General features: G+C 61.5%; 54 protein-coding genes (2 of these 54 running past the window's edge). 33 read left to right on the top strand and 21 right to left on the bottom strand.

The window, feature by feature from the left end; all coding sequences use genetic code 11:
- A protein-coding gene (locus tag ASG68_RS25950) for a UbiX family flavin prenyltransferase (protein ID WP_062584337.1) crosses the window boundary here: on the bottom strand, window positions 1-184 show its beginning. It extends 401 nt beyond the left edge of the window; only the first 184 of its 585 coding nucleotides appear in the window; it begins with the start codon at window positions 182-184; the stop codon falls past the left edge of the window.
- Complete coding sequence (locus tag ASG68_RS25945; protein ID WP_062584335.1) at window positions 181-1,692, bottom strand: UbiD family decarboxylase; 1,512 nt, start codon at window positions 1,690-1,692, stop codon at window positions 181-183. The genes ASG68_RS25950 and ASG68_RS25945 overlap by 4 nt, the downstream gene beginning before the upstream one ends.
- 106 nt (window positions 1,693-1,798) lie before the next feature.
- On the opposite strand from ASG68_RS25945, the gene ubiT reads away from it, so the two are divergent.
- Genes ubiT through ubiV form a run of 3 tightly spaced genes read left to right on the top strand, consistent with a single transcriptional unit; the run spans window position 1,799 to window position 4,217 of the window.
- Complete coding sequence (gene ubiT / locus ASG68_RS25940; protein WP_062584333.1) at window positions 1,799-2,305, top strand: ubiquinone anaerobic biosynthesis accessory factor UbiT; 507 nt, start codon at window positions 1,799-1,801, stop codon at window positions 2,303-2,305.
- Complete coding sequence (gene ubiU / locus ASG68_RS25935; protein ID WP_062584331.1) at window positions 2,296-3,273, top strand: ubiquinone anaerobic biosynthesis protein UbiU; 978 nt, start codon at window positions 2,296-2,298, stop codon at window positions 3,271-3,273. Before ubiT ends, ubiU begins: the two co-directional genes overlap by 10 nt.
- A gap of 11 nt (window positions 3,274-3,284) precedes the next feature.
- Complete coding sequence (ubiV, locus tag ASG68_RS25930; RefSeq protein WP_062584329.1) at window positions 3,285-4,217, top strand: ubiquinone anaerobic biosynthesis protein UbiV; 933 nt, start codon at window positions 3,285-3,287, stop codon at window positions 4,215-4,217.
- Window positions 4,218-4,587: 370 nt separating this feature from the next.
- Here ubiV and ASG68_RS25925 read toward each other — a convergent pair whose 3' ends face one another.
- The 7 genes from ASG68_RS25925 to ASG68_RS25895 form a co-directional block, all read right to left on the bottom strand.
- Window positions 4,588-5,049: a MarR family winged helix-turn-helix transcriptional regulator gene (locus ASG68_RS25925; protein ID WP_062584327.1), complete on the bottom strand. Its 462-nt coding sequence runs from the start codon at window positions 5,047-5,049 to the stop codon at window positions 4,588-4,590.
- A gap of 125 nt (window positions 5,050-5,174) precedes the next feature.
- Window positions 5,175-6,488, bottom strand: coding sequence for an MFS transporter (locus tag ASG68_RS25920; protein WP_062584325.1), 1,314 nt, complete (start codon window positions 6,486-6,488; stop codon window positions 5,175-5,177).
- Window positions 6,489-6,661: 173 nt separating this feature from the next.
- Window positions 6,662-7,693, bottom strand: coding sequence for a hypothetical protein (locus tag ASG68_RS25915; RefSeq protein ID WP_062584323.1), 1,032 nt, complete (start codon window positions 7,691-7,693; stop codon window positions 6,662-6,664).
- Window positions 7,694-7,735: 42 nt separating this feature from the next.
- Complete coding sequence (locus ASG68_RS25910) at window positions 7,736-8,377, bottom strand: N-carbamoylsarcosine amidohydrolase (protein ID WP_062584321.1); 642 nt, start codon at window positions 8,375-8,377, stop codon at window positions 7,736-7,738.
- Window positions 8,378-8,386: 9 nt separating this feature from the next.
- On the bottom strand, window positions 8,387-9,139 hold the full coding sequence (locus ASG68_RS25905; RefSeq protein WP_062584319.1) for an Asp/Glu racemase: 753 nt from the start codon (window positions 9,137-9,139) through the stop codon (window positions 8,387-8,389).
- A gap of 73 nt (window positions 9,140-9,212) precedes the next feature.
- Window positions 9,213-10,013, bottom strand: coding sequence for an alpha/beta fold hydrolase (locus tag ASG68_RS25900; RefSeq protein WP_062584317.1), 801 nt, complete (start codon window positions 10,011-10,013; stop codon window positions 9,213-9,215).
- A complete protein-coding gene (locus tag ASG68_RS25895) occupies window positions 10,010-11,146 on the bottom strand; it encodes an FAD-dependent monooxygenase (RefSeq protein WP_062584315.1) in 1,137 nt (378 codons plus the stop codon). The genes ASG68_RS25900 and ASG68_RS25895 overlap by 4 nt, the downstream gene beginning before the upstream one ends.
- A gap of 339 nt (window positions 11,147-11,485) precedes the next feature.
- Between ASG68_RS25895 and ASG68_RS25890 the strand changes: the two genes are divergently transcribed.
- The 12 genes from ASG68_RS25890 (at window position 11,486) to ASG68_RS33115 (ending at window position 28,671) form a co-directional block, all read left to right on the top strand.
- Window positions 11,486-12,025 (top strand): (2Fe-2S)-binding protein, encoded by a 540-nt coding sequence (locus ASG68_RS25890; RefSeq protein ID WP_082478598.1) that lies wholly within the window; start codon window positions 11,486-11,488, stop codon window positions 12,023-12,025.
- Entirely contained in the window at window positions 12,022-15,570 is a 3,549-nt protein-coding gene (locus tag ASG68_RS25885; protein WP_062584312.1) for a molybdopterin cofactor-binding domain-containing protein, read from the top strand. Before ASG68_RS25890 ends, ASG68_RS25885 begins: the two co-directional genes overlap by 4 nt.
- A gap of 13 nt (window positions 15,571-15,583) precedes the next feature.
- A complete protein-coding gene (locus tag ASG68_RS25880) occupies window positions 15,584-18,259 on the top strand; it encodes a hypothetical protein (RefSeq protein WP_062584310.1) in 2,676 nt (891 codons plus the stop codon).
- 15 nt (window positions 18,260-18,274) lie between these two features.
- Window positions 18,275-20,503: an MGH1-like glycoside hydrolase domain-containing protein gene (locus tag ASG68_RS25875; protein ID WP_062584308.1), complete on the top strand. Its 2,229-nt coding sequence runs from the start codon at window positions 18,275-18,277 to the stop codon at window positions 20,501-20,503.
- Window positions 20,504-20,881: 378 nt separating this feature from the next.
- Entirely contained in the window at window positions 20,882-21,958 is a 1,077-nt protein-coding gene (locus tag ASG68_RS25870) for an ABC transporter substrate-binding protein (RefSeq protein ID WP_062584306.1), read from the top strand.
- Window positions 21,948-22,862 carry an ABC transporter permease gene (locus tag ASG68_RS25865; RefSeq protein WP_082478599.1) on the top strand — a complete coding sequence of 305 codons (915 nt, stop codon included), beginning with the start codon at window positions 21,948-21,950 and terminating at the stop codon, window positions 22,860-22,862. The genes ASG68_RS25870 and ASG68_RS25865 overlap by 11 nt, the downstream gene beginning before the upstream one ends.
- A 10-nt stretch (window positions 22,863-22,872) precedes the next feature.
- Window positions 22,873-23,652: an ABC transporter permease gene (locus ASG68_RS25860; RefSeq protein WP_062584303.1), complete on the top strand. Its 780-nt coding sequence runs from the start codon at window positions 22,873-22,875 to the stop codon at window positions 23,650-23,652.
- Window positions 23,639-24,688, top strand: coding sequence for an ABC transporter ATP-binding protein (locus ASG68_RS25855; protein ID WP_062584301.1), 1,050 nt, complete (start codon window positions 23,639-23,641; stop codon window positions 24,686-24,688). Before ASG68_RS25860 ends, ASG68_RS25855 begins: the two co-directional genes overlap by 14 nt.
- Window positions 24,689-24,690: 2 nt before the next feature.
- Complete coding sequence (locus tag ASG68_RS25850) at window positions 24,691-25,296, top strand: cysteine hydrolase family protein (RefSeq protein WP_062584299.1); 606 nt, start codon at window positions 24,691-24,693, stop codon at window positions 25,294-25,296.
- Between the two features lie 44 nt (window positions 25,297-25,340).
- Window positions 25,341-25,829, top strand: a complete 489-nt coding sequence (locus ASG68_RS25845; RefSeq protein ID WP_062584296.1) for a MarR family winged helix-turn-helix transcriptional regulator — start codon at window positions 25,341-25,343, stop codon at window positions 25,827-25,829.
- Between the two features lie 39 nt (window positions 25,830-25,868).
- The gene (locus ASG68_RS25840; protein WP_062584295.1) at window positions 25,869-28,190 is read left to right on the top strand and encodes a beta-glucosidase family protein; all 2,322 of its coding nucleotides are present in this window, start codon (window positions 25,869-25,871) and stop codon (window positions 28,188-28,190) included.
- A gap of 220 nt (window positions 28,191-28,410) precedes the next feature.
- Window positions 28,411-28,671, top strand: coding sequence for a transposase (locus ASG68_RS33115; protein ID WP_082478600.1), 261 nt, complete (start codon window positions 28,411-28,413; stop codon window positions 28,669-28,671).
- Between the two features lie 130 nt (window positions 28,672-28,801).
- Here the strand turns inward: ASG68_RS33115 and ASG68_RS25835 are convergent, their stop codons facing one another.
- Window positions 28,802-29,656 carry an ABC transporter permease gene (locus ASG68_RS25835; RefSeq protein WP_082478601.1) on the bottom strand — a complete coding sequence of 285 codons (855 nt, stop codon included), beginning with the start codon at window positions 29,654-29,656 and terminating at the stop codon, window positions 28,802-28,804.
- Window positions 29,657-29,767: 111 nt separating this feature from the next.
- Between ASG68_RS25835 and ASG68_RS25830 the strand changes: the two genes are divergently transcribed.
- Window positions 29,768-31,870: a 4Fe-4S binding protein gene (locus ASG68_RS25830; protein ID WP_062584293.1), complete on the top strand. Its 2,103-nt coding sequence runs from the start codon at window positions 29,768-29,770 to the stop codon at window positions 31,868-31,870.
- Window positions 31,867-32,742, top strand: a complete 876-nt coding sequence (locus ASG68_RS25825; RefSeq protein WP_062610255.1) for an FAD:protein FMN transferase — start codon at window positions 31,867-31,869, stop codon at window positions 32,740-32,742. The genes ASG68_RS25830 and ASG68_RS25825 overlap by 4 nt, the downstream gene beginning before the upstream one ends.
- 58 nt (window positions 32,743-32,800) lie before the next feature.
- Here ASG68_RS25825 and ASG68_RS25820 read toward each other — a convergent pair whose 3' ends face one another.
- Both ASG68_RS25820 and pedF read right to left on the bottom strand, forming a co-directional pair.
- On the bottom strand, window positions 32,801-33,694 hold the full coding sequence (locus tag ASG68_RS25820) for a transporter substrate-binding domain-containing protein (RefSeq protein WP_156373973.1): 894 nt from the start codon (window positions 33,692-33,694) through the stop codon (window positions 32,801-32,803).
- 11 nt (window positions 33,695-33,705) lie between these two features.
- Window positions 33,706-34,392 (bottom strand): cytochrome c-550 PedF, encoded by a 687-nt coding sequence (gene pedF / locus ASG68_RS25815; protein WP_062584288.1) that lies wholly within the window; start codon window positions 34,390-34,392, stop codon window positions 33,706-33,708.
- Between the two features lie 150 nt (window positions 34,393-34,542).
- Here pedF and ASG68_RS25810 point away from each other — a divergent pair, with 150 nt between their 5' ends.
- From ASG68_RS25810 to ASG68_RS25785, 6 genes are all read left to right on the top strand, one after another.
- Complete coding sequence (locus ASG68_RS25810) at window positions 34,543-35,730, top strand: ABC transporter substrate-binding protein (protein WP_062584286.1); 1,188 nt, start codon at window positions 34,543-34,545, stop codon at window positions 35,728-35,730.
- 1 nt (window position 35,731) lies between these two features.
- The gene (locus ASG68_RS25805; RefSeq protein ID WP_062584285.1) at window positions 35,732-36,697 is read left to right on the top strand and encodes a YVTN family beta-propeller repeat protein; all 966 of its coding nucleotides are present in this window, start codon (window positions 35,732-35,734) and stop codon (window positions 36,695-36,697) included.
- A 20-nt stretch (window positions 36,698-36,717) separates the two neighbouring features.
- Complete coding sequence (locus ASG68_RS25800; RefSeq protein ID WP_062584283.1) at window positions 36,718-37,173, top strand: hypothetical protein; 456 nt, start codon at window positions 36,718-36,720, stop codon at window positions 37,171-37,173.
- A 5-nt stretch (window positions 37,174-37,178) separates the two neighbouring features.
- Window positions 37,179-37,892: an ABC transporter ATP-binding protein gene (locus ASG68_RS25795; protein WP_062584281.1), complete on the top strand. Its 714-nt coding sequence runs from the start codon at window positions 37,179-37,181 to the stop codon at window positions 37,890-37,892.
- A 68-nt stretch (window positions 37,893-37,960) separates the two neighbouring features.
- Window positions 37,961-38,731 carry an ABC transporter permease gene (locus ASG68_RS25790; protein ID WP_062584546.1) on the top strand — a complete coding sequence of 257 codons (771 nt, stop codon included), beginning with the start codon at window positions 37,961-37,963 and terminating at the stop codon, window positions 38,729-38,731.
- Window positions 38,732-38,745: 14 nt separating this feature from the next.
- Window positions 38,746-39,294 (top strand): tetratricopeptide repeat protein, encoded by a 549-nt coding sequence (locus ASG68_RS25785; RefSeq protein ID WP_062584279.1) that lies wholly within the window; start codon window positions 38,746-38,748, stop codon window positions 39,292-39,294.
- Here the strand turns inward: ASG68_RS25785 and ASG68_RS25780 are convergent.
- Both ASG68_RS25780 and ASG68_RS25775 read right to left on the bottom strand, forming a co-directional pair.
- Window positions 39,234-39,914, bottom strand: a complete 681-nt coding sequence (locus ASG68_RS25780) for an ABC transporter ATP-binding protein (protein ID WP_062584277.1) — start codon at window positions 39,912-39,914, stop codon at window positions 39,234-39,236. The genes ASG68_RS25785 and ASG68_RS25780 overlap by 61 nt on opposite strands.
- Window positions 39,886-40,860, bottom strand: coding sequence for an ABC transporter substrate-binding protein (locus tag ASG68_RS25775; RefSeq protein WP_062584276.1), 975 nt, complete (start codon window positions 40,858-40,860; stop codon window positions 39,886-39,888). Before ASG68_RS25775 ends, ASG68_RS25780 begins: the two co-directional genes overlap by 29 nt.
- A gap of 204 nt (window positions 40,861-41,064) precedes the next feature.
- Here ASG68_RS25775 and ASG68_RS25770 point away from each other — a divergent pair, with 204 nt between their 5' ends.
- From ASG68_RS25770 to pqqE, 10 genes are all read left to right on the top strand, one after another.
- Window positions 41,065-42,831, top strand: coding sequence for a PQQ-dependent methanol/ethanol family dehydrogenase (locus tag ASG68_RS25770; RefSeq protein WP_062584274.1), 1,767 nt, complete (start codon window positions 41,065-41,067; stop codon window positions 42,829-42,831).
- A gap of 113 nt (window positions 42,832-42,944) precedes the next feature.
- A complete protein-coding gene (locus ASG68_RS25765) occupies window positions 42,945-43,631 on the top strand; it encodes a response regulator (RefSeq protein WP_244484333.1) in 687 nt (228 codons plus the stop codon).
- Window positions 43,632-43,725: 94 nt separating this feature from the next.
- Complete coding sequence (locus tag ASG68_RS25760) at window positions 43,726-44,877, top strand: FIST N-terminal domain-containing protein (protein WP_244484332.1); 1,152 nt, start codon at window positions 43,726-43,728, stop codon at window positions 44,875-44,877.
- Window positions 44,874-47,066: a PAS-domain containing protein gene (locus ASG68_RS25755; protein ID WP_112407955.1), complete on the top strand. Its 2,193-nt coding sequence runs from the start codon at window positions 44,874-44,876 to the stop codon at window positions 47,064-47,066. Before ASG68_RS25760 ends, ASG68_RS25755 begins: the two co-directional genes overlap by 4 nt.
- Before the next feature lie 84 nt (window positions 47,067-47,150).
- Entirely contained in the window at window positions 47,151-47,591 is a 441-nt protein-coding gene (locus tag ASG68_RS25750; RefSeq protein WP_244484331.1) for a pseudoazurin, read from the top strand.
- Between the two features lie 120 nt (window positions 47,592-47,711).
- Window positions 47,712-47,813: a pyrroloquinoline quinone precursor peptide PqqA gene (gene pqqA, locus ASG68_RS25745; RefSeq protein WP_062584266.1), complete on the top strand. Its 102-nt coding sequence runs from the start codon at window positions 47,712-47,714 to the stop codon at window positions 47,811-47,813.
- Complete coding sequence (pqqB, locus tag ASG68_RS25740) at window positions 47,785-48,711, top strand: pyrroloquinoline quinone biosynthesis protein PqqB (protein ID WP_062584264.1); 927 nt, start codon at window positions 47,785-47,787, stop codon at window positions 48,709-48,711. The genes pqqA and pqqB overlap by 29 nt, the downstream gene beginning before the upstream one ends.
- The gene (gene pqqC / locus ASG68_RS25735) at window positions 48,708-49,478 is read left to right on the top strand and encodes a pyrroloquinoline-quinone synthase PqqC (RefSeq protein ID WP_062584262.1); all 771 of its coding nucleotides are present in this window, start codon (window positions 48,708-48,710) and stop codon (window positions 49,476-49,478) included. The genes pqqB and pqqC overlap by 4 nt, the downstream gene beginning before the upstream one ends.
- Window positions 49,475-49,747, top strand: coding sequence for a pyrroloquinoline quinone biosynthesis peptide chaperone PqqD (gene pqqD, locus ASG68_RS25730; protein ID WP_062584260.1), 273 nt, complete (start codon window positions 49,475-49,477; stop codon window positions 49,745-49,747). The genes pqqC and pqqD overlap by 4 nt, the downstream gene beginning before the upstream one ends.
- The gene (gene pqqE, locus ASG68_RS25725) at window positions 49,744-50,865 is read left to right on the top strand and encodes a pyrroloquinoline quinone biosynthesis protein PqqE (RefSeq protein WP_062584258.1); all 1,122 of its coding nucleotides are present in this window, start codon (window positions 49,744-49,746) and stop codon (window positions 50,863-50,865) included. Before pqqD ends, pqqE begins: the two co-directional genes overlap by 4 nt.
- Window positions 50,866-50,983: 118 nt before the next feature.
- Here pqqE and ccoS read toward each other — a convergent pair whose 3' ends face one another.
- The 7 genes from ccoS to ccoO form a co-directional block, all read right to left on the bottom strand.
- Window positions 50,984-51,121, bottom strand: a complete 138-nt coding sequence (gene ccoS / locus ASG68_RS25720) for a cbb3-type cytochrome oxidase assembly protein CcoS (protein ID WP_062584256.1) — start codon at window positions 51,119-51,121, stop codon at window positions 50,984-50,986.
- A complete protein-coding gene (locus tag ASG68_RS25715; RefSeq protein ID WP_062604005.1) occupies window positions 51,121-53,388 on the bottom strand; it encodes a cation-translocating P-type ATPase in 2,268 nt (755 codons plus the stop codon). Before ASG68_RS25715 ends, ccoS begins: the two co-directional genes overlap by 1 nt.
- Window positions 53,385-53,879: a FixH family protein gene (locus ASG68_RS25710; RefSeq protein WP_062584252.1), complete on the bottom strand. Its 495-nt coding sequence runs from the start codon at window positions 53,877-53,879 to the stop codon at window positions 53,385-53,387. Before ASG68_RS25710 ends, ASG68_RS25715 begins: the two co-directional genes overlap by 4 nt.
- Entirely contained in the window at window positions 53,876-55,438 is a 1,563-nt protein-coding gene (gene ccoG, locus ASG68_RS25705; protein ID WP_062604007.1) for a cytochrome c oxidase accessory protein CcoG, read from the bottom strand. The genes ASG68_RS25710 and ccoG overlap by 4 nt, the downstream gene beginning before the upstream one ends.
- Window positions 55,439-55,550: 112 nt before the next feature.
- A complete protein-coding gene (gene ccoP, locus ASG68_RS25700) occupies window positions 55,551-56,417 on the bottom strand; it encodes a cytochrome-c oxidase, cbb3-type subunit III (protein ID WP_062584248.1) in 867 nt (288 codons plus the stop codon).
- Window positions 56,407-56,568 (bottom strand): CcoQ/FixQ family Cbb3-type cytochrome c oxidase assembly chaperone, encoded by a 162-nt coding sequence (locus ASG68_RS25695; protein WP_062584246.1) that lies wholly within the window; start codon window positions 56,566-56,568, stop codon window positions 56,407-56,409. The genes ccoP and ASG68_RS25695 overlap by 11 nt, the downstream gene beginning before the upstream one ends.
- 10 nt (window positions 56,569-56,578) lie before the next feature.
- Window positions 56,579-56,927: the 3' portion of a cytochrome-c oxidase, cbb3-type subunit II gene (ccoO, locus tag ASG68_RS25690; RefSeq protein ID WP_062584244.1), read on the bottom strand. The gene runs 383 nt beyond the window's last position; only the last 349 of its 732 coding nucleotides appear in the window; its start codon lies beyond the right edge, outside the window; its stop codon occupies window positions 56,579-56,581.

Below are 56,927 nucleotides of genomic sequence, written 5' to 3'. Positions count from 1 at the left end.
CAAGCGAGGCGAGGCTTCCAAGCGCGTCGGGGTCACATTCCAGAGCAAGCGTGCGATGCGCCGCCTCGGAGACGACGAGATGGATTTCGAGATCCGGAAAGGTGGCTAACCGTTCGAGAATGCGCACCCCCAACGCCGCGCCCGATGCCCCGGATATGCCGACGATGATCCGCTCCACCGTCATGCCATCCCCTCTTCGAGACCGAGCGAGTGCCAAAGGCCATCGACCCGCGCAACCACCTCGGCCGTCATTCCAAGGGGCCGGCCCCATTCACGGTCGGTTTCCGTGCCAACCTTCGTAGTGGCGTCCAGGCCGAGTTTGCCGCCGAGACCCGCTTTCGGCGAAGCAAAATCGAGATAGTCGATCGGCGTATTGTCCACGACCATCAGGTCGCGACCCGCGTCAAAACGGGTAGAAAGCGCCCAGACGACGTCCGGCCAGCTCCTGACATCGATATCGCCGTCCACCGCGATAATCAGCTTGGTGTAGCTGAACTGCGCCAGCATGGACCAGAGTCCCATCATCACACGGCGCGCCTGACCGGGATAGCGCTTGTCGATGGAGACGACCATGGCACGATAGGAGCAGGCTTCGGGCGGCAGCCAGAGATCGCGGATTTCGGGAAACTGCCCTTTTACCAAAGGCACGAAGAGTTCGTTCATTGCCTCCCCGAGCCGCGAGGGCTCGTCTGGCGGCCGGCCTGTATAGGTCGAGAGATAGAGAGGATTCTTGCGCATGGTGATCGCAGAAATCGTCATCACCGGAAAGGCTTCGACGGAATTGTAGTAGCCGGTATGATCGCCATAGGGGCCTTCCTCGGCCGTATCTTGCGCGGAGACTGCGCCTTCGAGCACGATTTCCGCACCGGCGGGAATGGGGAGCGGCACGGTGATGCCAGGCGCTGTCTGCTGGCGCCGGCCACGAAGGATGCCCGCAAAAGCAAGTTCGCTCATCCCATCCGGCAATGGCATGACCGCAGAGAGAATCGTCGCCGGATCCGCACCTATCACGACTGCGACCGGCATGTCCGCACCCCGTGCCTGCCAGAGCCGATGATGGCGCGCGCCACCGCGATGCGCCAACCAGCGCAGGATCAACCGGCTCTTGTCCAACTTCTGCATGCGGTAGATGCCGACATTGATGTCCGAGGGATCGTCCGGCGCACGGGTGATTACCAGGGGCCAACTGACGAGCGGGGCTGGTTCGCCCGGCCAACAGGTCTGGATCGGCAGCCGGTCGAGATCGATCGCATCGCCCCGCCAGATCGTGTGCTGGCAGGGCAAGCGGGAGACGGCGCGCGGGTTCATCGAAAACGCAGCTTTCAGGTGCGGCAACTTCTGCCAAGCATCCAGCATCGAGCGTGGCGGCTTCGGATCGCGCAGATCGGACAGAAAGGCGGCAAGGCGCGGCAGGCCGCCGGCCTCCAGCCCGAAACCCCATTCGATCCTCTCGCGGGTACCAAAGAGATTGGCAAGCAGCGGAACCGACTGAATGTTGCCGCTGGCATCGATTGGCTGCTCGAAGAGCAGCGCCGGCCCATCCCGCGCAAGGACTCGGCGGTGAATTTCGGTGATTTCGTGGACAAGCGAGACTGGCTCGCGAACACGTTTCAGCCGTCCCCGGCGTTCGAGTAGGGCAACGAAATCCTGAAGGCTGTCATAACGGCGCGGAATGGGGAGATCGGCTTTCATGCCGTACCCTTGCGGGAGAAAAACGGTGCGGTCTTTGTGCTGACGCAAACATCGGATGTTCGATACTCCCTAATCTGGCGCTACGTATCTTTCCAAGGCCCGCCGCATGCCCCACCTTCCTCCGCTTCTTGCAAAACCCGTCGATATTGCGCCGCTCTGGCTTGTGGAGCGTGTCGCACGCATGATCTTCTCCTGCGTCCTGAAAGCTCACCCCGATCTCTTCGCGCGGCTCGGCGACTACCGGGAAAGCCGCTACTGCTTCTCACCCTCGGACCTACAGCTGCATTTCCGTGTCGTCCCGGCGACGCAGGCTCTCTCCGTTTCCCGTGGTACGCCGCCTCCGGCAGATGCGCACATCGAGGGTCCGATCGCATTGCTTCTCGGCCTGCTCGAAGGGCGGTGCGATGCCGACGCGCTGTTCTTTTCGCGCGATCTCTCGGTCAGCGGTGACATGGAGGCGATGCTTGCACTGCGAAATACGCTTGATGACAGCGCCATCGACTTGCCGCGTGTAATCGGCTCCTTTGGCGGCCCATTTTCGCCGGTGGTGACCGGCTTCGCACGCTATATCCGGACGCGAGTGCTCGAAGGAAGAGAAACCGCATGGAACTGATCTGCCCCGCTGGCACGCCTGCGGCCTTTCGCGAAGCGCTGGAAGCAGGAGCCGACGCCGTCTATTGCGGCTTTCGTGATGAAACCAATGCCCGCAATTTCCCCGGCCTGAATTTCAGCCGCGAGGAACTACGCCAATCGATAGCACTTGCCCGCCGCAAGAACGTACAGACATTTGTCGCGCTGAACACTTTCATGCGGGCGGGCGACGAGGCACTGTGGTATTCCGCCGCTGACGATGCCGTAGCGCTGGGAGCGGATGCGCTTATCCTCGCCGATTTCGGATTGATGGCCTATGTCGCCGAGCGATATCCGCAGCAACGCCTGCATGTCTCCGTCCAGGCATCGGCCTCAAATCCGGATGCCATCCGTTTCCTCGTAGAGACCTTCAATGCCAAACGCGTCGTCCTGCCACGCGTGCTGACGGTCCAAGACATTGCCCGCCTGACCTCGCAGATCGATTGCGAGGTGGAAATCTTCGTCTTCGGCGGCCTTTGCGTGATGGCGGAGGGGCGCTGCTCGCTCTCCTCCTACGCCACCGGCAAATCGCCGAACATGAATGGCGTCTGCTCGCCGGCCAGCCATGTGCGCTACCGGGAGGAAGGCGGATCGCTGGTCTCCGAACTCGGCGCCTATACGATCAACCGGTTCGGTTCCGGCGAGGCCTCCGGCTACCCGACACTCTGCAAGGGGCGCTTCGATGTCGCGGGAGCGGAAGGCTACACCTTCGAGGATCCAGTCTCGCTCGACGTCATCGACGAGATCGACGCCCTGCGGGCGGCCGGGGTCTCGGCATTGAAGATCGAAGGCCGCCAGCGCGGCAGGGCCTATGTCGCCGAAGTGGTTTCCGTGTTGAAGAAAGCGCTCGGCGCCACCTCGGCCGAGCGCGCGCCTCTCGTCTCCCGCCTGCGGACGTTGAGCGAGGGGCAACGCACCACATCCGGCGCCTATGACAAGCGCTGGCGATAGGAGACGACCTGATGAAAAAGAAGCGAGCGGCGCTGAGCCTTGGGCCGATCTATTATCTCTGGGACGGACCGAAATGGCGGGACTTCTACTTCCGCATCGCCGACGAGGCTGATGTCGAGCATGTCACGCTCGGTGAAACCGTGTGTTCCAAGCGCCAGCATTTTAGCGAACCGCATGCCGCCGAAGTCATCGAACGTCTGGAGGCTGGTGGCAAGCAGGTGACACTGTCGACACTTGCCATGGTGACGCTCGAGCGTGAATGCCGGCATGTTCGCGATCTCATCCGCGACAGCGATCACAAAGTGGAGGCGAATGATCTCTCAGCGCTCGGGCTGCTCAAAGGGCAGCGGCATTCCATCGGCCCGCTGGTGAACGTCTACAATGCCGCAACGGCACGCGCCCTCGCCGCGCGCGGCGCGCAGAATATCTGTCTGCCGCCGGAGCTGCCGGCCGGCTCCATCCGGCAGATGCTTTATGCCATGCCCGACTTTTCCTTCGAACTTTTCGCCTTCGGCCGCATGCCGCTCGCCATTTCTGCGCGCTGCGCCCATGCCCGCTCGAAGGGGCTGACCAAGGATAATTGTCAGTTTGTTTGCGGCGAGCATCCGGATGGCCTACCGCTACGCACGCTCGACCGGCAATCCTTTCTCGTGCTCAACGGCGTGCAGACCATGTCCAATAGCTGCGCTGTGCTGCTCGATGACCTCGCGCCACTCGTCGATGCGGGCCTTGCCCGTGTTCGGCTCTCACCGCAGGACTGTGACATGGTGCGTGTTGCCGAAATCTACCGGGCTGTGCTTGATCAGCGCGTCGATGGGAGCGCGGCGCTCTCCGACCTGTTCAGGATCTATCCCGACATACCTTTCTCCAACGGGTTTTTGCACCAGCGGGAAGGCGCAGCCTGGGTCGCGAGGGGACGCAGCGCCGCGTTGACACTGGGTTAGAATCGGATCGTCGAAGGCGTGACGCGTCTCGGACTTGGCGGCCAGCAGGACACAGACCGTCCTGAAAGCCGCAGAGATGGCGAGAGCTTGCTCCTGACCGGAATCCACCAATATCGTGGGTCGTCAGAACAGAGCCAATCATGACGCAGGTCATCGCGGACCGGCAGCGCATCGATCGCCGGGATACCCTTTTCGTCGAAACCCTCGTGCCTCACCGCCCCGTTCATCGTTGCGCCGGATGAAAAAGGCTACCGGGTAGACCGACGCACGGCCCGTCGGCGACAGGTAACTACGCTGCCCCACTCAACGGCATGACGTACAGCGTCTACGCAAATTCAGGAAAGAGGGCGTCGGGAAAACTCGACGCTCTTCAGTCGTCCTCAGCGATTTTCCGCAGGAGGAACAGGAGCGCCACCCTTTCCGCAGGGTTCAACCGCTTCATGGTCTGTTCGCTAATGATGTGTCCTTGCGGATACATCTGTTGAAGGACGGTTTCGCCCTTCGGCAACAGGGAGATGATTACCTTGCGCCCATCGACCTCGTCTCTGGAGAGGTCAACGAGACCACGGGCCTTCAACCGCTCGACGATACCCCGGATGGTGGCTTGATCGACAGAGGTGGCCTTGACCAGCTCGACCTGCGAGCTTGGGCCGAGATCGTGCAGGGCACACAGGGTGACGAACTGCACCGATGTCAGATCGGGATCACTTGCATTGCTCTGGAAGATGGAAAGATGTCGCTGATAGGCCTTGCGCAGCAGGTGCCCGACCTGCTCGGTAACCTGGTAAAGCCCCGCCATTCCCTGTTCTTGCCCGTCTCTGTCATCAGCCATGATAGTGGCGCTCGTTTCGATATTTCATCTGTCTTCGTGCAAAACGCAGCAAATCGCAACACGATCTCACTGCAATTCCGGAACTCGCCGCGCAGGGTCAAACTGCGCGGCGACAGATCAAGGGCCTATTCGAGTACCCGATCTTTCGATTCCGCATTGATCAACCAGACGCTGACAGCGGCGACAACCAGCAATCCGGAAATCACTCCGAGCGCGAGGCCAAAATTCGAGGTCATCAGAGGCGCCACGATCGAGGGGGCGAGCAGGCCACCGAACCGGGCAACCGAACCAGCCATGCCCATGCCGCTGGCGCGAAGCGTGGTCGGGTAGATTTCCGGCGTGAAGGCATAGATCGCCCCCCAGGTTCCGAGAAGAGCAAAGCTGAGCAGCAGGGTTGCCGCCACGATGATCTCCACCGTCTGCCCCAGGCCGTAGGCAAGTGTGCCGACCGCGCTGAGCAGGAGGAAGCCGATCAGTGTCGGCTTACGCCCCCATTTTTCGACACCATAGGCGGCAAGCGCGTAACCGGGCAGTTGGGCGATCGCCAGAATGACGAGGAAGACCTGACCGCGGACGAACCCGAAGCCGTCGGCCGCGAGCTTGACCGGCAGATAGACGAAGACGCCGTAATAGGAGACCGAGATCAGCATCCAGGCCAGCATCAGGAACACGGTACGGCGACGAAGGTCATTGGAGAAAAGCGCACCGAGGCTCTTCTTCTGCGGTGTCTGCGGCTTCAGCGGCGGAATTTCGACAGCATTGCCGTTGGCCTTGGCAACCTTTTGCAAGACCTGTCGCGCCTGATCGGAGCGTCCCTGTTGATTGAGGTAGAGCGGCGATTCAGGAACGTAGAAGCGCAAGATAACGCCGATCAGGGCGGGAAGTCCGGTCACGAAGAAGATCGTCCGCCAGGCTTCGCCGCCCTGCGTTCCGGCCACGAGCGCCAGAAGGGCGAGCGCCACCGTGCCGACGGCCCAGAAGCCTTCGAGCAGAACGAGCCAGCGGCCGCGCCGGTCGGAGGGAAGGAATTCCGCCATCATGGCATAATCAACCGGAAGCGTTCCGCCGACGCCGAGGCCGGTCAGGAACCGCGCGACAAGAAGCCATTGAAGATCCGGCGCAAAGGCGGATGCCACGCCGCAGATCGCGTCGAGAATGATGGCGATGAACAGGACAGGCCGGCGGCCGATCCGGTCCGCAAGACGGCCGAAGACGAAGGCGCCGATCAGCATTCCGAAGAAGAATAACGTGCCCGTCTGCAAGGCCTGCGGGACCGTGACGCCGAAACTTTTGGCAATTGATGGTGCGCTGAAGCCGATTGCCAGAACCTGCATGGCATCGGCCGCCCAGACGAGACCGAAAATGACGAATAGACGCTTCTGGAAGCGGCCGACGCCGGCCTTCCTGATGCCGTCTTCTACTGTGATGGGTGACTGCATTGTTTCCCTCTTTTTTGAAAGATGCCGTCGCCGTTTTGCAAGAGCAGTGATCTTTGCCACCTTTGGTTCTCTCGAAAATCAGCGCACGGGTGTGCCAAGGCTTCGACCGCCGTTGAAGGCGGTCGAAGCATGTGAAGCTTCCTGTTTGTGACGATCGGGCCAGCGCCGATGGATCAGCTGAACTTGAACTGCATTTCCTTCACGGCGATATCGCCGTTGAGAACCATCGGTTCGTCATCAAGGAAAAGCGAGCAATTGCGCATCGGGATATCCAGATGGCACGCCGTGTCGTTCGGGCCACCCAACTCGTTGTTCGGACCGGTCGAGAACATGACGTTGCCATAGAACGACCGGGCTTCCATGCCCATGCCGCCCGGGAATTCACCCGGCACCATGCGATGCCACTTGGCGTTCTGGTTCAGACCCCAGCCAACATGGCTCATGCCCATGCCGCGCGGATCGTTGAAACCGGCCATGTAGGATTTCACCAGCTCGGCATCGAGACCACCGCGGATGTCGGTGATCCAGCCATTTTCGATCGTGTAGATGATCGGGTCGCGCACGTAGATATTCTGTGGCAGCAGGATATCGCCGGGTGCGACCACGATCGTACCGTCCACGCCGTCGTCGTCACCACCGGTGAACACGAAGCCGGACGGCCAATGATCCCAGCGGCCCGGTTCGTCCGTGCACGCATATTCGGTAATGGCCGGATAGGTGTTGAGCTTGTAGGTGACATCCGTGCCGTGCTCGGAGGTGATCCGCATCACCTTCGCCTTGGAGAGCAGGTCGCCGGCAAATTCGACGCGTTCGCGCAACTCCTTCGTCGGTAGCATGCGGGCGAGGATTTCCGGTGGTTCGACGGCTGTGAGAATACGCGTGCCGGACGCCTGGATTGCCATCTGCTCCGGGCTGAAAAGCAGGAAGATGCAATCGATCAGCATGTCGGCGGCCTTGAGGGCTTCCACCGCTTCCGGCATGGCTGCAAGGCCGGTCTGGCCGACCGCCCAGGCCCCTGCCGGCGGCACCGGCGGCAAACGCATATGATACATCTTGGCGCCGAGACGCATGCCCGCCGCCATGAAGGCATCGGCATAGTCGAGGCGCTCGTTGCCCTGGGTGAGGACGATGAGTTTTTCGCCCTCGTGAACGCCAGACATCTTCAACTGATGCAGGCAGATTTCCGTGAAGCTGAATTGATCCATGTTCGTTCCCTTTTTTGATTGAAAGCTGAAGCGCTTCGGACGTTACGGACAGCCGGATTTGGCCTTGGCGATTTCTGCAATCGCCTCCTCTTTCGAAACGACATCGCCGTATTTGCTGTCGATGTCGAAGAGGTTTGCATTGTGCGGATCGGGGTGCCGGTCGCCGACGCAGTCGCGCACGACGATGGGCCTGAAACCGTATTGAACCGCATCCACCGCGCTAGCCCGGATGCAGCCGCTGGTCGAGCAGCCGGCCATGATCACCGTGTCGATGCCCTGGGCATGCAGTTGCGAGGCGAGGCTGGTACCGAAGAAGGCGCTGGCATATTGCTTCACGATGACCAGTTCGCCCTTTGCAGGCTCAACTTCGTCGCAGAATTCAGCAAGCACATTGCCCTCGACCATCGCCTTCATTACCGGTGATTTCTTGACCCACATGCCGCCATCGGCGCAGTTTTCCGCCAGATAGAGAATGCGTGTATGGATCACCGGAATGCCGGCATCCCGCGCTGCCTGGATCAGTTCGGGAGCCTGCGCCACGGCATCGACCACGCCGGGCGCATAGAGGGGAGCGCCCTCGATCGTGTAGGCTTTCAGGAAGTCGATGACGAGCAGCGCTGGGCTCTTGCCGAAACCGATGCGATTACCCCAGACACCCTGATAATTCGATTCAGCGCTCTGCATGGTCTCTCCTCAATACGCGCCGGACAGAAGCGCGCCGGCACCCGGCACGACAGCTTCCAGACCGAGCGATTTCAGCATGCAATAGGTCGTGGCGACGGCGGCGGTCAGAACCGGCTTGCCCGTCATGGCCTCCACCTTGGCGATGACCGGCAGCGACGGCATCTGCACGCAGGCGGACAGCACGATCACATCGACATCGGTCAGGTCGAGCGTCTGGACGATTGCCGGCAGGTTTTCGGGATCGTGACGGGCGACATCCAGATTGTCGGGAATTTCCAGCGCCCGCCAGTCCATGACCTCGAAGCCCTCTTCACGGATATAATCGACTACCAGCTCCGTGAGCGGCTTCATGTAGGGCGCGACGACGGCGATCTTCTTCGCCTTCATCACCTTTAGTCCCTCGATCAGGGCACCGGCGCTGGTCACGACGGGGATGTTCGTGCCTTCCTCGATCGTGCGGCCCGTCAGCCGCTTTTCCGACTGGCGATGATAGCCGAGCCCCATGGCCATGATCGCGACGAGGCAAGCATAGCCCAGAACATCGACACGGGCGTCGGAAAGCTCGACCGCGCAGCGATCGGATTCCGCATCCATCGCCGCCAGTTCTTCCTTCACGACCTTCTTCATGCGCATGCGGCTGGAGTGGAAGGTGAAGCGCTCCGGGCGGATGGATTGCCGCGCCGTCAGCATGGCCGGGATTTCCGTCTCCATGGTCGTGTTGGAACTGGGTACGATCTGGCCGATACGATATAAAGTCTTCACGGGATAAAATCCTCTGCCTTACCAAAGAGAGCAAAAAGAAACAGCGGCGAACCGTTTGATCCGCCGCTGCCGATCAGCGGGAGAGGAAATCTCCGAGAGCCTCAAAGAAGCCGTCGAAATCATCCCAGGGGATCATGTGACCAGCGTTCGGCACATGGACGATTTCCAGCGCAGGCTGAAGCGACAGCGCTTCCTCCTCGTCCACCTTCTCGATCACGCCGCCCCGGCCAGCAACCATCAGCATGGCGGGCTGCATCAGCTTCGGCAGATCCGGAAAGATGTCGTCCTTGTGGAAGTCCTCGAAGGCTGTGACGATGGCGGGCTCATAGCATGTGTGCAGCCATTCGGCGCGCAGCTTCAATTGGTCGTCGGTCCAGGTCGGGCAGAACGCCTTCATGCCTTCGGCATCGATGCCGCTTGTCGCCAGGCGAATGCTGTCAACATACCAGGGCAGCTTGCTGGGATAAGGCCGGCGACCGGGACCGGACACCGGCGGATCGATCAGGGCAAGCCGCGAAAACGCTGTGGGGGCGGAAACTGCCGCGCGGATTGCGATACGCGCGCCCATCGAATGACCGAGCAGCGCCGGCTTCGAAAGTCCCAGCGCCGACGCAAAGGCAACGACGTCAGCCGCCATCGCATCGAGACCGTAGTCGAGATCGGGGCCGGTCGAGGAAAGGCCGCGGCCACGCACATCGAGGACGTAGACGTCGTAACGCTCGGCCAGCCGCTCCGCAACGAAACCCCAGGTGATCGCCGGGCTGGTGATGCCGGGGATCAGGATGACGGATGGGCCTTTTCCACCGTAGCGAAGATAATGCTGGCGAATGCCGTTGGCGGAAACATTCGCGCCGTAGAGCGCCTGCCCGTTCATGCCGCATTCTCGCTCTTCAGCGGCTCGGCATAGATGTCGTAGCCGTAAACCCAGGACGGATCCTCCTGATCGAGCAGGAAGGTATTGGCGTTGGACACGGTCTGGACCCGCGTTGCCCGGTCGCGCCGGTTGGCTTCATACAGCTGGAATGCCGTGCCGAAATCGTTGACGCCGGTTTCCGACAGGCAACGGGTCAACATGGCGGCATCCTCGATGGCCATCGCCGCCCCTTGCGCCATATGCGGCTTCATCGGATGGCAGGCGTCGCCGAGCAGAACCAGACGCCCCTTGCTCCACAGCGGCAGCGGATTGCGATTGAAGAGTGGCCACTTGGTGACCGTGTCGGTGCTCTCGATCAGCGCTTGGATGATCGGATGATAACCCTCGAACGCTGCCGCCATCTCCTCGCGGCTGCTATCGACGAAAGCAGAATCGAATTCCCATGCCGGATGCGGCACACCGGTGACATAATAATATTCGTCGCGGCGCGCCGTCGTGTAGTAGACCATCATATGCCGGTCCGGACCCCACCACTTGACGCAATCTTCGAAGGTGAGATCGTATTTCTTCAGCTTGTCGGCGGAGATCAGCGCACGATGGCCGACCCAGCCGCTATAATTGGGCTTTTCCTCGCCCAGCAGCGTTTCGCGGACACGCGAATTGATGCCATCGGCACCAATAACGATGTCAGCACGAACGGACGTTCCGTCCTCGAATTCCAGAAACACATCGGAACCATTGTCCTCGATGCGCGCGAGCTTCTTGCCGAAATGCAGTGTGCCGGGCTGAAGTGCATCACACTGGATTGCCTGCAGATCGCCGCGATGCACGGTGCAATAGGTCGCGCCATAACCTTCGAGCGGAATGCGCGAACGATAGTCGCCGGTAATACCGTCACGGCTGAACCAATGCGTCGGCGTGCTGCTGATATCGATGACCTTCTGATCGACGCCGATGCGCTCGAAAATCTTCAGCACGTTCGGCCCCATATGGATGCCAGCACCGAGGCGAGAGAAACTCGGCGCCTGTTCGTAGACATTCACATCGAAACCGGCATGCTGGAGCAACGCACCTGCGACGGCGCCACCAAGGCCCGCGCCAATAATCGCAATTTTTTCATTTCCACTGGACATGGTGACCCCTCTATCCGTCTTTCGACGTGTTGTTCTCATATTTGGAAGCGTGGCGTAATTTGTAGTGTATACGCTTTAAATGGCAAGTGCCCTACGCGAATTTTTCGCTGGCCAATGATTTCCTGTTCAAATCCTACCGCGTTTCCGCCGGTTTGCAACGGATAATTTCGGCTTGTCAGCTTCCGATATGAAGCGTATACACTTTTAATATAAAAATAAGGGGCAGTTGATGCGTGATGTCGGTGACAGTCGCATCGTTATGGGATGCAGGCATCTGCGGGATGTCCATGTCGTGGCGATTCGTCCGATTGAAGAAAGCGTGGGGTTTATCTCTGCCGCATGGCCGGAGCGCCGGCCTTGACGCCCGTTTCCGTTTCACTGACCGTGAATGACGCCGTCCGTCGCGTTGACGCAAAGCCTGAAACGCCACTCCTCTACATCCTGAGAAACGACCTCGCCCTCAATGGCCCGAAATACGGTTGCGGCCTCGGTGAATGCGGTGCCTGCGCCGTACTTGTCGATAATCGGCCGGTGCGCTCCTGCACGGTCCCGCTCGGCGCCGTCGGCACCCGGCGGGTGACGACCCTCGAGGGCTTGGCGGTAGACGGCGTTCCCCATCCCGTGCAGCGCGCGTTCATCGAAGAAGCGGCGGCACAATGCGGCTATTGCCTCAACGGCATGATCATCGCCATCGTTGGCCTGCTTGCGCGCAATTCCGATCCCAGCGAGAACGACATTCGCGAAGCACTGCGCCATCATCTCTGCCGTTGCGGCACACATATGGAAATTCTGGCCGCCGCACGGCGGGCTGTGAGCTATGCCCGGACGGACCGGGATGCCGCCCCGGCGCCGGTCGACAAGACGGAGGTTTCGCCATGACTGTCCACCGCGAAACGCCCAAATCATCCTACATGGCCGCCGCCGACACGCTGCTCATCGTATCGGACATCACGCGCGGTCAGGATGCCGAACTCTACATCGCCATCGGACCGAACGGACGTGTCACCGCCTTCAACGGTCACGTCGATCTCGGGACAGGCATCCGCACGTCCCTCGCGCAGATCGTTGCAGAGGAACTTTGCATTCCGTTCGAACAGGTCGAGATGGTGCTCGGCGCAACATCCGCCGCACCCAACCAGGGCGCGACCATTGCCAGCGAAACCATTCAGATCACCGCCGTTCCCCTGCGGCTAGCCGCAGCGACAGCGCGCCATCATCTTCTCGCGAAAGCCTCGGCAAGGACAGGTGTCGCGCTGGATCAGCTTCTTGTGGAGGACGGGATCGTTCGGGCTTCCACAGGCGAGAACTGGACCCTGACCTTCGCCGAACTCGTCGCCGGCGAGCATGTGCGCCTGTCGATCAATGTCGATGCCGCCCTGAAACCGGCATCCGCCTATACGCTGGTGGGGTCCTCGCGTCCGCGGGTCGATATCCCGGCCAAGGCGACGGGGCAATGGACGTATGTGCACGATGTCCGGGTGCCCGGCATGCTGCACGGCCGCGTCGTGCGGCCGCCCTATGCCGGGTTCGATCACGGCGACCACGTCGGCAACAGCCTGATCTCCATCGACGAGAGTTCCGTTGCCGATATCGACGGACTGGTCGGTGTCATTGCGATCGGCGATTTCGTCGGTGTCGTCGCGACGCGCGAAGAGATCGCAATCGAAGCCGCGAAAAGCCTCAAGGTCGTCTGGCGCGACCCGCCGCAGCGTCCGGATCTCAACGCACCGGAGGCAGCGCTCCGTGCCAATCCGGCAACGGCGCGCAAGCTCGCGGATCGCGGCAATGTCGATCTGGCCCTTGCCGGCAGCGCCCAGCCGATGGACCGGACCTATGTCTGGCCCTATCAGATGCACGCTTCGATCGGCCCCTCCTGCGCGGTGGCGGACTATCGCGACGACGGGCTGACGGTCTGGTCCGGCACGCAGAACCCCTTTCCGATGCGCCGCGATCTCGCACTGCTGCTGGACATGCCGGAAGACATGATCCTGGTGGAGCGGCTGGAGGCGGCCGGATGCTACGGCCGCAACTGTGCCGACGACGTCACCGCCGATGCCGCGCTTTTGTCGCGTGCCGTCAAGGCCCCGGTCCGGGTGCAGCTGAGCCGTGAACAGGAACATGCCTGGGAGCCGAAAGGGGCGGCCCAGATCATGGATGTGCGCGGCGGCCTCGATCTGGAAGGCGGGCCGTCGGCCTACGATTTCGAAACGCGCTATCCCTCCAATCTCGCGCCGACCCTGCCGCTCATCCTGACCGGCAAGGTGCCGCCTGTCTCCGATGTCGTACAGATGGGCGACCGCACCGCGATCCCGCCCTATGCCTACGGCAACCTGCGCGTCACGGTGCACGACATGCCGCCGATCGCGCGGGCCTCGTGGTTCCGCGGCGTGTCCGCCATGCCGAATACGTTTGCGCACGAATGCTACGTCGACGAGCTGGCAGCCGCCGCCGGCGTCGATCCCATCGAATACCGTCTGCGTTATCTTGCAGATCCACGCGCTGTCGATCTGGTCAAGGCGCTGGCGGAACGGGCGAAATGGGTTCCCCATACCAAGTGGGGCACGCTCGGCGGCGAAGGAGATCTGCTCTACGGGCGCGGTTTCGCCTATGCCGTCTATATCCATGGCCCCTTCCCGGGCAAGGCCGCCGCCTGGGCCGCATGGGTCGCCGATGTCGCCGTCAACACCAAGACGGGCGAGATCGCGGTCACGAAAGTGACCTGCGCCCAGGATTCCGGGATGATGATCAACCCCGACGGCGTGCGCCACCAGATCCACGGCAACATCATCCAGTCCACGAGCCGGGTGTTGAAGGAAAAGGTGGAGTTCTCCTCGACGGCCGTTACTTCGAAGGAATGGGGCGGTTACTCGCTGATCACCTTCCCCGAAGTTCCCGATATCGACGTGCTGATGGTGCCGCGGCAGGACGAGCCACCTCTCGGTGTCGGCGAATCCGCGTCGGTGCCGAGCGCCTCCGCCATTGCCAACGCTGTCTATGACGCAACCGGCATCCGCTTTCGCGAACTTCCCCTGACGCCGGAACTGGTTCTGGCCGCGCTCAACGGCAACAAGAACGAACCGTCGCCGGCGGCACCGGCGAAAAAACGCGGATGGTGGAAATTCGGCCTGTCCGCCGCCGGTGCTGTTGCCGCCGTTTCCGGTATCGTGACGATGTCTTCGCCGTGGCGCTCGGCTATCGCGACCATTCCGCGTCCGGACACCAACGTCTACAGCGCCGCCACCATCGAACGCGGACGCCTTGCGGCGGCGGCGGGTGCCTGCAATGTCTGTCACGTGGGTCCGGACGGAACACCATTTGCTGGCGGCCGGCGCTTCGACACGCCGTTTGGCGCTGTATACGCCACCAACATCACGCCGGATATGGAAAACGGCATCGGCGCATGGTCCTATCCGGCTTTCGAGCGTGCCATGCGCGAGGGCGTGAGCCGTGACGGCCATCACCTCTACCCTGCCCATCCCTACACCTCCTTCGCAGGTGCAGAGGATGCCGATCTTCAGGCACTTTACGCCTATATGATGACGCAGACACCGGTAGCAGAACAGGCGCCTGAAACGGCTCTCAAGTTCCCCTACAACATCCGCTCGATGATGGCCGGCTGGAACGCGCTGTTCCTGAAGAACGAACCGTTCCGCTATACCGAGACCCGCACGGCCGAATGGAACCGTGGCGCGTATCTGGTCGAAACGCTCGGCCACTGTTCGGCCTGCCATACTGAACGCAACGCCCTTGGCGCGGAGAAATCCGGACAGGCCCGGCTTTCCGGCGGCTTCGCCGACGGCTGGGAGGCACCTGCGCTCAACAGCCTTGCCAAAGGACCGGTCGGTTGGACGGCGGACGCCTTCTACGACTACCTGCGCACCGGCCATTCGCGCGACCATGGCAGCGCCGCCGGCCCGATGGCGCATGTTGTCGAAGTCATGCAACCGCTTCCCGATACGGACATCCGCGCGATGGCGACCTATCTCGCCAGCCTGAACGACGGCAACGCGCCGGAAGCGATCGCAGCGCAGAAGGAGGCCGCGATTGCCGCCAGCGAAACGGCAAAGGCTGAAGCCGCGCGCGTCTCTCCGAAGGGCGAGCGCATCTTCAACGGCGCCTGCGCCACCTGTCATCAGGGCAATACGGTCCTGTCGTCGCTGGCGCTGAACAGCAACCTGCATGCCGAGACGCCGGACAACATCCTGCAGGTCATCCTCAACGGTGTCGAGGCGCCGGCGATCCTGGCCGAAACCACCGGACGGGAAGCACCCGAAGTCATGTCGATGCCGGCATTTCGCGAGACGCTGAACGAAACGCAGATCAAGGATCTCGCTGCCTACCTGCGCGCCCGTTTCGCGCCGGACAAGGCCGCATGGACCGACACGTCGAGCGCGATGCAACGCGTCGTTTCGTCAGCGCATTGAGAGGAACGAGGGTTTGGAACAGGCGGTCATGGACAGGCAGAACAGGGACCGCGCTCTTTTCCGCGCGCCGACGGCTGCCTTTCGCCCCTCCGCCTACTGGTTCTGGCACTCCGTTCCGACACCAGACGCCTGCCGCGCCCAGCTTGCCGATTTCAAGGCGAAGGGCATCGGAACGATCCTCATCCAGGCGCGGCTGGCCATGCCGCTTGGCGATTATCTCTCCCCGCCCTACCTCGAAGCCTATCGCGTCTCGGCTGAAATCGCGGCCGAACTGGGTATGAAACTCGGCATCTACGACGATTACAACTGGACCAGCGGCCATGCGGGCGGCCGCACGGTCGCGGGCCGCGATGACCTGCGCGAGCGTCACCTGTTCTGGTCTTCCGATGGTGCGATCAGCGGCATCTGCCCGCCCTTTGTCCAGACGATGGGCCCGGATATCGTCGGCTGGCAATACGAAGGCGGGATTGTGGAATGGTGTGACTGGACGGTAGAGGCCGCTGTTCTGCATCCGGCGTCGGATATCGGCACTCCCAGCGAGATCACGGACGTAACGGCGCAGGTTTGCATCACCGGCAACGACGCCGTGTCCTGCACCTACGCATTCGATGGAGATGTCAGCGCGGATCAGGAGCTTACCGTCTTCATCAGCGCCCGCTCCGCGACTTCGCGCCTCATCAACTACCCGCTACCCGAAGCCGCCGAACGGTTCATCCAGGTCGGGCTCGATCCGCTCGTCGACATGCTCGACGGTTTCCTGCCCGATCCTGTCGGCTTCGTTTTCTACGACCAGCCGGCAGCGGGATTTTACCGCTGGAACCAGATATCGGGCACACTCGGCAACAGCCTGCTTTTCGCGCCATTGCTTCGCCAGGCGGTGGCGGAGCGGATCGATGTGCCGTTTGCCGAGGCGCTGCTGGCATTGGTTCGGGACACCGGGCGCGAGACGCTGCGCATACGGGCGAAATTCCATGCCGCCTATTCGGCGCTGATAAACGAGGCATTCTTCGGCACCCTGCGTCGCTGGTCCGAAACGAAGGGCATTGCGCTCACCGGCCATGAAATCCTGCCGCATGTCTCGTCCTTTTCCCTGAACGGCGGCTTCACCAGCATCGACCCCCGCGTCGCGCCGGCGGTGGATTTCTTCGGTATCGACGCATACCGGCACGAAACGGCCGTCGATTCCAACAATTTCGCGGCGCAGCTTGCGCCGAAGCTCGGCGATTCCGTCGCGCGCTCGAACGGACGCAGCCGGTGCATGGTCGAAACCTATGCCAGCGCCGAGAGAACAACGGTGCGCGCCGCCGGGCAATGGGAACTGACGCTGGAAACCGCGCGTGCGCAGGCGATCCGGCTGCATTGCCTCGGCATGCGGCAATTCATCTGGCACGGCGTCTACCAGACAGACGGTCGCGACGACGATCCTACGCCCTTCGTCAACCCGCGATTCGATTTCGCGCCCGGCATCAATTTCGAACCGTGGTGGGCCTACCACGATCTTTTTTCCGACGAGACCGCACGGATTTCCGCGTTCATCGAGCCGGCGAAGCCCCGCACGCCGGTTGCGATCCTCTATCCGCTCCACACCGCCTTTGCCGAAGGGCCTCGCCATAGCCATGCGACACATCTCGGCGCATGGTGCGAACGGCTTCTGGCACAAGGTTGCGACTTCATGATCGTCAGCGAGGCCGATCTGATCGCGGCGGAAATCCGGGATGGCCGGCTTTTTGCGTCAGGACTTGTCTTCGACGCCGTGGTGCTGCCGTCGGTTACGGTTCTTGAAACAGTCGGCACCCTCCGTAAACTCGAAGCATTCAAGGCCGCCGGCGGCACGGTCTGGTCGTCGGGCGAGCGCCTGTCGCTTGCCTGCGACGACGATACGCCGATCGCCGCGACCGCGCTGTCGCACCATTGCGATACGCTGCCCGACTGCGACCACATCGCCACCTTGCTTTCGTCACTCCGATCGTCCGGTCCGAGGTTCGACATCGGATCGGCCCGCAGGCCATGGCAATGGGTCGGATACGAAGAGGACGGCTGGTGGCGGATCGTCCTGTTCAATGATGGACCGGATGGCATCGATATGTCGATATCCCATGCCGAGGGCTTCGACTGCGAGGAATGGTCGCCCGAAGAGGGCACGATCGAGCCTGCCGGGCCCTTCGATCATCTGGCGATCGCGCTTGAGCCGCACGCTGTGCGCTGCCTGCGGATCCGCGAGGCAAGTCATGACACAGCCAGCAAAAGCACCCTCAAACCGCTGCCCACCCTCGATCCAGAGCGCGCCATCCCGCTTGTCGACGGATGGCGCTTCGCGCCGGGCACAGGGACCGATTTTGCGCCCATCTCCGTCGAAACCGGCTGGGAAAATCAGGGTTTTGCCGATTTTTCCGGAACCGGTATCTATCGCACGACGCTGACGGCCGAGACCGAAGCCACGTGGATCGTTGAATTGCCGCAGGTCGAGACCGCCGTCACCGCATTTCTCGATGGCGCCCCATTGGGTAGGCGGGCCTGGCGGCCCTACCGCTTCACGCTCGGACACCTGAGCACGGGTTTGCACACGCTGGAGCTTCACGTCGCCAACACCGCTGCAAACCGCTATTACCGGAACACGCCCTATCTCGGCGACACGCCGGACAGCAGCGGACTGACCGCCGCACCGAAACTGATCCCGCTTTCAAACTGACCGGATACCAGAGCCATGCCGAAACATATGACCGTCCCCCTGATGCGCGCCTGGAACAGCTGGTCCGATCGCCCGGCCGAAATGGTTTTCCTGCCGCTTGGCGTGCGTATCACACCGGTGCTCTATTCAACCCGCAGCAAGACGACCTCGGCCATCGAGCCGCGCCGAAATCCGGTCCGGCTGGGCCGTCATGCCATTGATGGATCGTTGATTGAACTCGAAACCGATCACACCGGCACAACGGTCGCTTTCTCGACGACCAAAACAGATCCGTTTGCCGTTCGCGGAAGCTGGGAAGGAACGGTTTCCGCCGAATGGGGTCTGCGGTTCTGGCTAACGCTGGCGATTTCCTCTGATGGCGGCGAGATCGGCATCCATGATGCCGGTCGAAACACCACGCTGTTGAAAGTCGGCACACGCTTTGTTGCGGTCGTGACGGCTGAAGCGCCTGTCCACGTTACCGGTCACGACACGATCGACGCTCTGCGCGCCGATTTCGAGGAGAACGGCTATTTCTACACGGCAACGCGCCGCAACGAGGCGCCGGTCATCGCTCTGCGGTTCAATCTGGAAATGATGCGCAAGGGCGCCTACGCCGCCGCTGTCGCTGACAGTGCAGAACTTGCCATCGAAAAGGCCAAGGCGTGCCTTGCCGCAGGCGCATCTCTCGCCCTCCCCAACGCCCAGACCGGTGCGCTCAAAGGTTCCCTCGATGCGGTCCGCGACGTCGTCGCGTGGAACACCATCTGGGATGATACCAATGCCCGGCCCTATACCGCCGTCACGCGGATCTGGAATCTCGGAAAATTTGCCGTCTGGTACAATGACCAGCTCTTCGCGGCTCTTCTGGCAGGCGTCTTCGACGCCGATCTGGCGCGCGAAAACATGGCGACAGCCATGGCCAGCGCCACGCCGCAGGGCAATATCGCCTGCATCGTCACCTCCAACGATGCCTGGGTCGATCGTAGCCAGCATCCGAACGGCGCGCTCGTTGCCTGGCAGCTCTACCAGCGTACCGGCGAACGTTCGATAATTGCAGCGAGCTACGACGCCCTTGCCCGCAATCAGCGCTGGTGGTGGGAAAACCGCGATCCGGATGGCTTCGGCTTGCTGTCCTGCGGGACATCCGATGTCGGCGAAGGGCTCTACAAGGGCACGGCTTTCGGTGCCCGCAACGAGACCGGGATGGATAATTCCGCGACCCATGACGAGGCGATCTACGACCCGATCACCCGCACGCTGTCCACCTTCGATCTCGGCCTGAACTGCGCGGCCGCGCTCGATGCCGAAATGCTGTCGAAGATGGCGACGGTGCTCGGCAAACATGACGATGCCCGCGAATTTGCCGATATCGCCGAACGCAGCCGAAAGCTGATCTCCGAAACCCTCTGGGACGAAACACGCGGCATCTTCGCAAACCGCCAGCGTAGCGGCGGTTTCGTACGATCGCTTTCGCCAACCAGCTTCTATCCATTGCTTTGCGGCGCCGCCACGCCGGAGCAGGCCGTCCGCCTGCTCGAACATCTAGACGACGAGACGACATTCGGCGGTGATTTCGTGCTGCCGAACGCGACACGCGACGATCCGGCCTTCGGCGACAACGTCTACTGGCGCGGGCGCATCTGGCCAAACGTCAACTACATGGTCTGGCTCGGTCTACGCCGCTACGGGTTCCGCGTGCAGGCAAGCAAGCTTGCCGGCCAGAGCTATGATCTCTTCATGAAATCCTGGAGCAAGGACCGGATCGCGTCCGAAAACTACAATGCCGTAACCGGTGAAGCGATGGATCAGGGCGATACCGATCCCTTCTATATCTGGGCCGCTTTGTTGCCATTCATAGCGACCGGTGAAATCGTCGATTTCGATCCTTGGACAGGATGGACCGTCCACAACGGCGGTAAGGACCTTTCCATCGGACCGATGCTGTCGCCGGCGGGAACCTTGAATATCACGATCGAAGCCGGTCTGCTTTCCGTGACCCTGAATGACAGCGTCGTGATGGAAACGGACCTGCAGACAACGTTCTCCCGGGTCGACATTGCGGCAACGGCGTTTTCCTGTGTCATTTCGCCGGCATCGGAAGCGGGGTTCATTGCCCTGCCGAATGTCGCCGCGCGCGATGTGGCCAGCGTCCGAATCGATGGCAATGAGGTGGATTACACCACAAGCCATGATGGTATCCGCGTCAATATCGCCGAAAGCGCGCAGGCTCGCCATTTCCGCGTCTATTTTTTATCGGCATGAAGACACATGAGGCCAAGAAGCGCTTGACAGGCGGATGATACTGCCCAATAGTTTGTATACAAATAAAAAGACTGATAAAAGACCAGAGGGTTTGAACTGAGGACTACAATGGAAATTTGATGTTCCTGTTCGAAGTCCTGCATAGCAGATAGTATCGCATAGCGTTTCGAAATGACGTTCCGCGCATCGTGCGGAGTACGGTTTCGTTCGCGCTGAAATACCCTGTTGTGAACGCTATCATTCCCTTGGTTTTAGTTTGTACACAAACATAATTGCGCGTCTGCAACGCGCCTTCTGCTGTCGGCCTTGCCGATCCCATTGTGGTCGTTGACCAAGTCACGATCACCGCAACTGTGTATTTACAAGAGGGGTGCCAACATGACTGAGATTACCAAACGCAACATACTGAAACTGATGTCCGCAGCACTTGTGGCCGGCAGCGCTTTTGCCGCACTGCCGGGCATGGCTTTCGCGGCCGGCACCATCACGGTCCTGAACTGGCAGGGCTACGGCACAGACGAAGCCTGGTCGATCAAGGCCTTTACCGAAAAGACCGGTATCGAAGTCGTTCACGACTATTACAGCTCGGAATCGGAAATGCTGACCAAGCTGCGCACCAATCCGGGCGCTTACGATTTGGTCGTTCTCAATGCCGCGCGTTGCGCGCAGGCGATCGCCGAAGACCTCCTTCAGTCGATCGATTTCAGCAAGGTGCCGAACTCGAAGACGGTCGACGGTGCATTCCTGACCAATCCGAACTTCAGCAAGGATGGCACCGGCTATGCTGTTCCGTGGGTCTGGGGCATGACGTCTCTGGCAATCCGCGACGGCATGCCGGTTCCCGACAGCTATGCCGCCCTAGCCGACCCTGCCTACAAGGGCCGCGTTGCCTTCGACGACGACGCGATCATCAATGTCGGTCTGGGCGCCCTGATGACCGGTCAGGACATGAACGATCCCAAGGATCTGGCCAAGGTCACCGAAGCGCTGAAGTCGATCAAGCCGAATGTCAAGCTGCTCTGGTCGACCGAAGATCAGTGGAACAAGTCTTTCGCAGCCAAGGAATTCGATCTCTCGGTCTTCTGGTCCGGCGGCTCCGTGCGCTCGAAGCGCAATTCCAAGCTCCCGGTGACCTTCGTCGTTCCGAAGGAAGGCGCAGTCGGTTGGGTTGACGGTCTCGGTATCCCGGCTTCGGCTCCGAACCCCGAAGGCGCTCTTGCCTTCGCCAACTGGATGATCGATCCCACCTTCTATGTGGAATGGGCAACCAAGGTCGGCGCGCCGGCGTCCGCAAACACCGCAGCCATCGATGCGCTTCCCGCCGATGACCTCAGCCGCCAAGTTCACAAGGCCGAATATCTGAAGACGATGAGCATCATGTCGGCCTTGCCGGATGACCGCCGTGAAGCCTTCAACAACGTCTGGCAGGAAGTGAAAGCCTTCTATGCAGAATGACCAGCTGACACTGGCGCCAGCGCGCGGACCTTCGGGTCCGCGCAAAGGGCGCGCACTCCCGCCGTGGGTCTCGACAACGGCTCTCCTGATGCCGACCTATGGCTGGCTGACGATTGCGGTGTTTCTGCCGCTTCTGACCATGTTCGCGTTCAGCTTTCTGTCGGCGACGCCGATGGGCAAGGCGCCGATCATCTTCACGCTGAAACAGTACAGGGCGTTCATCGATCAGCCGTATCTGGTCGGGATCGGCATCACATCGCTGCTGATCGGCTTCTGGACGACGCTCATCTGTGCGGTTCTGGGCTTTCTGGCGGCAGTCGCCCTGGTGCGCTCGACGTTCGGCAAGACGCGCGAAATGCTGCTCATCCTCATTCTTCTTCCGTTCTGGACGAACGGCCTGGTCCGCGTCTTTTCATGGACGATGGTGCTACGTGAAAACGGCTTCTTGGATAGCCTGCTGCACATGGTTGCACCGGATGCCGGATCGATCGGGTTTCTCTATACCCGCTATGCGATCGTGGTCGGCCTGGTTCACGGTTACCTGCCCTACATGATCCTCACATGCTATATCGCGCTCGTGACGATCGATGATGCGATCATCGAAGCCGCAGCCAGCCTTGGCGCGCGCTGGTGGACCATCCTCTTCAAGATTCTTCTGCCACTTGCGGCCCCCGGCCTCATCTCCGGCGCAGTCCTGACCTTCGTTCCGGTCATCGGATCATTTATGGAACCCCGTATTCTCGGCGGACGCGTGGGTGTGACCATGGGAACGGTGATCGAGGACCAATTCACGCAGGCCTTCAACTGGCCGCTGGGCGCATCCCTGTCCTTCACGCTTCTTGCCGTCGTGCTCGCGATCTTTGCAACCTTCTCCGGCGTCTTGCGCCGTGGCACAACGGCGTGAGGAGACGATCATGAAATCACTTGGCCGTTTCTATCTCATCGCCACTCTGGTCTTTCTCTACACGCCCATCCTCGTGATGATGGCCATGGGGTTCAATGAATCGCAACTTTACGAACTGCCGTTCACGTTCTCAATGCGGTGGTACGATGCGCTCTGGAACAACAAGATCCTGCTGACCGCGGGCATGAACAGCATCATCATCGCCCTGATCACGTCGGTGCTTGCAACGGCGCTTGGGACCATGGCGTCCGTGGCGCTGTCGCGACGGACGTTTCGCGGCAAGAGCCTGCTGCAACTGATGCTTCTGCCGCCGATCGCTATTCCGTGGCTGATCACCGGAACGGCCATGCTGATCTTCTTCTACTGGACCGGGATCGGCCGAGGCATGCATGCGCTGTTGATCGGCCATGTCGCGCTTGCCATTCCCTATGTGGTTCTGGTCGTCGGCACAGGTTTCCGGACCATCCGCGCCGATCTTGAGGAAGCGGCGATGAGCCTCGGCTCGACCCCGGTGCATGCCTTCTTCTCGGTGACGCTGCCGCTGCTCTATCCAAGCATTCTGGGTGCCGCCCTGTTTGCCTTCGCGGTATCGCTCGACCAGTTCGTCATTTCCTACTTTCTCGCAACGCCCGGCTACACCACCCTGCCGGTGCAGATCTACTCCTCGATCCGCAAGGGCTTCACCCCTGAAATCAACGCGATCTCGACCGTGCTTCTGCTCGGTTCGATGACCGTGATCCTGATTTTTGCGCGCTTCGCCAAGCCCGGAGACACCAGTGACAAACGTTAAAGTCAATTCGGTCGCCAAGACCTATGGAACCACGCCGGTTCTCGCCGATATCACCACCGAGTTTCCGGAAGGCTCCTTCACAAGCCTCCTTGGCCCCTCCGGTTCGGGCAAGACGACCTTGCTGCGCATCATTGCTGGCTTCATCAAGCCGGACCAGGGTGTGGTGATGATCGGCAACAACGATGTCACGGATGTTCCCGTCTGGGGCCGCAACATCGGCATGATGTTTCAGTCCTATGCTCTCTTCCCGCACATGACCATCGCCCAGAACGTCGCCTTCGGCCTGGAGCGGCGCGGCATCAAGGGCGCAGAGGCTCGCAAGGAAGTCGACCGTGCACTCGAAATGGTCCGTCTTCCCGGCTTCGGCGATCGCACGCCAAAACAGCTTTCCGGCGGCCAGCAGCAGCGTGTGGCGCTGGCGCGCGCCATCGTCATCAAGCCGAGCGTGCTCCTGCTCGACGAGCCCCTGTCGGCGCTCGACCGACGGCTTCGACAGGAAATGCAGGTGGAACTCCTGCGCATCCAGCGTGAAAGCGGCCTGACCACAATCTTTGTGACCCACGATCAGGAAGAAGCACTGACGCTCTCGGACAAGGTAGCCATCCTCGACAAGGGCCGCATCGTCCAGATCGGCGAGCCGGAAACGGTCTACGAAAAGCCGTTGACGCGTTTTGCCGCAGAATTCCTCGGCGATTCCAACTTCCTCACCGGCACGGTCGAAAACGGCGCAGTGCGGCTTGCGGATGGTTCGGTGGTCAAGAGCACAAGCGCCCTGCCCGCGAACGGCTCCACGGTGACGCTTGCCATCCGTCCCGAGAAGATGGCGATTACATCGGGCGATACGGCCGACAACAGCATCAAGGCACGCATCACCACGGTCATCTATGCCGGGCCTGTCCTGTCCTATCATCTGGAAACCGCCGATGGCGTGCCGCTCAAGCTGTTTGCACAGAACCGCGACGGCACGGTCCTGAAGGAAGGCGACGAAATTTCGCTCGGCTGGTCGGCGGAACACACGGTGGCGGTGGCCGACTGATCATGGAAACCGCGGCATTCTCGAAAAACACGCTGCACCTCGTCATCGACATGCAACGCCTCTTTGCCGAGGAAACCGTGTGGTACACGCCTGCGATGGCGGACATTCTTCCGAACGTGCTGAAGCTCTGCGAAGCGCGTCCGGAAGAAACCCTCTACGCCCGTTTCGTCGTTCCGCAGAACGCAGGCGCCGCGACGGGCCGGTGGAAGACCTATTATGAACGATGGTCATCGGTCACAGGCGATGCGCTTGATACCGCCATGCTGGATCTGATGGCGCCACTGGCAGCCATTGCCGATGAGAGTGCCATCGTCGACAAGGCGACCTATTCCATTTTCGGTTCGCCCGGCTTTGACGAACGGCTGAAAGCGTCGAGCATCGACACCCTGATTTTTTCCGGCGTCGAGACCGATGTCTGTGTCTATGCCAGCGTCCTCGATGCCGTCGATGCCGGCTATCGTGTCGTTCTCGCGGTCGATGCGCTGACAAGCAGCGACCGGGCGGCACATGATGCGGTCATGACCCATCTGGTGCCAAGGCTTTCGGAACAGGTCGAAACTTTGTCCACGCAGGCCATTCTCAATTTGTGGCGAAATGAAGCAATATAACGGGGCTGCCGGCCGCTGGCAAAAGGCGAAATTCGAGAGATCCGATGGACGTTCCGTTTAAACAAGATACCAATGCGCCTGAAGGCCTCGTTTCCTCGACGCCCGGCGCCAGTGATCAACATGCCCAATATATGCTTGGCGAGCAGATCGGCTTTTATCTGCGCCAGGCCAACCAGCGACATGTGGCCATTTTCGCCAGCCTGATCTCCGAGAAGCTGACGACGACCCAATGGGCGGCACTGGTCAAGCTCAAGGATCTCCAGCCCTGTTCCCAAGGCAATCTCGGTCGCGAGACCGCGATGGACATGGCGACCATCAAGGGCGTCGTGGATCGCCTCGTCAAACGCGGGCTCGTCCATACCGCGCCGGACCCGGCCGACGCCCGCCGTCTTGTCCTCACGTTGACCGCCGAGGGGGACGCAACGGTCAGCCGCAATCTGTCTATCGCGCTGCAGATCTCGCAGGAAACCCTGGGTACGCTCACCCCGGCTGAGCGCATGATGTTGATGGAATTGCTCCGGAAAATCTGTTGAGCCGCCTCCGCTCGCCCCACAGGAATTGAAAGCTCTCCCATGTTCCATCCCACGGACGACGAAATCATCTCGCTTGTCGATCAGATGACGGCGGCCGAGAAGGTCGATCTTCTGAGCGGTCGTGGCCTCTGGAAAACCGCCGGCATCGAGCGACTCGGCATCCCGTCGATTGTCATGACCGACGGCACGTACGGTGTCCGATATTCGACCACTCAGATCGATGCCGGCGACAGCGATGAGAACAGCCTCCAGGCATTCCTGGGACTCGTCAATCAGCAAGCCGGTGACGGAAGCGACATGTTCGGGACGACACGGCCGGCAACCTGCTTTCCAAACGGCAATCTCCTTGGCTGCTCTTGGGATATCGACCTCGCCTATCGCATGGGGGTGGCACTTGCCGCGGAGTGCCAGAGCTTTGGTGTCAATCTCCTGCTCGGGCCGGGTATCAACACCCGCCGCACGCCGCTCGCCGGCAGGGCCTATGAATATTATTCGGAAGATCCGGTCATCAATGGTGATCTCGCCGCAGGGCTGATTTCCGGACTTCAGGACGGCGGAGTCGGCGCCTCGCTGAAGCATTTCGCCTGCAACAATTCCGAAATCGACCGAACCGCGACAAGTTCGGATGTTGATGAACGAGCCTTGCGGGAAATCTATCTCGCCGGTTTCGAACGTGCGATCGGAAAGAGCACACCGTGGACCGTCATGAGCGCCTACAACCTGCTCAACGGCGTGCAGGCGGCCGAAAACCACTGGCTGCTGACCAAGGTGTTGCGGGACGAGTGGGGATATGACGGGCTGGTGATCTCCGATTGGCACGCCGTCAAGAACCGTGCCGCATCCCTGCGCGCCGGAACGATGCTGGACATGCCGGAGAGCAAGCCGCGCAAGCAGCAATTGCTCGCGGCCATCGAAGGCGGCGATGTCCCACCCGACGCCGTAGATGCGGCCTGCAGGACGCTCCTGCAATTCGTCCGTCTGTGCAAGGCCAACGAGCGGCCGGATACGGCGGTCGATCTCGACGAGCATAACCAACTATCGCGTCAGCTTGCTGCGGAATCGATCGTGCTGCTGAAGAACCGGGGAAGCGTCTTACCGCTGAATCCCAAGGCATTGCGCCGTCTTCTCGTCATCGGCGACAGCGCCCTCGAGCCAATCATCCAGGGGTCAGGATCTGCCACGACCAATCCCTACCGCGTCGATTGTCCGCTGACACAAATCACAGCGCGCGCCGGTGCCGGATTCGACGTCCGCCATCTGCCGTCCAAAACCGCCCTGACAGCAGCGGTCGAGGCCGCGCGGGACGCCGATGTCACAATCGTCTTTGCCGAAAATGAAAAAAGCCGACATGGCGAAGGCAATGACCGTGACACATTGAAGCTGGCCGCAGGCCAGGATGCGATCATTCAGGCACTGGCTGACGCGGGACGAAGCGTTATCGTCATCTTGTCCATGCCCGATGCCGTGGAGGCACCCTGGATCGAGAGCGTGGATGCCGTTCTGGCATGTTTTTACCCCGGCCAGGGCGGCGGCGAAGCCATCGCTCAAATCGTGTTCGGCGAACAGAATCCTTGCGGAAAGCTGTCGGCAACCATGCCCGTGCGGATCGAAGATATTCCAGGCTGGCACACCTATCCGGGCGAACATGGCCGCCATCTATACAGCGAAGGCATCTTCGTCGGATATCGGTTCTACGATCTGAAGGCGATCGAGCCACTTTTCCCTTTCGGCCACGGCTTGAGCTACACGACCTTTTCCTATGAAGACATCACACTCGATATCGGCGTCATCGCACCGGGCAGCCATTGCACCGCGCATGTCACGGTCCGAAATACCGGCGCTGTGGCGGGCAAGGAAATCGTCCAACTCTACATCCGTCCGGTCAAGCCCGGCTTGAAGCGACCAATCAGGGAACTCAAGGCCTTTGCAAAGGTACATCTGCGCCCCGGCGAAGCGAAAACCGTGACGCTTCCGCTTGGTCCACGCGATTTTCAGTATCGCGACACCGCGCGTTTCGCATGGGTCCTGGACGCCGAAGCTTTTGTCATCGAAGCAGCTGCCTCGTCGCGTGATATCCGCCTCAGTCAGACCCTGCCGTGCCATCGCCAAACGTTCCTGCCGTCAAATCTTTCTCCGGAGTCGCCCCCATCGTTGATTTTTTCCCATCCACAGGCGGATGCGGTGCTGCGCCGATTTCTGGCAGCGAAGCTCTCGATCAAGGATAGCGAGGCAAGCAGCCTCCTCGACAAGGTGCGCGGATCTTTTCTCGGTTTCTACGACACTCTCAGTTGGTTCATCGGCGATAGTGTTCGAAAAGAAGACATCGCCGCCATATTGGCGGAACTTGACCACAGCCCGTAATGGTAGAAGGAGGTCTACGGCCGCAAATACACCAGCCATCACTTGAATTTAAGCAGCCGATCCCACAGAACTTTACCTGCCGCCTTTGACACAAGGATCGCGTACACCCTGAGGCTGGACCACGGGGCGCTTCAAATAAGCCACCGGCAGGGCTACTTGGGTTTCAAATTCCATTGGCAATCGATCGCCATGAACTGAGTTTAGCCGCTTGGTATTGTAGATGAATCTGAATACCCTTGGATTTTTCGACGCCTTCTTTCCCAACTTTGGGGCAAGAATAGCATCGCGAGCAATCAAATTTCAGCGAAGATTTTCAGCATGGCCAGTGCGTCAGATCACGGAGCGAGGCTATCCGATTGCGAATGTTTCGCAGCGGCTCGGGGTTAGCCAGCATTCTCTGTCCGAATGGAAGAACAAGTTTGCTATGCCGGGCACTAAAGACAGCAATGGGGCCGCGTATTTCGCCGGGGATGCAAAGTGAATTACGTGTCTTTGAACGAAGAGGAGCCGATCCATGACTACTCAAATAGCAGACTGACGGTTTTCAGGAGTTCTTGCGCGAAGGTGAATAACGGCAACGGGCGCCTAGAGCTGCTTTTGCTGTGCGTCTCTCAAACCTTTGAGGAAGCCGCCGACTTTAAGAGCATCGAGTAAACGTCAGAAATCGTTATCTCGAGCTGAGTTCCCCAGCCTTCGGGGGGGCGTTTCCAGCGAACGGATCGGGCCTCCCAGTGCTGGATGATGCCGTGCTCCACGACCAGCATGACAGCGACGAAAGCGAGTGAATAGACGAGAACATGGCCGGTTTCGAATTGCTGGAAATAGAGGTGGACGCGAAAGCCGATACCGTTGGAGCGGCCGAGGAATTCGACAACCAGCACGATCTTCCAGATCACGGCTATGCCGTTGCGTGCCGAAACCGCCAGCCAGGGAGCGAGTTGCGGCACGACGAGATGGCGCAACCGATCGCGGCGGGAAAGGCGGGAAACAATCGCGAGGTCCTCCAGCGCGGGATCGAAGGCGCGCACACCCTGGCGGATGGTGATGATCACCATTGCCGTCTTATTCAGCGTCACCGCCACGATAGCGGCCAGTTCGTTCAGTCCGATCCAGAGATAACAGAGCACGATCAGCACCAGTGCCGGCAGGTTCATGAAGATCGTTACCCACGGGTCGGCCCAGCGGTTGAATGTTCGATAGCGGCCGAGCAGATAGCCAAGCAGGCTTCCCGCTGTCATGGCCAACAGGAAGGAAACAGTGACGCGCAGCAAAGTCGCCGCAAGCTCGCGCGGCAGGCGCCCGGAAGCTGTTTCCGACCAGAAGATACGTGCGACATCGACGGGTCCCGGCAGAACGGTCGGGTCCGCCTTCAGCATGGCAAGGACGGCCCAGAACAGGCCGAACAGTGCCAGTGATAGAATGAAGACGATGCCCGATGCGGGGGGCTCGGTTTGCGTCCCAGCCATTGAAATCTCCTTTCTCGACTATACCCACCGGCGCATCCGAACGATCCGCGACCTTGGTCGTATGGCGGCGCTGGGGCGTGTGCATAGAAATCGGAGTGGGAGGGAACGGTCATGGAAAAAGGGCTGGCGCGGCATTTTGCGTTGCTAGGCGCTTTGATCGTCTATCTCATTCTTTGTAGTCGCGTTTTTGCCCTACCGCTCGACCGGGAGGCGATTGCGCGCATGATCGTGCCGCCCTATGCGCTCGGCGAACCAGTGAACGAAAAAGGCGTCTGGACCTTGCTCAATTCTGGCGGGGCGGAAGCGGGATATGTCTTCGAGACGGGGCCGCTTGCTCCGCTTCCCGGCTTTTCCGGCGCGCCCATCAACATGCTGGTGACGATAGACCGCGACGGCCGTTTCCTCGACGTCAAACTCGTTTCTCACAACGAACCGATCTTCGTTTCAGGTCTTGGCGAAGCGCCACTGCGCGCCTTCCTCGAGCAGTATCGCGGGCACTCGATCCGCGAGCCAATGGTTGTGGGCACGCCGTATGGCGCGGGGGGCAGTGGATCAGATCTCGTTTTCCTCGATGGCGTGACCAAGGCCACGGCATCTGTCCGCATCGCGCATGAATCCATTCTCGCCGCAACGCTCGCCGTCGCACGGGAGAAGATGCAGGGCGTGACGAGTGGTCCGCCCGTGCATCCCGATCCAGCCATTATCGAGGCATTCGACTGGACAATGCTTGTCGAGCGTGGGCTGGCGCGGAACCTCAAGGTGACAAACGCAGAACTCGACGCGGCATTCAAGGGAACGATCTGGGCCGATGATGACCCGGAGGCGACGGACGATCCATCAAGCTTCTTTCTTGATCTGTGGGTCATCGACATCGGGCCGCCGTCCATCGCACGGGCTGTGCTCGGTGAGGAGAGCCTTGCCGATCTCCAGCGCCTGTTGGGCGTCTCGCCCGACGATGAGCCGATCCTTGTCATCGATGCGGGACGCCACCATCTCGTCTCGACGGACTTCGTGCGCAATACGGCACCGGACCGGTTGGCGGCCGTTCAGGACGGTTTGCCGGTCGCGCTGCGCGATGCCGACATGACGGTCGAAACGCTGGACGGCGTGCCCCAAGGAACGACGATGATCCTAAGGATCGACCGGCGCCTCGGCTTCGATCCAACCCGGGAATGGACGCTTTCCGCACAAGCCGTGCGCGCGCACGGCATGCTGAAACCGGAAATGGGATCGACACATTTTCCGCTTTCCCTGAAGGCTGATGCCACCTTCTTCGTGCATCCCGAGGCACCCACGGTGCGCCCGCCATGGCAGGCATCCATCATCGATCGCAAATGGGACATGGCGCTGCTCAGCCTGATGCTCGCCGGCCTTCTCGGCGCGGTCGGGCCGGGCATGCAGGAGCTTGCCGCACCAAAGGTCCTGCGCCCGGCGCGCCTTGTCTTTCTCGCTGGTGTCGTCGGGTTCGTCGGCTGGTGGGGCCAGGGGCAGCTGTCGATCGTTACCCCGCTGGCATTGCTGAGAACGGCCAGCGGAGGCGGCAATCTTGCGGTTCTGCTCTATGATCCCTTCTCGCTGCTCATATGGGGTGCGGCCATCGTCGGCTTCGTGCTGTGGGGGCGTGGCTTCTTCTGTGGCTGGCTCTGCCCCTTCGGCGCCATGCAGGAGTTCGCCCACCATATCGGCCGGCTACTGCGATTGCCGCAATGGAATCCGTCTCCCATCTGGGACCGACGATTGAAAGCCGGCACCTGGCTCTCGCTCGCAGCTCTCGTGACCGTCGCCTTCATCGCGCCGGACAAGGCTGAGACGGCCGCCGAGATCGAACCATTCAAGACCGCCGTCACCACACTCTTCCAGCGCGAATGGTACTATGTCGCCTACGCTGCATTCTGGCTTCTGCTTGCCATGGTGACATTCAAGGGGTTTTGCCGCTACGTCTGCCCCCTTGGCGCCCTGATGGCGCTCGGGGGCTTCCTGCGCCTGCGCAACTGGATTCCCCGACGTCTCGAATGCGGCACGCCCTGCCAGCTGTGCCGCGTCCGCTGCCCTTACGGCGCTATTCGCAAGTCCGGCGCCATCGCCTATTCCGAATGTTTCCAGTGCCTCGACTGCGTATCGATCCACGATGACCCAACGCAATGCGTGCCGCTGGTGCTTGCTGGGCGCAAACGGCCAGCCCTTCCTGTATCAAGAACGGAGGCAAGGGCATGAACCGTCGTCGTTTTCTCTTCATCGCCGCGGCTGCAGCTTTTCCGGGTATCGCCAAAGCCGAAGTGACCACCTGGCAGGCAGACATGCTCGGCGGCATGGTTCGGGTGGACCTGCGCGGCCCGCGCGGGCTCGCGCAGACCATTGCCGGAATGATCAGCGCCACGCTCATGGAAGTCGAGGCGGCTGCGAGCCTGTTCAAGACAGACTCCGCGATCAACCGGTTGAACGCCACGGGCCGCCTGGATGACGTCCCTCCCGTCCTTTCCGATCTCCTTCGCCTTTCCGGTCAGGTGCACCAGGCGACCGGCGGGCGGTTTGACCCAACAGTCCAGCCACTCTGGCGCGCACTCGCCGAAGGGCGCGACACTCGACAGGAGCGCGGCGCGATCGGTTGGCAGCGGGTGCGGCCCGGTCCGCCTGTGCGACTGGATAAAGGACAGGCGCTGACCCTCAACGGAATCGCACAGGGCTATGCCGCAGATCGGGTTCGGCGTCTGTTGCGCGAGGCTGGCTATGGCCAGGCCCTTGTCGAAATGGGAGAGTTTGCCGCCCTCGGCGGGTCCTTCAGCGTTGCGGTCGAAGACCCGTCTATCGGACAGGTCGCCGTCCGGCAGCTTGCCGGCACCGCCATCGCGACATCGAGCCCCTCAGCCATGCGACTGGGCAGCGCCTTTCACATCCTCGGTCCGCAAGGCGAACTGCCCTGCTGGTCGACCATTTCGGTGGAAGCGCAAAGCGCGGCGATCGCAGACGGCTTTTCCACCGCTTTCTGCCTGATGCCCTCCGCAGAAATCCGTGCGACGCTGCGCCGGTCCGGTGATGTGACACGCGTGACGGCGGTCGACCTCGCCGGCAATGTCTTCACATTCTGAACCTTGGGTATCCGAAAGAACCAAATCGTCCTCTCGTACCCGCTCTCACCGGCAAGACTTACCTTTGCGGCACCGTGAATGTGAGGCCGTGCTGCTTGAAGATATCGGCGATCTGCCCATCGGCAAGTGCATTGGCGATGGCCTCATCAACGGCATAGGCGAGATCCTTGTGCTGGAAGTTCACTCCAACACCCACCGTCCAACTACCCCGCGCGAACCCCACGAGCGATGGCGAATGCACTTTCAGCCCTTGGTCCGGATGCCTCACCACGCCTGCCTCCAGCTCGGCGCGCGGTCCCATCGCCGCTTTTGTTTCGCCGTCGGCGAGCCCCTCCATCGCTGCAGCCGCCGAACTATAGCGGTGAATCTTGTCGACAGGGCCGATCAGCGAAGTCAGGTAGAAATCGGCAATCGAGTCGTTTTCAACGGCAACCGGATCGAACCGGAAGAACGGCGGCGTCGGCCCCTTTTCCTCATATTCGGCGGCGCGATAGGCAATCGCGATGTTTTCAGTCGCGTATTGCCCGGTGAAGGTGACCTGCTCGATACGGCAGACGAGCGCACTGTCATAGGGCACATGCAACATCACGTCGCTGACGCGGCCACCGATAGCCGCCCCCTTCCAGACATAGTTGAGGAGGTCGGCCTCGAGGTTTTCGCCGGCACCGACGAGGCGGAACTTCGCCTCGACACCGAGTGCCTTGGCGATCAGCCGGCCGATCTCGATATCGACGCCGACGGTCCTGCCCTTCTCCTCGTAGGACCAGGGCGCATAATCCGCATAGACGGCGAACTCGATCCAACCCTCCGCGATGATCCGGTCGAAATCCCGCCCCACATCCTGGGCAAAGGTGTTCTGCGGCTTTGGTTGGGGCGTGTAGTCCTCGCAACGCGCGAAAGCGCCGCCCGGAAGAGCGACGCCGATTGCAAGGGCCAGGAGAGCGCGACGCATCACGGCCGCCCTTACTCGGTGGCGGAAAGGCCGACCGTGAGCACTTCCGCCGCCTTCTTCCAGCTCTCAGGCGCGTCAGAGAGGATGCGTGCGGCTTCGTAGGTGACGCTGTCGGCAATCGGAGCTCCGGATGCCGTCTTCACCTCGGTGGCGATCGTCTCCAGTTCCTTCTTCAGTTCCGTCGCAGCAGCGACCTTTCCACTGCCCAGTTCGTCCCGGATCTCGTGCAGACGCTTGGCGTGAGCGTCGAGCGCACCGTCCTCGGGCCGCGTTTCCACATAGGTGCGAATAGCCCAGGCCGCCTTCTGGCCCAGAATGTCGCCGAAGGCTGGCATCTTGGTCGTACCGTCCTGCGTGTAGCCATGGCGGAACCGTTCGATGAACCACTCGTCGCCCGCTTCCTCAGCCTCCAGAAAGCGCAGATCCGGTGCAAGGCCTCCGGAAACGGCGCCGAGGCCATGACAGCGCGCGCAGTTCTGATTAAATCCGGAAGAGCCGATCTCCACGGCCTTGAGCCAGGTGTCGTGCCCGGCCTTCGCTTCGCGGTAAGGGTTTTCGGTCAGCCACTCCTCACCCACCTCCGGCAAGGCATCGGTATTGACCGGCTGCGGCGCGACATCGCCATGGGCGATGACAAGGCTCGTCGTCGCCAAAAGAAAAAGAGCGGCGATACCGCCACGAATGATGTTGGCCGACATATTGTCCTCCCTCGCCTATCCAACTGCCCATTTTCTAAGGCAAGCGGCGTAGCGCGCGATATGCGACCTAGGTCGGCCAGTCAAACCGGTACCAAGGTCGTATTTCGGTCGCGCCTTGCCGTCGCCATGGTTGCAACGGGAGGATGCGATATGCCGGGAAGCTTTACAGCCAGTCGCCGAAGCCTTTGCCTTGCAGCTGCGATCATCTGTCAGGCGTCGTCGGCCGCAGCCGGGATCGCCATACCGATGACCTATCTCCGGCAAGAGGTGGAGCCGCCACCGGTGCTCTCCAACCTTGACCCCATACCGCAGGATCGCGGTATTGCTGGAGCCGAGGTTGCGCTCACCGACACGAAAACGACCGGCAGCTTCATGGGCCACGCCTACAGCCTCGCACTCTCGTCAGTCGAGCCGGGCGGCGATTTCATCTCGGCGGCACGCAGGGCGCTGGCCACGACAAAGATCCTTTTCATCGACGCAACGGCGCAGGGCATTCTCGCCGTCGCGGACCTACCTGAAGCAAAGGACGCCCTGCTCTTCAACGTCTCCTCCGGCGAACGTCGGCTGCGCGATGCCGATTGCCGTGCCAACCTGCTGCACAGCATGGCGGAAGACGCCATGCGCACCGACGCGCTGATGCAGATGTTGAAGGCACGGCGCTGGACCCGCACCGTGCTGATCATCGGTCCGAAGCCCGAAGACAAGGCCTATGCGGAAACGCTGCGTGTTTCGGCGCAAAAATTCGGCATCGACATTCTCGCCTCCAAGGACTGGACCTTCGACACGGACCTGCGCCGTGCCGCCGGGCAGGAAATCCCTCTTTTTACCCAGGATTTCCCGGGCCACGACGTACTGCTGATCGCCGACGAAGCCGACGATTTCGCTCGCTATGTCATGGACAACACTTGGCTGCCGCGCCCGGTCGCAGGATCGGATGGACTACGTGGCGAAGGTTGGGCGCCGGTGCTTGAGCAATGGGCGGCCGTGCAGCTCCAGAACCGGTTCGAGAAGGCCGCGGGCCGCGAGATGGGCTCGCGCGATTATGCTGCCTGGACGGCACTGCGAACCATCGGCGAGGCGGTCACGCGCACCAATTCGGCCGATCCCGCGACGCTGCGCAGCTTCATCCTCTCGGACAAATTCGCCCTCGATGGCTTCAAGGGGCGCAGCCTGACCTATCGCAGCTGGAACGGCCAGCTCCGCCAGCCGATGGCGGTCGTCAACGCCCGCGCGCTGGTCGAGTTGACGCCGCTCGACGGCTATCTGCATCAGACCAACGAAATGGACACGCTCGGCCTCGACCGGCCGGAAAGCACCTGCACTGCCTTTGGGGGATGAAATGAGACTGCCAATCCTCGTGTTCGCCCCGCTGCTGGTCGCCGCCCCGCTTCAGGCGCATGCCGGCGAGATATGGGTGACAAACGAAAAGGACGATACGATATCGGTGATCGATACGGGAACGATGGAGCTGGCGCGCACCATCAAGACTGGCGAACGCCCGCGCGGCATCACTTTCAATTCCGACCATAGCCGCGTCTATATCTGCGCCTCCGACAGCGACACCGTACAGGTGATGGATCCGGCAACCGGCGAAATCCTGCACGACCTGCCATCCGGCGAGGATCCCGAGCAATTCGTGCTGGCACCTGACGACAGGCATTTGTGGATCGCCAATGAAGATGATGCAGTGACGACAGTCGTCGACATCGAGACGCGCAAGGTCGTTGCGCAGATCAATGTCGGCATCGAGCCGGAGGGCATGGCGGTTTCGCCGGATGGCAAGATCGTCGTCACCACATCCGAAACGACCAACATGGCCCACTGGATCGACACGGAGAAGCAGGCGATCTTCGCCAATACGCTCGTCGATTCCCGTCCGCGCCACGCCGAATTCACCAAGGCTGGCGCCGAGCTTTGGGTTTCCTCCGAAATCGGTGGAACGATCACCGTCTTCGACGTCAAGAGCCAGACGGAGAAGGCAAAGATCCGGTTCGAGATCACGGGCGTCAACGCCGATCTCCTCCAGCCCGTCGGTTTCGAATTTACGCCCGACGGCAAGACGGCTTTCGTGGCTCTGGGGCCTTCCAACCATGTGGCAGTCATCGATGCCGAAACGTTCGAGGTGAAAAAATACATCCTTGTCGGCCGACGTGTGTGGCACCTCGCGTTCTCACCGGACCATAAGCAGCTTTTCACCACCAACGGAGTCTCCGGCGATGTCACCGTCGTCGACGTCGCAACGCTGGAACCCGTGAAATCCATCAAGGTTGGACGCTTCCCTTGGGGCGCAGCGACGCGTCCATGACATTTGGAAAGGGAAATTAGATGAAGAAAGCAATTCTGGCGGCCCTGGCGCTTGCTGCGATCCCGTTTGTCGCGCTGGCCGATGACGACGATGCGAAACCCGAGGGCGGTCTGGGCCTTGCTGGCATGCTGTCGAAATCTAATCGCGAAGCCGTGCCGCATCTCACACTTTCCGCGGGTCAGCCCGTTTCAAAGGCACCTCTGAAACTGAAATCGGGCAAATATTACATCTTGAAGATCGAGGCAGACGGCAGCCAGGAACTGGCGCTGGAGGGGGCCGGGTTCTTTCGCGCCGTCTGGGTCAACGAGATCGTGATCGAGGGCATCGAAATCCGGCCGCTCGGTGTTGATTCCATTGAATTCGACGAGGCGGGTGAGGCGGAAATCAGCTTCATCGCGATCAAGCCGGGCAGCTATCACCTGAAGGTGCCCGGCAGCACAGGCGACACCCAACAGGTCGCCATCACCATAGAGTAAGCACGATGGGCGGATTGCAGGTCGAGACTATCAGCCATGATTGGGGTGCGCGACGCGCGCTCGATGCGGTGTCCTTTTCTGTCGAGCCCGGCCGCTTCTGCGCGCTGCTCGGCCCAAATGGCGCTGGAAAATCGACGCTGTTCGGCATGCTCACAAGGCTATTCGCACCGCGCGACGGGCGCATCGCCGTCGCCGGGCATGACATGGCGCACAAGCCCCTCGCCGCGCTTGCCCGGATCGGTGCCGTTTTCCAGGCGTCGACACTCGATCCGGACCTGACTGTCAGGCGAAATCTCCTCTATTTCGCCGCCCTGCACGGACTGTCCGGGCAGGAGGCAGAGACACGCACGATGGCCGCGCTTGACCGGCTTGGCATGGTGGAACGCGCTGGTGAAAAAGTCGCGAAGCTCAATGGCGGCCATCGCCGGCGCATGGAGATCGCCCGTGCGCTTCTGCACAGGCCGAAGGTGCTTTTGCTGGACGAACCGACGGTCGGGTTGGATGCCGCAGCACGCAGCGCCATCACCCGGCATGTGCATGATCTCGCGGCCGAGGGATTGACCGTTCTTTGGGCCACTCATCTTGTCGATGAGGTGTGGACAACGGACCGCCTCGTCATTCTCCACCGTGGCCGGGTGCTGGCCGACGGCGAAGCCGGCGAGATCGGTCGCGGCGACCTGACAACGCGGTTCCTGGCGCTGACGGAGGACCGGGCATGACCGTGGAGACGATTGCGGGGATACCATCCGAAACCGGGGGCTTTTTCAGATCGCATCTCCTTGTCGCGATGCGGGGAATTCTTCATCGCGAGGTACTGCGTTTCCTCGGCCAGCGCGGGCGGCTGGTCGCTGCGCTCGTTCGCCCGCTCGTGTGGCTGTTCGTTTTCGCCTCCGGCTTCAGGGCTGCGCTGGGTCTCTCCATAACTCCGCCTTATCAGACCTACATCAACTACGAGATCTACATCGTGCCGGGACTGGTGGGGATGATCCTGTTGTTCAGCGGCATGCAATCCTCGCTCAGCCTTGTCTACGACCGGGAAATGGGCTCGATGCGCCTCCTGCTCACAGCGCCTCTGCCACGCTGGTGGTTATTGTTCTGCCGTCTTCTTGCCGGCAGCCTCATTTCCGTGCTGCAGGCTTATGCCTTCCTCGCCATCGCCTGGCTCTACGGCATTCGCTTTCCCGCCACCGGGTATGTTGTTGCCGCGCCGGCCATGGTCGTCGCCGCGATGATGCTCGGTGCGCTCGGCCTGCTGCTCTCCTCCTTCATTCGCCAACTCGAGAATTTTGCCGGTGTGATGAACTTCGTCATCTTCCCGATGTTCTTCCTTTCTTCCGCGCTCTATCCCTTGTGGAAGATGGCGGAAGCGTCGCCACGCCTTCGCGATCTCTGCGCCCTCAATCCTTTCACCCATGCGGTCGAGTTGATCCGGTTCTCGCTCTACGCCAAGGGTAATGCCACCGCGCTGGCGGTCACCCTCCTCGCCTTTGCCGTCTTGAGCCTTATCGCCATCTGGGGCTACGACCCCGCCCGCGGAATGACCGCGCGCAAGGCCTGAAAAGGAGAACTGCCATGCGAATTGCCATCTTCGCCGCCGGCCTGCTGTCCATGTCCACCACTGCCGCCCTGCCGCAGGCGGACGCCGGTGCGGGCGGCACGCTCAATCCAGAGGAGCTGTCATTGAACCGGGTGATGAAGGATGTGGCAGAGGGGCACACGAGCATGACCATCTGCGCGACCGGCTATTACATCACCAAGTCCGGCCGCCACGAAATGGCGCGTGAACTGTTCCAACGCTGCGCCGAGGCGGGATGGACCGGCGCCATGACCTGGATGTCGCAACTCGACGACAACGGGTTGGGCGGTCCAGAAAATCCCGACGCCGCCGCCGAATGGGATCGCCGTGCCGCAGAGGCTGGTGATCCCGTCGGCAAGCTGAATTTCGGGCTGGATCTGATGCGCGGCCGAGGCGTTGTGGAAAATCCCGCGCTCGGCCGCCGGTATATCGACGAGGCGGCACGCAGCGGCCTTCCGACCGCAAGACGGTTGCAGGCCGCGGATTACGATCTTGATGTCGTCACGCCCGACGCCGACAACTGGAAATACGCTCCGGCATTCTGACCTTCCTCGAACAGCCGGGCTGGACGTCCCTCAAGGCGAAGGATCCGGCCCGCGAGCCGTTCAGCCTCGCCGCGCACATGGGTGACGAGAAGCGTCGCGCACCGGCTGCGTAGCCGCAGACGTTCAAACAGCCCCATCATCTCCGATGCAAGCGCCGGGTCCAGGCTCACGAAGGGCTCGTCCATCAACAGCAGGTCCGGCGAGGAGGCGAAGGCGCGCGCCAGCGACAGCCGCCGCTGTTGACCGAGGGAGAGCATGCCGGGAAAGCGTTCCCCGAGCCCTGTAAGCCCGACATCCTCCAGCCAGCCCAAGGCTTCATCTCTGGAGATGCGGGCGATGATCATGAGATTGTCGATCGCCGTGCGCCAGGGCAGGAGAACGGGTTCCTGGAAGACCATAGCCATGCGCGCCGGTGCCGCGCGATCACCCGCGAAGTGACGGTCGAGACCGGCGACGATGCGCAGGAGCGACGTCTTGCCAACACCGGACGGGCCGGTCAGCGCCACCGTCTCCCCGGCTGTCAGCGAAAGCGCGATCGGGCCGAGGACATCGCCCGGCCCGCCACGTTCAAGATCAAGCCGAAGAACCGGCTCAACTGCCGGGATGATGGAAGACACCATCAGGCAGTTCCTTCAGGTCGCCGACGAGATCAGCACCACCAAGCTCAGCCATCAGGGCGAGCATCCGCGCCGCAGCCTTCTCATCGACCGCGCCACCCTTCGGCGTTCCGGCCAGGAAGCCGGCCTTCAGCGCCTCGAATTCCGCATCATTTGCCGCCTTCATCATCGGACGGATCCGCTCCCAGGTAACGGGATCCGACGTGAGCTTTTCCTTGGCGTCATGGGAGGCAGCAGCGATGGCGTCGCCAAGGCCGGGATGTTTCGCCAGGACATCGCCGCGCAGGACATAACCGACAAGAGGCATTTCAGGGTCGAGACCCAGGGCCTTTGACGCCTGATCGACGGTCAGCAGCGGCCGCATACCCGCCGCCTGCATCCGGGCACCGAAATTCCAGAAGTTCAGTGCGCCCTGAACTTCGCCGTCAAGCGCTGCCTTGTAAACCAGCGGCGGCGCTGCGAAGACCTGCTCGGTCGAACCGGCAAGATCGAAACCCTCCACCTTTTGTGCATAGGCGCGCAGGATCAGCCAGCTCTTGTCGATGGGGCTGCCGGCAACGCCGATCTTCTGCTCCTTGAGGTCAGCCAACACCTTGGCCGGACTGTCGGCCGGCACCATCAGGCCACCGATCGCGCGGGAATAGGGAATGAAGACGAAATCCCGGCCGGCGGCGCGCTCACGCGCCACCCAAAGCCAGTCGGATACGATCATGTCGACCTCGCCGGCAACGAGCGCGATCTGGGCCGCCGGCGCCCCGGCAACATCGCTTACCTCCAGGGAAAACCCGTTGGCCTTGTCGAAGCCGTAGTGACGGATCGTATCCGCCTCCCAATTCACCGTACCGGAAAGCTGGAGTGCTGCGCGCACCACCGGCGTTTCCGCAAGGGCGGGCACAAAGGACAGAAGCGCCACGGCTGCGGCGCCCGCGAGCGATTTCAAGATTCTCATGGGGGCTCCTCCTCCCTGATCGCCCGAGGCTAATCGCATCCCGAGAACGTCGATATACGACCTATTGACAGGGGTCGAAGGTGCCTGAAATCCGGCGAAACCGGCATTTTACGACCAAGGTACAATTCAATCATTGCCGGACTGCGCCGATGATCCCAGTTGTGGAGCCCGCGTCCTGCTGCGGGCATGGAGTGGGAGGATGCCATGAAGAAATTCGTTCTGGCCGCGATCGCGGCTCTTGCCTGTTCAAGCGCCGCTTATGCCGGCGTGACCGAACAGGATCTCGCCAAGGATGCCGAAACAGCCGGCGACGTGCTGACCAATGGCATGGGGCGCGGTCTGCAGCGCTTCTCGCCGATGGAGACGCTGAACACCAAGAACGTCAAGAATCTCGTCCCGGCCTGGGCATTCTCTCTGGGCGGCGAAAAGCAGCGCGGCCAGGAAAGCCAGCCGATCATCTATGACGGCATCATGTACATCACCGGCTCCTACAGCCGCCTCTATGCCGTGGACGTCAAGACCGGCAAGGAAATCTGGCAGTATGACGCCCGTCTGCCCGAGGGCATCCTGCCCTGCTGCGATGTGGTCAATCGTGGCGCCGCCATCTTTGGCGACAACATCTACTTCGGCACGCTCGACGCACGCATCGTCGCACTGAACCGCAAGACGGGTGATGTCGTCTGGAACAAGAAGATTGCCGATTACAAGGAAGGCTACAGCTACACCGCCGCGCCGCTGATCGTGAACGGCCTTGTCGTCACGGGCAATTCCGGCGGCGAATTCGGTGTCGTCGGCGAAGTGCAGGCGCGTAACGCCGAGACCGGCGAACTGGTCTGGACGCGGCCTGTCATCGAAGGCCACATGGGCACTTTCAACGGCAAGGAAAGCACAATGACCGGGACGCTGAACGCGACCTGGCCGGGTGACCTGTGGAAGACTGGCGGCGGAGCAACCTGGCTCGGTGGTTCCTATGACGAGGACACGAAGACGCTCGTCTTCGGCGCCGGCAATCCTGCGCCCTGGAACAGCCACCTGCGCAATGCCGGCAAGCCGGTAGACGGCAACAAGGGTGACAATCTTTATGCCGCCTCGCGCCTCGGCATCGATCCGGCAAACGGTGAGATCAAGTGGCACTTCCAGACGACGCCGCGCGAAGGCTGGGACTTCGACGGCGTGAACGAAGTCGTTCCCTTCGTCGACAAGGATGGCAACAAGCGCTTCGCCACCGCCGACCGCAACGGCTTCTTCTACGTGCTGAACCGTGAAGACGGCAAGTTCGTCTCTGCCCATCCCTTCGTGAAGAACATCACATGGGCGAAGGGCATCGACGAGACCGGCCGACCGATCTACAACGAGGACAACCGTCCGGGCGACGCAACCGCCGCAGCTGACGGCGCGAAGGGCCAGCAGGTTTTCGCCGTTCCCTCGTTCCTCGGCGGCAAGAACTGGATGCCGATGGCCTACAGCCCGAAGACCGGCCTGTTCTACGTTCCCTCCAACGAATGGGGCATGGACATCTGGAACGAGCCGATCAGCTACAAGAAGGGTGCCGCCTATCTCGGTGCCGGCTTCACTATCAAGCCGCTGTTCGAAGATCATATCGGCAGCCTGAAGGCCATCGACCCGAATACCGGCGAGGTCAAATGGGAATACAAGAACGGCGCCCCGCTTTGGGGTGGCGCGATGACCACGGCCGGCGGCCTCGTGTTCTTCGGTACGCCGGAAGGTGATTTCATCGCGCTGAACAACGAGACCGGCGAGGAACTGTGGAAGTTCCAGACAGGCTCGGGCATTGTCGGCCAGCCGGTAACCTGGGAACAGGACGGCGAGCAATATGTCTCGATCATCTCCGGCTGGGGCGGCGCCGTCCCGCTCTGGGGTGGAGAGGTTGCCAAGAAGGTCAATTATCTCAATCAGGGCGGCATGGTCTGGACCTTCCGCCTGCCAAAACAACTGGCTTCGCTGAACTAACATCCGGAGCCGGGCGGAAACGCCCGGCTTTCCTGCTTTTGCTCTGGCCAAAAGGCCGATGAAGACGGACGAATTCAATGCTAAGCTATCGCCAGCCCTACCGGGAATTTTGCATGTTACCAGTTCTAATGCCGCAAAAACCTGTCCGTACGCTGACATCGGCGCTGATCGTGGACGATCATCCGCTGTTCTGCGACGCGCTGGCCATGACGCTGACAGGGCCGGTCGGCATTCCCCAAGTGGAGGCCGTCGGGACGCTGGAGGCTGCGCTGACCCGGCTTTCCACCGGTCCGCTGCCCGATGTTGTAGTGCTCGATCTCAATCTTCCCGACGTCAACGGCCTCGACGGCGTCGTGCGCCTGCGCCATGCCGCACCCGAAACGCCGATCGTCGTCGTCTCCTCGCTGGACGAGGTGCGCATCGTGCGGGCGGCGCTGAAGGCCGGCGTCAACGCTTTTGTACCGAAACACGCCTCGCGCGAGGAGTTTCGCGAGGCATTCTCAGTCATCGCGCGGGGCGAAATCCATGCAAGCCACCTCGCGCTTGAAGGATCTGCGCCCAGCCTTTCCGAGGAAGCGGTCAGGCGGCTGGCGCTGCTGACGCGTCAGCAGGCACGCATCCTGCAACTCGTCTGCGCCGGACGCATGAACAAGCAGATCGCCTATGAGCTTTCGATCGCCGAGACGACGGTGAAGGCGCATGTGACCGCGATCATGCGCAAGCTCGGCGTCCAGACGCGCATGCAGGCCGTGCTCTTTGCACAGGAAGCGAGCTTCAACACGATGATCTCGGACGCCTAAGACCATCGGCTAAGAACTGTATTCCATGCTGGCGTCAGGGAGCGCCGGATGATTTAAGATGATACCGGGGGAACGGCGGAGGAGGCCATCACCCGTGGATGAACACTACGTATCGCGTGCGCTTGCTTCCGCACATGACACCTGTCCGGTCGAGCGACTGGCGAAAAGCCTTGGCCCCGGCCCGTTTTCGCTCGTGCTGCTGTTTGTCTCGCCGGAGGCGGATGTGGCATCCGTTGTCACCGAAGCCGTGAATGCCTGGCCTGGAGCAAAGATTGCCGGCTGCACCACGGCCGGCGAAATTTCCGGCGATGGTTATGACGAGGAAAGCATCGTTGCCGTCGGTTTCCACGCCCGCCATTTCGCCGCCGAGACATTGCTGATTCCCGACCTGTCAAAGCTTGTCGCCAGCGAGCTTTCCGACAGGCTTCTGTATATCCGCCAGGCGCTCGCCCGCGATCATGGCCACCTGCCGGAAGAATTTGCGCTGCTGTTCGTCGATGGGCTTTCCGCCCGCGAGGACGAACTGGCCTCGGCACTCGCGGCAGCAACCGGCGCAATGCCCCTGATCGGCGGGTCGGCCGGAGACGGCACGCATTTTCGCGAAACGCTGGTCTTTGACGGCAAGCAACTGCTTGCCAATGCTGCCGTTATCTCCGTCATGCGCGGTGCCTGTCCTCTGCGTCCGTTCAAGATGGACCATATCAAGCCGACCGAACGACGCATGGTCGTGACCGAAGCCGATCCGGAGGCTCGGATCGTGCGGCGGATCAATGCCGAACCAGCGGTGCAGGAATATGCCCGCCTGATCGGCATGCAGCCGGAAAGCGTCAACACGCTAACCTTCGCCATCCATCCGCTCACCGTGCGCATGGGCGAGCGCCACCATGTCCGCGCGATCCAGCGCGTCCTGCCATCGGGCGAACTCCTGTTCTTCTCGGCAATCGATGAAGGCATGGTGCTGACCATCGCCGAGCCGCACGACCTCGTCGGGCATCTTTCCGCCGAACTGACCGCGCTGAAGCAACCGGCCGATCCCGTAGCGGTTCTCGCCTTCGATTGCATCCTGCGGCGGATCGAAGCGCAAGAACGGCAGATGACCGGTCCCGTCTCCGAGCTTCTGCGCCAGCATGGCGTCATCGGCTTTTCCACCTATGGCGAGCAGATCGGACCGATGCACATCAACCACACGATGACCGGCTTTGCCTTCTATCCGCCCGGCACCGTCGTTTCGGAACAGACCCCATGACCGACCGCATGTCCGACGGCCTGTTCGATCCCGCCGATGGTGAGGTCCGCAATCTCGAAAAGATGCTCGTCATCGCCGACGCCCTGATGCGCCATGTCGAACAGAATACCGGCGACCGCAGTGCGGCCTTCGAACAGTTTCGTCGCGCCGCCATGCTGGAAGAACGGGTGCGTCAGCGCACGCGCGATCTTGAAGCGACGCTGAAACTGCTGAACGAGGCCAACAGCGCCGCCGAGCGCGCCCGTCGCGATTTGTCGCAGGCCATCGAAGCGATCGAGGAAGGGTTCGCGCTGTTCGATCCGGCCGAGGTTCTCGTACTGTGCAATTCGCGCTTCTGCCGCGACCTTGCCGATGTGCGCACGAAACTCTCTCCGGGCATCACCTTTGCCGACTATGTCGAAACGGTGAGCCGCTCGGTTAAACTCGCCTTGCCGCGCGGCGTCACCCCAAAAAGCTGGGCGGCGGAGCGCATGCGGCTGCACCGGGCACGGCAGGTCTTCAATGTCGGGCTTTCCGGCGACCGCTGGCTTCAGGTCAGCGAACAGCGCACCGCCGATGGCGGCACCGTCATCCTGCAAACCGACATCACCGACCTCATCCGCATGGAACGCTCCGAACGCGGCAAGCTGCTCGACGATCAGGCCCGCATGATCCGCGCCACGCTCGAGCATATCAACCAGGGCGTCGGCATCTTCGACGCCAACCGCCGTCTCGCTGGCTGGAATAGCCGCATCGCCCAGCTTCTGGACATCCCTGCGCGTCTGCTGCGCCGGGGTATCCCGTTCGAGCTTCTGGCGCAGCATATCAATCAGACGATTACGCTGGGTGACGGCTTTTCCGGCGACATGCTGCGCCAGTGGATCGATGGTGGTCTGCCGCGCGGGCCGCTCTCCTTCGAGGTCACCCATGCTTCAGGCATCATCCTGAATGTCTTTGCCCAGGAAATGCCGGGCCGCGGCTTCGTCATGTCCTTTGCCGACGTCACGCGCGAGCGGCACGCGATCCACGCCATGATCCGCGCCAACACCTCGCTGGAGGCACGGGTCGCCGCTCGCACCGGCGATCTCGCTGCAGCCCTTGCCGAAGCCGAACGCGCAAATTCCGCCCGCGTCCGTTTCGTCGCAGCCGCCAGCCACGATCTTCTGCAGCCGCTTTCCGCCGCAAAACTCTTCGTCGCCGCCGCCCGCGACGATGCGGTGGCAACGCCGATGCAGGGCACGCTGGAAAAGGCCCACAATGCGCTTGTCAGCGTCGAGGGCATCCTTGGAGCCCTGCTCGATATTTCGCGCCTGGAAGCGGGCGGCGCGGCGATGGACGTCAGTCCGGTACAACTTTCAATGCTTCTGAGGCAACTCACCGACGAATTTGCGCCGCTTGCCGCCCGCAAGGGCCTGCGGCTCGATATCCTGCCCTGCGCACTGACTGTGTCGAGCGATCCGACCTATCTGCGCCGCATCCTGCAGAACCTGATCAGCAATGCCATCCGCTATACCGCGACCGGTCGGGTTTTGGTTGGGCCACGCCGCAGGAACAGTCAGGTGCGCATCGAGGTCCACGATACCGGCCCCGGTATCGCGCTGGACCAGCAGCAGTCGATCTTCCGGGAGTTCCACCGCGTCCAGGGGTCGGCTTCTGCCTCCGAGGGCATGGGTCTTGGTCTTGCTATCGTCGAACGGGCATGCGCGCTTCTCGACCATCCGCTGGCACTCCACTCGGAACTCGGCCGTGGTACCTGTTTTTCTGTCGAGCTGACTCCGGTCGCGCACCATGCCGTCCCCATCTACCGAGAAATGACGTCGGTCATACCGGAGGAGCCCGGAGACAACAGCGACCGGATCGCTTTGCTCGTCGAAAACGACGTCGAACTGCGCCAAGCCATCGCACTGCTTCTGGAACGGCGCGGCGTCAGCGTGCTGGAGGCGGGGAGCGGCGAGGAAGCGCTGGCGCTCCTGGAGGAAATCGGCATCGTGCCGGATCTCTATCTCGTCGATCAGCAACTCGATGGCACACTGACCGGCATCGAAACGGTAGAGGCGCTGCATGCGGAATATGGCGAACGCCCGACCCGCATCCTGACCGCAGACCGCAAGCCGCAGACGCGGCTCGCCGCAGAAGCCCGCGGGATCGAGATCATGTACAAGCCGATCGCAGCCGATGCGCTGGAGGCTTTCGTGCTCCACGCCAACTGACTGATAGCGCTCGCCACCAAGGTCGCATTGCGGCACCGGATGCGCCATGGGACATCCCTTCCACCGGAACTGGAGGAGATGAACATGAGGAAAATGCTCGTAGCTGCCGCGTTGATGATTTTTGCAAGCGGCACGGCGAACGCCGCCGAACATGTGATCAAGATGATGAACAAGGGCGAGAGCGGCACCATGGTCTTCGAGCCTGCAGCCGTCGCCGCGCAGCCGGGCGACACCGTCCATTTCATCCCCACCGACAAGAGCCACAATGTCGAGGGCATCAAGGGGATGCTTCCGGAAGGCGTGAAACCCTTCAAGAGCAAGGTGAACGAGGAATATGTCCTGACCGTCATCGAGCCGGGCTATTACGGCGTCAAATGCTCGCCACATTACAGCATGGGCATGGTGGCACTCATCCGCGTCGGCGACGGTTCGCCGAACGCAGAGGCCGCCAAGGCAGTGAAACTTCCGGCAAAGGCCGGTGAACGCATCAAGGCCGCCTTCGAGACGCTGGCGGCTGCGCAATAGTCGCTAGCGCGGGACAGCTCCAACCGGCCGCCCGCGATATCGAGACCTTGGTCGCATTGTCGAGACACCCGCATCAAGAGCAACCTGACACCGTGGCCGTTCACTTTGGAGGAGACATCTATGGCTTGGAAGAAACCCATCATCAAGAACATCGCCTGCGGCATGGAAATCAACATGTACGGACCGTCGGAAGATGAACCGAATCCGAATCACCCGTTCTGAATCGGACAACGTGCGTATCGTTGTCCTCGGGGCAGGCGCCGGTGGTGGCCTGCCCCAATGGAACTGCGGTTGTCCCCAATGCGAGGCCGCACGACGAGGCGTAATCGCTCCGATGACGCAGAGCACGCTGGCTGTCAGCGTCGATGGCAAGGCCTGGCTGCTGCTCAATGCCTCACCGGATTTGCGCCAGCAGCTCGCCGCCTTTCCTGCATTGCATCCGACCAGTCTTCGCGGCAGCCCTGTCAAGGCGGTGATCCTGACCAACGGCGATGTCGATCACGTCGCGGGTCTGCTGACCCTGCGGGAAAAGACCGGCTTCACTCTCTACGCAACCGACACCACGCATCGGGTTCTGTCGGAAAACTCCGTGTTCGGCGTGCTCGACCCTGCGCTTGTACAGCGCGAAACCATCGAGCTTGACCGTCCTTTCAACCCGCTTCCGGGCCTGACCGTCACCGCCTATGCCGTTCCGGGAAAGATCCCGCTTTATCTGGAAGGGAAAACGCCGGAACTGGAGGCGATGGGTGAGCAGACAGTCGGGCTGCGCCTGCAGGCCGGAGGATCCGACGTCCATTACATTCCCGGCTGCGCCGCCCTACCCGACTGGCTGGTGGATCGACTCTCGAAGGCAGACGCGGTTCTGTTCGACGGTACAGTCTGGAGCGATGACGACATGCCGCGTTCCGGCACCGGTGCCAAGACCGGCACGCGGATGGGCCATGTGGCGATGTATGGTGCGGGCGGTTCGCTCGCACGTCTGCGTCATTTGCAAGGTCGGCGCATCTACACGCATGTCAACAACACCAACCCGGCATTGATGCCCGACAGCGAAGCGCGCGCAACGATCGCAGCGGCCGGATGGGAAATCGCCAATGATGGCATGGAGATCATCCTTTGAACCTCAATCTCAAACAGGAAGACTGGCCGCTCAGCCGAACGGACTTCGAGGCGCGGCTGCGCCGTGTCGGTGAAGAGCGCTATCATGACAAGCATCGCTTCCATGACCGGCTGCATGGCGGCGCTTGCACGATGGACGAGGTGCAGGCTTGGGTGATCAATCGCTGGCAATACCAGTGCTCCATCCCGATGAAGGATGCCGCCTTCCTGTCGCGCTGCCCCGATCCGGACCTGCGGCGCATCTGGCGCTCGCGCATCGAGGATCACGATGGCGGCACCGAGGATGGCGGCGGCATCCGGCGGTGGCTGAGACTGGCTGAAGGCGTCGGCCTCGATCCCGCCTATGTCGCTTCCGGCCGCGGCGTGATGCCGGCGACGCGTTTCATCGTCGATGCCTATATCCGCTTCGTTCGCGATGAACCTCTGATCGCTGCGATGGCAAGCTCGCTCACCGAAATGTTCGCGCCGGCAATCCACACGCAGCGAATTTCCGGCTTGCTGGAACATTACGATTTCGCCGACCCCGACACGATCGCCTATTTCCGCCACCGCCTGAACGAGGCGCCAAAGGATGTGCGTTTCACGCTCGACTGGGTGCTGACCCATGCCGTAACCCGTACCGAGCAGGAAGCGGCGATCGCAGCGCTGACATTCAAGACGGATGTTCTGTGGGCCCAACTCGACGCACTCTGGAGCGCCTATGTCGATGGCCATATCCCGCCCGGTGCCTGGCTGCCCGGCGAGGCGCAACGGAGGAACTACGCGTGACAACAGATCCCGTTCCCCTCCTGCCGCGCGGCACCCGCCTGCATCAGGACCGCGTCCGCGATACATGGGTTCTTCTGGTACCGGAACGCGCCCTGCTGCTCGACGAGATAGGCACCGCCATCCTGCAAGAGGTTGATGGTCGGTCCTCGCTCGCCGCGATCTCCTGCCGTCTCGCAGAGCGCTACGGCGCCCCCGAACCGGACGTAGCCTCCGACGTGCGCGAATTCCTCGATGGCCTCGTCGGTCAGCGGCTGGTGGATTATCAATGACAAACCGTCCCTCGCCGCCGATCGCCATGCTTGCGGAGCTGACGCATCGATGCCCCCTGTCCTGCTCCTATTGCTCGAACCCGCTGGAACTGACGGATCGGACGCGGGAACTGACGACGGAAACCTGGATCGACGTGCTTGGCCAGGCAGCAAGCCTCGGCGTGCTTCAACTGCACTTGTCCGGTGGCGAGCCAGCATCCAGGCGCGATCTCGAAGTGCTGGTCAAAGCAGCGCGGGATGTCGGCCTCTACGTCAATCTGATCACATCCGGCATCGGCCTGACGACGGCACGCCTTGATGCCCTGGAAGCTGCCGGGCTCGATCATCTCCAGCTATCGCTGCAAGCGACGACCGCCGACAAGGCCGACTGGATCGGCGGCTACAAGGGAGGGTTTGCCCGCAAGCTGGTTCTCGCCGAAGAGGTTCGACAGCGCGGCATTCCGCTGACGGTGAATGCCGTCATGCATCGGCACACAATCGATGATGTCGGTGCCGCGATCGATTTCGCCGCAACACTCGGAGCGCGACGGATCGAAGTCGCCTGCGTGCAGTTCTACGGCTGGGCGCTGGCCAATCGCGATGCGCTTCTCCCGAGTCGCATCCAGGTCACGCAGGCAAAAGACACGGTGGCCAAGGCCCGCCGTGCCTATGCCGGCCGCATCACGATCGACTTCGTACCTCCGGATTATTACGCCGACTATCCCAAGGCCTGCATGGGCGGCTGGGGATCGACCGGCATCAATGTCACACCGGACGGTACGGTCCTGCCTTGCCACGCCGCAGCAACGATCCCCGGTCTCGTTTTCGACCGGGTGACCGAAAAGCCTTTGTCGGCGATCTGGCATGACGGATCGGCCTTCCAGGCATTTCGTGGGCATGAATGGATGCAGGAACCTTGCCGCAACTGCGCCCGCCGCGATCAGGACCATGGTGGCTGTCGATGTCAGGCGATGGCGCTTGCTGGGGACGCTGCGGCAACCGATCCGGTATGCCGGCATGCCCCATCGAGACCTGCCATCGACGAGATTCTCGCACAGCAAGTCGCCGTCTCGCCTTCGTTCGTTTATCGCAGCAACAAGCGGGAAAAGACAAGCTCGGTCAATATTGCCGCTCGTTAGAATATCATTCGTTTCTTTACTCTTGATATCCCCTCACACGGGACATTCGAGATCTCGTCGAGACGTGGGAGTGCAACACCGGCGTCGCATGCTGGGGTTGCCGCCGTTCAGATTGATGTTAGTCGTCCAGCAACACGCGCTCGGCAGCCCCGTCCAAGTCCTCATATTGGCCGGATCGGAGAGCCCAGACGAATGCAGCGAGCCCCAATCCGCCTAGGAGGAGTGCGATAGGCATGAGATAGAGAAGAGTTTCCATCAGGCTTCCACCAGTTTTTGACGACGAAGGGCCGACTTGAACAAGCCGGGCAGCCACCCGTCGTGCACTGTCAGTCGCATCGCGTTTCCTATGACGAGCAAAGATGAGCCTGACATGGCGATCGCCGCGATCAGCGGCGTGACATGCCCGAGGATCGCGATCGGTACCGCGATCAGGTTGTAGCCTATCGCCATGACGAAGTTCTGTTTGATCAGCCGCTCGGCACCGCGCGCGACCTTGACGGCAAGCGGCACCGCATCAAGGCTATCGTGCAGGAAAATGAAGTCCGCTGCGCTCCTGCCGATATCCGCCGCCGAGGACGGCGCCATCGAGACATGGGCGGCCATCATTGCCGGCGCGTCGTTGATGCCATCACCCACCATCAGCGCCCTCGCTCCACTCGCCGCCAGATCCTGAAGCCGGTTCACCTTGTCAATCGGCAGGACGCCGGCGGAAAAATCGCGAATGGAAAGTTGGGAGGCGACATGGGCGACGGCTGCCTGCTTGTCACCGGACAAGACCTCCATCTTCAGGCCATCGCGACCAAGCGCGCTAACGGCCTTCACCGCGTCCCATCTGAGGACATCGATGAATTCGAATGCCGCGGCGGCCATTCCATTCTTCGACAACACTGTACCGGTCATCGGTCCATCCGGCATCGAGGCGCTGGCTGCCCAGGACGTCCGACCAAGCCGCCAAACGTGTCCATCAACCAACCCTTCGACCCCAAGCCCGGCAAACTCGCGGATATCCTGAAGCCGGACGTCGCCGGAAACATGCCCGTGCGCCTTCGAGATGGCGCGAGAAACAGGATGACGGGAGGAGCGTGCAAGGGCAATCGCAATGCCCAACGCCTCGCCCTTCACATCGGAAGCCGGCTGCAGGATCGGGCTGCCATTGGTCAGGGTTCCCGTCTTGTCGAAGACGACAGTATCGATCTTGGCCAGACGCTCCAGCGCGCCACCATCCTTCATCATGATCCCGTTGTCGAACAGCCGGCGCGCGGCAACGACCTGGACGATCGGCACGGCGAGACCGAGAGCGCAGGGGCATGTGATGATCAGGACAGCCGTTGCGACGGTGATTGCATGGTGCCAATCGCCGGTCGCGAACATCCACCCGATAAAGCTCAGGAGAGCGGTCAGGTGCACGACGGGCGAGTACATGGCGGAGGCACGATCGGCCAGCCGGCGATAGGCCCCCCGCCCCTGCTCCGCGGCCTCCATCAGACCGACCATTTCGGCCAGGAATGAGTCCTTCGCCGCCGCCTTGGCGCGCACGACGAGCAGACCGGAAAGATTGTGCGTTCCCGCAAGGATGTCCGCGCCAGGTGATACGCTGCGTGCGGCGCTTTCGCCGGTCGCCAGGGAACAGTCGAGTTCGGAAATGCCTTCAATGACCGTCGCATCGACCGGGATCCTGTCACCTGCAGCGATCATAAGATCCATTCCCGGCTCGATCTGTCCGAGCGGCAGATAGTCGCGCCCGCCATCGGCAGTCAATCGGACAGCACCGCGCGGTGAGAGGCGGGCGAGCCCATTCACCGCCGCCCTGGCCTTGTCGCGCATAACATGGTCGAGCGTGCGTCCGATCAGGAGAAAGAACAGTAGCGACACGGACGCGTCGAAATAGGCATGCTCCCCATGTGTTGCGGTTTCGTAGAGACTGGTGGAATAGGCAAGAGAAACGCCGATGGCGATCGGCACATCCATGTTCATCCGGCCATGGCGCACGGCATTCCATGCCGACCGGAAATAGATGCGTCCGGCAAACACGATGACAGGAATGGCGATCAGCGCCGAAATCCAGTGGAAGAGGTCCCGCGTCGCACCTTCGGCGCCGGACCAGACGGATACCGAAAGCAACATGATGTTGCCGGTCGCGAACCCGGAAATCGCGACAGCCAGCAACAGCTCCGAGAGGGTCTTGTCCTTTCCGGCAACGAGTTCGTCGGACAGGTGCGCCGGGTATCCCAATGCATCCAGTGCCCGGATCATCGGCGGCGGCTCGGTGCCCGTCCATTTGACCGATATCCTTTTTGTCGAGAGATTGACGCGCGCGGAGATGACGTTCTCAAGCCCGGCCAATTCCGTCTCGATTGAGGACATGCAGGCCGCGCAGTGCATCGAGGGAACAGAGAGGTCCGTCTGAAGCAGGCCATTGCCCAGGTTCTTCGCAGCGAACAGGATTTCATCGACGGCGGGGCCTGCTGCATTCAAAGCTTGGAGATCCGTCGCCACTTCAGCGGAGGGAGCACAACAGGTCATTGAAATTCTTCGTTGCGGATCGTTATCCGGCGGATATCGCGATACGGAATCTTGCGCCCCACCTCGCTGTCGATCTCGACATTCCAGGTGCCGTTGCGGGCAACATGCGCCGCTTCGAACGTTCCGTCACCCTTCGGCTGCAGCTCTGTCGTCCAATCGGCCGCCTGATAGGACGGATGGCGGAACTCGACGGAAACCGCGGTGACCGGTACCGCTTGGCCGTCGCGGTCCGTCAGCCTGTAGCGGATCGTGCCATCAACAATCGAGAAGGCGGATGTCCAGCCGAGCGCGACCTGCTCGCGGCCCTGCTGCAGCTTGCCATTGAACTCCTGGCTCGCGACATAACTGTTCGCGACGACCAGCCCACCGAACGACGCACCGGCGAACCGCGCCATCGTGACGTTGACGGCGATGATGACGCCGAAGAACGCGACCATGATCAGCAGCATATGCCATCCGGTGAACTCCTTGGCTTGCCTTTGCGTACTCATTGCAGTGCCTCCGGTGAATTGAACGTGGCGGTGTATTCCGCGCGTTCGCCAGTGGATGGATCGGTGACGACGAAAACGAAGGGCTTGGCGCCGCCGGACGAAAGCGCCTTGGGATCGGCCTTGACGAACACCCTGACCGTCTTCAGCCTGTCCGCCTCCAACATGACCTCCGTCTTGCGCACGCCGTCGTCGCTTGAGCCGGCCACGGTCATCGAGGCCCCGGAAAATTCGTCGTCGAGTTCGAGGGTGACCGTTCGCGGCTGCGGCACCATGTTGAGCAGCTTGACGGTGTATCCGTTGCGAATTGCGCCATCGGACAGCCGGACGAACTGCGGGTTTCGATCGTGGAGAACATTGATCTCAAGACGGTCCCGTGTCGCCAGCGCAAGCACAATCGCCACGCCGATGGCACTCCATGCACCGAAATAGATGAACGTGCGCGGGCGCAGCAGTTTGCGGATATGGAAATGCGCCAGCTTGTCGGAGAAGGACCCGTCGGCTTTCCGGACAAGCTCCGGCGCCACCTCAGATGTCCCGCCGGCCGTGGCGACAGCCATGTTTGCATTATAGTCGTTCAGGGTCGAATAGCTGATCAGGCCCCGCTCCTTGCCGATCCTATCCATGATGTCATCGCAGGCATCGATGCACAGTGCGCAGGTGATGCATTCGAGCTGCTGGCCGTCGCGGATATCGATCCCCATCGGGCATACGGCAACGCAGGCATTGCAATCGACACAATCGCCGACGCTCGCCCCGGCCGCGGCGGCCTTCTTGGCATGCCGCGTGCGCGGTTCGCCCCGCCAGTCGTTATAGGTCACGGTCAGCGACGTTTCGTCGAGCATGGCGGCCTGAATGCGCGGCCAGGGGCACATATAGGTGCAGACCTGTTCGCGCATGAGCCCGCCGAACACATAGGTCGTCGCCGTCAGGATCGCAACGGTGGCATAGGCCGTGGGAACGGCGTTTCCGGTGACGAAATCCTTGGCAAGCGTTGGAGCGTCCGCGAAATAGAAAATCCACGCCCCGCCCGTCAGGACGGCGATGACGAGCCAGGTGGCATGCTTGGCGAACCGGATGCGGAGCTTGGTCAAGGACCAGGGTGCGGCATCGAGCTTGATCCGCGCGTTGCGATCCCCCTCGAAATAACGCTCGATGACCAGGAAGAGATCGACCCAGACGGTCTGGGGACAGGTATAGCCGCACCAGGCACGGCCGACGGTCGACGTCACGAGAAAAAGCCCGATGCCCGCCATCACCAGCAGGCCGGCAATGTAGATGAATTCCTGCGGCCAGATCTCGATGAAGAAGAAATAGAAGCGGCGGCTCGAGAGGTCGATAAGCACGGCCTGATCGGGAGCGAAGGCCCCCCGGTCCCAGCGGATCCATGGAACGAGGTAATAGATGCCGAGTGTAATCGCCATCACGATCCATTTGAACCGTCGAAAGGCGCCCGATGCGCGCTTGGGAAAGATCTTCTTGCGGCGGGCGTATAGCGGCTGGCGGTTGGCTGACGCGTTGCTAGCGACAACGTCCAGCCTCGTTACATCTCTATTGTCCATAACCGCTGACCTCGCATGCGCATCAGGCCAGCCGGTTTCTCAAAAAAATGGCTGGCATGGATCGGACCATGCCAGCCGAGGGGATTTTCGACCTTGATCAGGATCAAGCTTTCTATTTTTCACCACCGCCGAGCGAGTATACGAAAGCTGCAAGCTCCTTGACCGCGGCATCTCCGAGCCGGGTCTCCCAGGCCGGCATGACACCGGCCCTCGGCGCGCGGACCTGTGCCGCGATCGCTTCCTCTCCAGACCCGTAGAGCCAGATGGCGTCGGTCAGATTGGGCGCCCCCATCTCCTTGTTGCCTTTGGCATCGTCGCCATGGCAGGCGGCACAGTTTTGTGCGTAGACCTCCTTGCCGGGCTCGACCAGTTCAACGTTCTTCGCGGGCGCGGAAAGGCTTGCGACGAAGGCGCTGACTTGAGAGATCTGCGCGCCATCGAGGACATCCGCGAAGGGCGGCATGATGGAATCCCGTGTCTCGCCGTACTTGGTGAAGCGGATGCCATGTGCGACCGTCTGCCGGATCTGCTCGGCGGTTCCGCCCCAGAGCCAATCGTCGTCATTGAGATTCGGGAAGCCCTTGGAGCCTTCAGCGCCGGAACCGTGGCACTGCACGCAGTTCATCTTGAACGCGGCACTGCCGGCGGCGACTGCTACGCTACGAAGCTGATCCTCGGCGAGGATATCGTCGATCGATTTCTCCTTGATGGCTGCCGTATAGCTGCTTCTCGCCGTATCGGCCGCGGCAAGCTCCTTTCTGACCTCGCTGCGGCTGGAAAAGCCGAGCAGGCCCTGTGTCGAGCTCGTCAGCAGCGGCCAGGCCGGATAGACGATCGCATAAATCAGCGCCCAGAGGATCGTCGCGTAGAAGGTCCACACCCACCAGCGCGGCATGGGATTGTCGAGTTCCCGAATGCCGTCCCATTCATGGCCGGTGGTCGATACGCCGGAAATTTCGTCAACCTGCTTATCGCTCATCGCTGTCGTCCTTCAAGGGAATACGGGCGGCCTCTGCACTCACGTCCCGGCTGCCGGGACGAAAGACGAAGGCTGAAGCGGCCAGAAAAAACACCAGCATCGAGACAAGCCCCCAGCTGTCGGCAAATGTCCGCATTGTATGATAGTCCATGCTTCTCTCCTCAGCGGTCGCCGCCGGTCTCGTCATAGGTCTTGAAGTCCACCAGCGTGCCCAGCATCTGCAGATAGGCGATCAGCGCATCCATCTCGGTGATGGCCTTGGGATCCCCGTCGAAATCGCCGGTCTTTGCCTTGGGGTAACGGGCCTCGAAGGCCGACGTATCGGCATCCGGCGTAGCCTGCGTCTTCGCATCCTCGACCGCGGCATCGATCATCTCCTTCGAGTAGGGAACGCCGACACCCACATTGGCGGACAGATGCGCCGACAGGTCGTTGATCTGAAGCGGCGTCGATTTCAGGAAGGCGTAGCTCGGCATGATGGATTCCGGCACCACGGACTGTGGATCCACG

Source organism: Rhizobium sp. Leaf453 (genome assembly GCF_001425605.1).
Taxonomy (GTDB): domain Bacteria; phylum Pseudomonadota; class Alphaproteobacteria; order Rhizobiales; family Rhizobiaceae; genus Pararhizobium.
The sequence above is the reverse complement of the archived record's forward strand: the minus strand, read 5'-3'. Positions and strand labels throughout refer to the sequence as shown.

What these genes read in the sequence shown, in the direction of transcription:
- ccoG (WP_062604007.1), bottom strand. Translation starts at nt 55,438, where the DNA reads ATGGACAATAGAGATGTAACGAGGCTGGACGTTGTCGCTAGCAACGCG.
- ASG68_RS25715 (WP_062604005.1), bottom strand. Translation starts at nt 53,388, where the DNA reads ATGACCTGTTGTGCTCCCTCCGCTGAAGTGGCGACGGATCTCCAAGCT.
- ASG68_RS25810 (WP_062584286.1), top strand. Translation starts at nt 34,543, where the DNA reads ATGCCGGGAAGCTTTACAGCCAGTCGCCGAAGCCTTTGCCTTGCAGCT.
- ASG68_RS25835 (WP_082478601.1), bottom strand. Translation starts at nt 29,656, where the DNA reads ATGGCTGGGACGCAAACCGAGCCCCCCGCATCGGGCATCGTCTTCATT.
- ASG68_RS25765 (WP_244484333.1), top strand. Translation starts at nt 42,945, where the DNA reads ATGTTACCAGTTCTAATGCCGCAAAAACCTGTCCGTACGCTGACATCG.
- ASG68_RS25770 (WP_062584274.1), top strand. Translation starts at nt 41,065, where the DNA reads ATGAAGAAATTCGTTCTGGCCGCGATCGCGGCTCTTGCCTGTTCAAGC.
- ASG68_RS25850 (WP_062584299.1), top strand. Translation starts at nt 24,691, where the DNA reads ATGGAAACCGCGGCATTCTCGAAAAACACGCTGCACCTCGTCATCGAC.
- ubiV (WP_062584329.1), top strand. Translation starts at nt 3,285, where the DNA reads ATGAAAAAGAAGCGAGCGGCGCTGAGCCTTGGGCCGATCTATTATCTC.
- ASG68_RS25920 (WP_062584325.1), bottom strand. Translation starts at nt 6,488, where the DNA reads ATGCAGTCACCCATCACAGTAGAAGACGGCATCAGGAAGGCCGGCGTC.
- ASG68_RS25785 (WP_062584279.1), top strand. Translation starts at nt 38,746, where the DNA reads ATGCGAATTGCCATCTTCGCCGCCGGCCTGCTGTCCATGTCCACCACT.
- ASG68_RS25865 (WP_082478599.1), top strand. Translation starts at nt 21,948, where the DNA reads ATGCAGAATGACCAGCTGACACTGGCGCCAGCGCGCGGACCTTCGGGT.
- ASG68_RS25750 (WP_244484331.1), top strand. Translation starts at nt 47,151, where the DNA reads ATGAGGAAAATGCTCGTAGCTGCCGCGTTGATGATTTTTGCAAGCGGC.
- ASG68_RS25830 (WP_062584293.1), top strand. Translation starts at nt 29,768, where the DNA reads ATGGAAAAAGGGCTGGCGCGGCATTTTGCGTTGCTAGGCGCTTTGATC.
- ASG68_RS25885 (WP_062584312.1), top strand. Translation starts at nt 12,022, where the DNA reads ATGACTGTCCACCGCGAAACGCCCAAATCATCCTACATGGCCGCCGCC.
- ASG68_RS25695 (WP_062584246.1), bottom strand. Translation starts at nt 56,568, where the DNA reads ATGGACTATCATACAATGCGGACATTTGCCGACAGCTGGGGGCTTGTC.
- ccoS (WP_062584256.1), bottom strand. Translation starts at nt 51,121, where the DNA reads ATGGAAACTCTTCTCTATCTCATGCCTATCGCACTCCTCCTAGGCGGA.
- ubiU (WP_062584331.1), top strand. Translation starts at nt 2,296, where the DNA reads ATGGAACTGATCTGCCCCGCTGGCACGCCTGCGGCCTTTCGCGAAGCG.
- ASG68_RS25825 (WP_062610255.1), top strand. Translation starts at nt 31,867, where the DNA reads ATGAACCGTCGTCGTTTTCTCTTCATCGCCGCGGCTGCAGCTTTTCCG.
- pedF (WP_062584288.1), bottom strand. Translation starts at nt 34,392, where the DNA reads ATGTCGGCCAACATCATTCGTGGCGGTATCGCCGCTCTTTTTCTTTTG.
- ASG68_RS25845 (WP_062584296.1), top strand. Translation starts at nt 25,341, where the DNA reads ATGGACGTTCCGTTTAAACAAGATACCAATGCGCCTGAAGGCCTCGTT.
- ASG68_RS25915 (WP_062584323.1), bottom strand. Translation starts at nt 7,693, where the DNA reads ATGGATCAATTCAGCTTCACGGAAATCTGCCTGCATCAGTTGAAGATG.
- ASG68_RS25945 (WP_062584335.1), bottom strand. Translation starts at nt 1,692, where the DNA reads ATGAAAGCCGATCTCCCCATTCCGCGCCGTTATGACAGCCTTCAGGAT.
- ASG68_RS25895 (WP_062584315.1), bottom strand. Translation starts at nt 11,146, where the DNA reads ATGTCCAGTGGAAATGAAAAAATTGCGATTATTGGCGCGGGCCTTGGT.
- ASG68_RS25900 (WP_062584317.1), bottom strand. Translation starts at nt 10,013, where the DNA reads ATGAACGGGCAGGCGCTCTACGGCGCGAATGTTTCCGCCAACGGCATT.
- ASG68_RS25755 (WP_112407955.1), top strand. Translation starts at nt 44,874, where the DNA reads ATGACCGACCGCATGTCCGACGGCCTGTTCGATCCCGCCGATGGTGAG.
- ccoP (WP_062584248.1), bottom strand. Translation starts at nt 56,417, where the DNA reads ATGAGCGATAAGCAGGTTGACGAAATTTCCGGCGTATCGACCACCGGC.
- ASG68_RS25910 (WP_062584321.1), bottom strand. Translation starts at nt 8,377, where the DNA reads ATGCAGAGCGCTGAATCGAATTATCAGGGTGTCTGGGGTAATCGCATC.
- pqqE (WP_062584258.1), top strand. Translation starts at nt 49,744, where the DNA reads ATGACAAACCGTCCCTCGCCGCCGATCGCCATGCTTGCGGAGCTGACG.
- ubiT (WP_062584333.1), top strand. Translation starts at nt 1,799, where the DNA reads ATGCCCCACCTTCCTCCGCTTCTTGCAAAACCCGTCGATATTGCGCCG.
- ASG68_RS25800 (WP_062584283.1), top strand. Translation starts at nt 36,718, where the DNA reads ATGAAGAAAGCAATTCTGGCGGCCCTGGCGCTTGCTGCGATCCCGTTT.
- ASG68_RS25870 (WP_062584306.1), top strand. Translation starts at nt 20,882, where the DNA reads ATGACTGAGATTACCAAACGCAACATACTGAAACTGATGTCCGCAGCA.
- ASG68_RS33115 (WP_082478600.1), top strand. Translation starts at nt 28,411, where the DNA reads ATGAATCTGAATACCCTTGGATTTTTCGACGCCTTCTTTCCCAACTTT.
- ASG68_RS25890 (WP_082478598.1), top strand. Translation starts at nt 11,486, where the DNA reads ATGGCCGGAGCGCCGGCCTTGACGCCCGTTTCCGTTTCACTGACCGTG.
- ASG68_RS25795 (WP_062584281.1), top strand. Translation starts at nt 37,179, where the DNA reads ATGGGCGGATTGCAGGTCGAGACTATCAGCCATGATTGGGGTGCGCGA.
- pqqB (WP_062584264.1), top strand. Translation starts at nt 47,785, where the DNA reads ATGAACCGAATCCGAATCACCCGTTCTGAATCGGACAACGTGCGTATC.
- ASG68_RS25790 (WP_062584546.1), top strand. Translation starts at nt 37,961, where the DNA reads ATGCGGGGAATTCTTCATCGCGAGGTACTGCGTTTCCTCGGCCAGCGC.
- ASG68_RS25860 (WP_062584303.1), top strand. Translation starts at nt 22,873, where the DNA reads ATGAAATCACTTGGCCGTTTCTATCTCATCGCCACTCTGGTCTTTCTC.
- ASG68_RS25840 (WP_062584295.1), top strand. Translation starts at nt 25,869, where the DNA reads ATGTTCCATCCCACGGACGACGAAATCATCTCGCTTGTCGATCAGATG.
- ASG68_RS25775 (WP_062584276.1), bottom strand. Translation starts at nt 40,860, where the DNA reads ATGAGAATCTTGAAATCGCTCGCGGGCGCCGCAGCCGTGGCGCTTCTG.
- ASG68_RS25710 (WP_062584252.1), bottom strand. Translation starts at nt 53,879, where the DNA reads ATGAGTACGCAAAGGCAAGCCAAGGAGTTCACCGGATGGCATATGCTG.
- ASG68_RS25805 (WP_062584285.1), top strand. Translation starts at nt 35,732, where the DNA reads ATGAGACTGCCAATCCTCGTGTTCGCCCCGCTGCTGGTCGCCGCCCCG.
- ASG68_RS25780 (WP_062584277.1), bottom strand. Translation starts at nt 39,914, where the DNA reads ATGGTGTCTTCCATCATCCCGGCAGTTGAGCCGGTTCTTCGGCTTGAT.
- pqqA (WP_062584266.1), top strand. Translation starts at nt 47,712, where the DNA reads ATGGCTTGGAAGAAACCCATCATCAAGAACATCGCCTGCGGCATGGAA.
- ASG68_RS25925 (WP_062584327.1), bottom strand. Translation starts at nt 5,049, where the DNA reads ATGGCTGATGACAGAGACGGGCAAGAACAGGGAATGGCGGGGCTTTAC.
- ASG68_RS25820 (WP_156373973.1), bottom strand. Translation starts at nt 33,694, where the DNA reads ATGCGTCGCGCTCTCCTGGCCCTTGCAATCGGCGTCGCTCTTCCGGGC.
- ASG68_RS25875 (WP_062584308.1), top strand. Translation starts at nt 18,275, where the DNA reads ATGCCGAAACATATGACCGTCCCCCTGATGCGCGCCTGGAACAGCTGG.